The organism is Streptomyces sp. YS415 (genome assembly GCF_023544665.1).
Classification (GTDB): domain Bacteria; phylum Actinomycetota; class Actinomycetes; order Streptomycetales; family Streptomycetaceae; genus Streptomyces.
Map to the genome: position 1 here is coordinate 1 of NZ_JAMJFL010000043.1, position 41,237 is coordinate 41,237.

General features: G+C 73.0%; 37 protein-coding genes. 16 read left to right on the plus strand and 21 right to left on the minus strand.

What is annotated here, in order from left to right; translation table 11 throughout:
* The first annotated feature begins 184 nt into the window (after nt 1-184).
* Nucleotides 185-949 (plus strand): DUF4239 domain-containing protein, encoded by a 765-nt coding sequence (locus M8H82_RS33390; RefSeq protein WP_250078936.1) that lies wholly within the window; start codon nt 185-187, stop codon nt 947-949.
* A 215-nt stretch (nt 950-1,164) separates the two neighbouring features.
* Nucleotides 1,165-1,698 (plus strand): hypothetical protein, encoded by a 534-nt coding sequence (locus M8H82_RS33395; protein ID WP_250078937.1) that lies wholly within the window; start codon nt 1,165-1,167, stop codon nt 1,696-1,698.
* A gap of 97 nt (nt 1,699-1,795) precedes the next feature.
* Here M8H82_RS33395 and M8H82_RS33400 read toward each other — a convergent pair whose 3' ends face one another.
* Nucleotides 1,796-2,281 (minus strand): hypothetical protein, encoded by a 486-nt coding sequence (locus M8H82_RS33400; RefSeq protein WP_250078939.1) that lies wholly within the window; start codon nt 2,279-2,281, stop codon nt 1,796-1,798.
* Between the two features lie 342 nt (nt 2,282-2,623).
* Between M8H82_RS33400 and M8H82_RS33405 the strand changes: the two genes are divergently transcribed.
* Entirely contained in the window at nt 2,624-3,286 is a 663-nt protein-coding gene (locus M8H82_RS33405; protein WP_250078942.1) for a class F sortase, read from the plus strand.
* Between the two features lie 26 nt (nt 3,287-3,312).
* Here M8H82_RS33405 and M8H82_RS33410 read toward each other — a convergent pair whose 3' ends face one another.
* The gene (locus M8H82_RS33410) at nt 3,313-4,164 is read right to left on the minus strand and encodes a polysaccharide deacetylase family protein (RefSeq protein ID WP_250078944.1); all 852 of its coding nucleotides are present in this window, start codon (nt 4,162-4,164) and stop codon (nt 3,313-3,315) included.
* A gap of 458 nt (nt 4,165-4,622) precedes the next feature.
* Here M8H82_RS33410 and M8H82_RS33415 point away from each other — a divergent pair, with 458 nt between their 5' ends.
* Nucleotides 4,623-5,084 carry a universal stress protein gene (locus tag M8H82_RS33415; RefSeq protein ID WP_250078946.1) on the plus strand — a complete coding sequence of 154 codons (462 nt, stop codon included), beginning with the start codon at nt 4,623-4,625 and terminating at the stop codon, nt 5,082-5,084.
* Between the two features lie 21 nt (nt 5,085-5,105).
* Here M8H82_RS33415 and M8H82_RS33420 read toward each other — a convergent pair whose 3' ends face one another.
* Nucleotides 5,106-5,921 carry an alpha/beta fold hydrolase gene (locus tag M8H82_RS33420; RefSeq protein WP_250078948.1) on the minus strand — a complete coding sequence of 272 codons (816 nt, stop codon included), beginning with the start codon at nt 5,919-5,921 and terminating at the stop codon, nt 5,106-5,108.
* A gap of 72 nt (nt 5,922-5,993) precedes the next feature.
* Between M8H82_RS33420 and M8H82_RS33425 the strand changes: the two genes are divergently transcribed.
* Nucleotides 5,994-6,467: a MarR family winged helix-turn-helix transcriptional regulator gene (locus M8H82_RS33425; RefSeq protein WP_250078950.1), complete on the plus strand. Its 474-nt coding sequence runs from the start codon at nt 5,994-5,996 to the stop codon at nt 6,465-6,467.
* 48 nt (nt 6,468-6,515) lie between these two features.
* On the opposite strand, the gene M8H82_RS33430 is transcribed toward M8H82_RS33425, so the two are convergent.
* Nucleotides 6,516-7,664 (minus strand): CapA family protein, encoded by a 1,149-nt coding sequence (locus M8H82_RS33430; protein WP_250078952.1) that lies wholly within the window; start codon nt 7,662-7,664, stop codon nt 6,516-6,518.
* Between the two features lie 211 nt (nt 7,665-7,875).
* Here M8H82_RS33430 and M8H82_RS33435 point away from each other — a divergent pair, with 211 nt between their 5' ends.
* From M8H82_RS33435 to M8H82_RS33450, 4 genes are all read left to right on the plus strand, one after another.
* Nucleotides 7,876-8,421 (plus strand): sigma-70 family RNA polymerase sigma factor, encoded by a 546-nt coding sequence (locus tag M8H82_RS33435; RefSeq protein ID WP_250078954.1) that lies wholly within the window; start codon nt 7,876-7,878, stop codon nt 8,419-8,421.
* 135 nt (nt 8,422-8,556) lie between these two features.
* Complete coding sequence (locus M8H82_RS33440) at nt 8,557-9,072, plus strand: hypothetical protein (RefSeq protein WP_250078957.1); 516 nt, start codon at nt 8,557-8,559, stop codon at nt 9,070-9,072.
* A 180-nt stretch (nt 9,073-9,252) separates the two neighbouring features.
* Nucleotides 9,253-9,906, plus strand: a complete 654-nt coding sequence (locus M8H82_RS33445; protein WP_250078959.1) for a zf-HC2 domain-containing protein — start codon at nt 9,253-9,255, stop codon at nt 9,904-9,906.
* A gap of 95 nt (nt 9,907-10,001) precedes the next feature.
* The gene (locus M8H82_RS33450; protein ID WP_250078962.1) at nt 10,002-11,180 is read left to right on the plus strand and encodes a PP2C family protein-serine/threonine phosphatase; all 1,179 of its coding nucleotides are present in this window, start codon (nt 10,002-10,004) and stop codon (nt 11,178-11,180) included.
* A gap of 13 nt (nt 11,181-11,193) precedes the next feature.
* On the opposite strand, the gene M8H82_RS33455 is transcribed toward M8H82_RS33450, so the two are convergent.
* From M8H82_RS33455 to M8H82_RS33465, 3 genes are all read right to left on the minus strand, one after another.
* Complete coding sequence (locus M8H82_RS33455) at nt 11,194-12,057, minus strand: Fpg/Nei family DNA glycosylase (protein WP_250078965.1); 864 nt, start codon at nt 12,055-12,057, stop codon at nt 11,194-11,196.
* 26 nt (nt 12,058-12,083) lie between these two features.
* Entirely contained in the window at nt 12,084-14,171 is a 2,088-nt protein-coding gene (locus M8H82_RS33460; RefSeq protein ID WP_250078967.1) for a SpoIIE family protein phosphatase, read from the minus strand.
* A 64-nt stretch (nt 14,172-14,235) separates the two neighbouring features.
* Entirely contained in the window at nt 14,236-15,495 is a 1,260-nt protein-coding gene (locus M8H82_RS33465; RefSeq protein ID WP_250078969.1) for a DUF6777 domain-containing protein, read from the minus strand.
* Nucleotides 15,496-15,635: 140 nt separating this feature from the next.
* Here M8H82_RS33465 and M8H82_RS33470 point away from each other — a divergent pair, with 140 nt between their 5' ends.
* Nucleotides 15,636-17,060 carry a lipase maturation factor family protein gene (locus M8H82_RS33470; protein WP_250078971.1) on the plus strand — a complete coding sequence of 475 codons (1,425 nt, stop codon included), beginning with the start codon at nt 15,636-15,638 and terminating at the stop codon, nt 17,058-17,060.
* Here M8H82_RS33470 and M8H82_RS33475 read toward each other — a convergent pair.
* From M8H82_RS33475 to M8H82_RS33500, 6 genes are all read right to left on the minus strand, one after another.
* Complete coding sequence (locus tag M8H82_RS33475) at nt 17,048-17,866, minus strand: amidohydrolase (RefSeq protein ID WP_250078973.1); 819 nt, start codon at nt 17,864-17,866, stop codon at nt 17,048-17,050. The genes M8H82_RS33470 and M8H82_RS33475 overlap by 13 nt on opposite strands.
* Nucleotides 17,863-18,798, minus strand: a complete 936-nt coding sequence (locus M8H82_RS33480; protein WP_250078974.1) for an aldo/keto reductase — start codon at nt 18,796-18,798, stop codon at nt 17,863-17,865. Before M8H82_RS33480 ends, M8H82_RS33475 begins: the two co-directional genes overlap by 4 nt.
* A complete protein-coding gene (locus M8H82_RS33485; RefSeq protein WP_250078975.1) occupies nt 18,795-19,550 on the minus strand; it encodes an SDR family NAD(P)-dependent oxidoreductase in 756 nt (251 codons plus the stop codon). The genes M8H82_RS33480 and M8H82_RS33485 overlap by 4 nt, the downstream gene beginning before the upstream one ends.
* The gene (locus M8H82_RS33490) at nt 19,547-20,875 is read right to left on the minus strand and encodes an L-fuconate dehydratase (protein WP_250078977.1); all 1,329 of its coding nucleotides are present in this window, start codon (nt 20,873-20,875) and stop codon (nt 19,547-19,549) included. Before M8H82_RS33490 ends, M8H82_RS33485 begins: the two co-directional genes overlap by 4 nt.
* A 68-nt stretch (nt 20,876-20,943) precedes the next feature.
* The gene (locus M8H82_RS33495) at nt 20,944-22,077 is read right to left on the minus strand and encodes a winged helix DNA-binding domain-containing protein (protein WP_250078979.1); all 1,134 of its coding nucleotides are present in this window, start codon (nt 22,075-22,077) and stop codon (nt 20,944-20,946) included.
* Complete coding sequence (locus M8H82_RS33500; protein WP_250078981.1) at nt 22,074-25,097, minus strand: glycoside hydrolase family 38 C-terminal domain-containing protein; 3,024 nt, start codon at nt 25,095-25,097, stop codon at nt 22,074-22,076. Before M8H82_RS33500 ends, M8H82_RS33495 begins: the two co-directional genes overlap by 4 nt.
* 170 nt (nt 25,098-25,267) lie before the next feature.
* Between M8H82_RS33500 and M8H82_RS33505 the strand changes: the two genes are divergently transcribed.
* Nucleotides 25,268-26,293, plus strand: a complete 1,026-nt coding sequence (locus M8H82_RS33505; RefSeq protein WP_250078983.1) for a S9 family peptidase — start codon at nt 25,268-25,270, stop codon at nt 26,291-26,293.
* A gap of 92 nt (nt 26,294-26,385) precedes the next feature.
* A complete protein-coding gene (locus M8H82_RS33510) occupies nt 26,386-27,729 on the plus strand; it encodes an amidase (RefSeq protein WP_250078985.1) in 1,344 nt (447 codons plus the stop codon).
* A 13-nt stretch (nt 27,730-27,742) separates the two neighbouring features.
* Here the strand turns inward: M8H82_RS33510 and M8H82_RS33515 are convergent, their stop codons facing one another.
* Together M8H82_RS33515 and M8H82_RS33520 are read right to left on the minus strand one after the other, a co-directional pair.
* On the minus strand, nt 27,743-28,225 hold the full coding sequence (locus M8H82_RS33515; RefSeq protein WP_250078988.1) for a GNAT family N-acetyltransferase: 483 nt from the start codon (nt 28,223-28,225) through the stop codon (nt 27,743-27,745).
* Nucleotides 28,226-28,282: 57 nt separating this feature from the next.
* Nucleotides 28,283-28,456 (minus strand): hypothetical protein, encoded by a 174-nt coding sequence (locus M8H82_RS33520; RefSeq protein WP_250078990.1) that lies wholly within the window; start codon nt 28,454-28,456, stop codon nt 28,283-28,285.
* Between the two features lie 468 nt (nt 28,457-28,924).
* Between M8H82_RS33520 and M8H82_RS33525 the strand changes: the two genes are divergently transcribed.
* Nucleotides 28,925-29,377, plus strand: a complete 453-nt coding sequence (locus M8H82_RS33525; RefSeq protein WP_250078992.1) for a hypothetical protein — start codon at nt 28,925-28,927, stop codon at nt 29,375-29,377.
* A gap of 25 nt (nt 29,378-29,402) precedes the next feature.
* Nucleotides 29,403-30,212: an SDR family oxidoreductase gene (locus M8H82_RS33530; protein ID WP_250078994.1), complete on the plus strand. Its 810-nt coding sequence runs from the start codon at nt 29,403-29,405 to the stop codon at nt 30,210-30,212.
* 70 nt (nt 30,213-30,282) lie between these two features.
* Here the strand turns inward: M8H82_RS33530 and M8H82_RS33535 are convergent, their stop codons facing one another.
* The 5 genes from M8H82_RS33535 to M8H82_RS33555 all read right to left on the minus strand — a co-directional run bounded on the left by M8H82_RS33535 (nt 30,283) and on the right by M8H82_RS33555 (nt 36,535).
* Entirely contained in the window at nt 30,283-31,776 is a 1,494-nt protein-coding gene (locus tag M8H82_RS33535; protein WP_250078996.1) for an SDR family NAD(P)-dependent oxidoreductase, read from the minus strand.
* Nucleotides 31,777-31,881: 105 nt separating this feature from the next.
* The gene (locus M8H82_RS33540; protein WP_250078999.1) at nt 31,882-33,213 is read right to left on the minus strand and encodes a wax ester/triacylglycerol synthase family O-acyltransferase; all 1,332 of its coding nucleotides are present in this window, start codon (nt 33,211-33,213) and stop codon (nt 31,882-31,884) included.
* 127 nt (nt 33,214-33,340) lie between these two features.
* On the minus strand, nt 33,341-34,561 hold the full coding sequence (gene glgC / locus M8H82_RS33545) for a glucose-1-phosphate adenylyltransferase (RefSeq protein WP_250079000.1): 1,221 nt from the start codon (nt 34,559-34,561) through the stop codon (nt 33,341-33,343).
* Between the two features lie 51 nt (nt 34,562-34,612).
* The gene (gene glgA / locus M8H82_RS33550; RefSeq protein WP_250079001.1) at nt 34,613-35,764 is read right to left on the minus strand and encodes a glycogen synthase; all 1,152 of its coding nucleotides are present in this window, start codon (nt 35,762-35,764) and stop codon (nt 34,613-34,615) included.
* Nucleotides 35,765-35,797: 33 nt separating this feature from the next.
* Entirely contained in the window at nt 35,798-36,535 is a 738-nt protein-coding gene (locus M8H82_RS33555) for a (2Fe-2S)-binding protein (RefSeq protein WP_250079004.1), read from the minus strand.
* Nucleotides 36,536-36,733: 198 nt separating this feature from the next.
* Here M8H82_RS33555 and M8H82_RS33560 point away from each other — a divergent pair, with 198 nt between their 5' ends.
* On the plus strand, nt 36,734-37,795 hold the full coding sequence (locus M8H82_RS33560) for a DMT family transporter (RefSeq protein WP_250079005.1): 1,062 nt from the start codon (nt 36,734-36,736) through the stop codon (nt 37,793-37,795).
* On the opposite strand, the gene M8H82_RS33565 is transcribed toward M8H82_RS33560, so the two are convergent.
* Nucleotides 37,785-38,909: a transglycosylase family protein gene (locus tag M8H82_RS33565; RefSeq protein WP_250079008.1), complete on the minus strand. Its 1,125-nt coding sequence runs from the start codon at nt 38,907-38,909 to the stop codon at nt 37,785-37,787. The genes M8H82_RS33560 and M8H82_RS33565 overlap by 11 nt on opposite strands.
* Before the next feature lie 279 nt (nt 38,910-39,188).
* On the opposite strand from M8H82_RS33565, the gene gndA reads away from it, so the two are divergent.
* Nucleotides 39,189-40,628 carry an NADP-dependent phosphogluconate dehydrogenase gene (gndA, locus tag M8H82_RS33570; protein ID WP_250079009.1) on the plus strand — a complete coding sequence of 480 codons (1,440 nt, stop codon included), beginning with the start codon at nt 39,189-39,191 and terminating at the stop codon, nt 40,626-40,628.
* Nucleotides 40,629-41,237: the final 609 nt, after the last annotated feature.

Here is a 41,237-nt window from a genome sequence, read left to right on the forward strand (position 1 = left end):
GCCGTCGGCCACGCCCACCCCGCGCCCCTCCGTGGCCCCGGTGCACTACCCGCGCCACCGCACCACCGCCAAGCGGCCGCCCAACCGCAGCGCCACCGCGCCCCTCACCTTCGTCCTGCTCATCGCCGCGCCCGCGATCGTCGCCGTCGCCGCGCTGCGCCCGCGCTGATCCTGGAGGCACCCCTTGCCGGAATGGCTTGTTCTCACCCTCGCGATGCTGGCCGCCTGCGTCGTGGTGGTCGCCATCACGTTCATCCGCCATCGCACGGCGGCGGACGACGAGGACCCCTCCGAGACGCCGGACGTCATCGAGTACATGACGATGTGGATCGGCGTGGTGTACGCCATCGTCCTGGGCCTGGCCATCGCCGGGGTGTGGGAGGGGCGCAGTGCGGCGCAGGACCACGTCCAGTCGGAGGCGGTCGCCCTCCACGAGGTCTCGGAGCGGGTCCGGGTGTACCCGCCCGAGGTGCGTGACCGCATTCGGGAGGATGTCAACGCCTATGTCGGACACGTCGTGAACACCGAGTGGCAGGCGATGGCCGACCACGGCGAGGTCACCGAGCGCGGCACCCAGCTCCTCCAGCGCGTCCGCGAGGACGTCACCGACTACGAGCCGCGCACCGACTTCGAGGCCCAGGCCTACCAGCCGATCGTGGACCAGGTCGCCGCCGCGGACCAGGCGCGCAACGCCCGGGCCAACTCGACCGGGGAGACCATGCCGGGGGTGGTGTGGTTCGGGCTGATCGCCGGGGCCGTCATCACCATCGGGATGATCCTCGCCCTGCAGATCCGGCGGACACCGCGCGAGCTGATCCTCGCCGTGCTGTTCTCCGCGCTGATCGCCTTCCTGCTCTTCCTCATCTGGGACTTCGACGCGCCCTACAGCCGTGGCATCACGGCGGACGCGGAGCCGTTCCTGAACCTCTTCCCGGCCGTCAAGGGCTGAGGGGAGTTCACCCCGGGGGACGGAAGGCGCCACGCCGCCGCCGTCCCCCGGCCGCAGGAACGGCTGTCCCCTGAGCGGCCCACACGCTTGCCCCATTCGTACGACTGCGTTCGCGCAGGTGTGTACACCTTCCTAGCGTTTCGACCATCGAGGTGCATTTCTGTCGAAAGCGGAAAAAGTCCGCAGCTGCTCCTCGGGGACCCGGAGGAACCACCATGCGCGCGATACGCGTCGCTTCGGCCGCACTGCTGGGCTTGACCGCCCTCACTTTCACCGCGCCGGCCGCCCTGGCGCAGGGCGAGGAGAACATCACGCCGTTCGGCTTCAGCGTCCTGCCCTCCACCATCGCCCCGGGCGGGCAGGTCACGCTCGTCCTCGACCGGGACGGCGGCTGCAAGGGACCGGCGACGGTCACCTCGGGGGTCTTCGACACGGTCACCATCCGTGCCCGCCACTCCCGGGCGACGGCGGTCGTGGACTGGGACGCCAGGCCGGGTGCGACGTACGCGGTGACGTTCACCTGCGAGGGCATCAGCGGCTCGACGGATCTGACCATCGCCGGCGGCCGTACGCCCACCGTTCGTCCCGAGCCCCTGCAGCATCCCCACAAGGGTGTGCACGCGGGCGGCGGCGGCACCTTCGCCGGGTTCGACCTCCAGGAGATCGGGCTCGGGGCCGCGCTCATCGCGGGCGCCCTCGGGACGGCGTACCACCTCTCCCGCAAGCGCACCTCGGAGGACGGCGGCTGACGCCGGTCCCGCACGCACAGGCCTTCGCCCCGGTTCCCCCGCGAGGGGGGCCGGGGCGAAGGCCTTCACTGACGTGCGATCCCCGAGGAGATGCGGATCAGATCCCCTTCTCGGACCTGCGCCGCATCCAGAACAGTCCGCCGCCGACCACGGCCGCGGCCACCAGGCCGCCGCCGATGGCGATGTCGGTCGGGGTGGCCCCCGAGGAGGAGCTGCCGCCGATACCGCCGCGCACACCGCCGATGACGGTGAACGCGGCCGGACGGGTCAGCGTCCTGCCGGAGCAGGTGACGGTGATGTCGTACGTGCCCGGGCTCGCGTTGCTGTTGATCGTCGCGGTGCCCTTCGAGGTCTCGTTGGCGCCGTGGATGGGCGACAGCGTGGTCGAGGGGAAGGCGTTCGAGGTCGCGGTGCCGCCATGCCGGCAGCCGTCGACGGTGATGGTCATCTGGCCCCCGCGGGCGATGACACTGGGCAGGGCGACGATGTTGCTCGGCTGGTCCCAGGCGACGGCCGCGGGGGCGGCGAGCCCGATGGCGGCGACCGCCGCCGCTGACACCGCCAGGGCACGAGAGTTGCGCATCTGATCCTCCGCGGAAGACGCCCCGGGAACCGTCCCCGGTCGATCGGCGAGAAAGCGCCTCCCAGAAAGACCCTCAGATGCCCGGCTGGAGGCCGCATTTCGAGAATGGTCCGTCCTGGTGAGAGGACACGCCGGAGGAAAACCGCACAATCGGATATTGCCGCAGGTCACGGCCCGTCAGAAAATTCCTTTCGACGGCAACTCGGATGGCGCACCACAGGATGCCGAATGGAGTCCAAGCCACCCGTTCGCAGCCGCACCCGTCGCCGGTTTCCCGCTCGGGACTTAGCGTTCTCGTATGCGCGAATGACGGGGCGACGGCCGCGTCGAGAGGGGTAGCGAATGTCTGGGTCCGAGCTGGCCGAAGAGGAGGAGCAGCGGAAGAAGCGTGCTCCTTGGGGCGTGATAGCGCTTGTTCTGCTGACCGGCCTCGCGCTCATTCGGAATGGTTCGGGGGAATTCGACGTCGGCCCTCCGCAGCCCGCGTCGGCCGCCGCGGCCGACAGCCGGGTGCCGGACGCCACCTTCGCCGGCGCCCCCGCGCCGCTGCCGTACGCCGTGCCCGACCGGGTCAGGATCCCCGCGATCCAGGTGGACGCGCCGATGCTGGCCGTCGGCCTGGACGCCGAGGGCTGGGTGGACGCCCCGCCGCCGGAGGACCCGAACCTGGCGGGCTGGTTCACCGGGGCCGTCTCGCCCGGCGAGAAGGGCACCGCGGTCGTGGTGGGCCATGTCGACAACAGCCAGGGGCCCGCCGTGTTCTACGGGCTCGGCGCCCTGAAGAAGGGCAATCGCGTCGAGGTGGCGCGCAAGGACGGAAAGACGGCCGTGTTCGAGATCTACGGCATCGAGGTGTTCGAGAAGAACAACTTCCCCGGTGACCGGGTCTACGGCTCCAAGGGGACCGCGGAATTGCGGGTCATCACCTGCGGCGGCGGTTTCTCCAAGCAGAACGGCTACGACGGCAATGTGGTGGCCTTCGCCCGCCTGGTCGAGGTCCGCTGAGCGTTCCCCGGCCGGGCGGGCGCCCGTCAGGCGTACTGCCGCCGGGGAACGGTGACGTGATAGCCGGCGTCGAGCAGGTCGGGGAGATAGTCCCGCAGGGCGTGGACGCTCTGGGAGCGGTCGCCCCCGGCATCGTGGGAGAGGACCACGACGCCGGGGGCGGCGCCGTTCTCCACCCGGCCGACGATGGTCCGGGCACCGGGGGTGGTCCAGTCGAGGGTGTCGACCGTCCAGGCCAGCGGCTCCATGCCCAGTTCGGCGCCGAGCTGGAAGGCGGCGCGATTCCAGGCGCCGTAGGGGGCGCGGAACCACTGGGGCCGTTCGCCCCAGGCCTCCTCGACGATGTCGCAGGTACGTTCCATCTGGGAGCGGATCTGACCGCGGGTCAGCCGGGTCAGCAGCGGGTGGGACCAGGTGTGGTTGCCCACGACATGGCCCTCCTCGGCCATGCGGGCCAGCAGATCGGGGCGGGCGGCCGCCATCTCCCCGCACACGAAGAACATCGCCCGCACCTGGTACTCCGCGAGGGTGTCCAGGATGGCGGGCGTGTAGCGCGGGTCGGGGCCGTCGTCGAAGGTCAGCACCATGGTCCGGCCGCGGCCGGAGACCCGCAGCAGCGGGGTGCGGCGGACCAGGGGGCGGCGGGGCACCGCTCGGGGCGGGCCGTAGCCGGTCAGTGGCTGGAGTCGGTAGGCGGAGGGCTTGAGGGCGCTGCGCGCCTGGGGGCCCGCGGCCGGGGCGGCGGCGGGCCTGACCGGTTCGGTGTCCCCGCCCAGCGCGAACAGCCCGGCGGTGCCGGCCGCCCCGACGGCGGTGGCGCCGGCGAGCAGGGCCCGGCGGCGGGTGAGCAGCCGGGTGAGCAACGGATCCTTCTGCATGACTCATCAGTCGCCCGGCCGGGCACCGACGCACCACGACGACACCTCAGCGGCGGCAGGATTCCACCCGCCCGGCCCATGACGGGCCGTCAGGAGTGGCGCATCAGGAACTGCCTCACGCCGGGAGGTTGACACCTTGCCGATGCCGGACGCGGACCTGTCGGCACAGGTCCGCGTCCGGCATGGCGCGCCCGGCCTGGTCCCCTCCGGCGAGGCCGAACGCCGTCGGCGCGCGGCGCCGCGGTGCTCGCGGGACGCGGGCCGCCGTTCGGGTGCCCGTTTCTGCGGAGTTTGCGCAGGGACGTTCGCAGTGGTGCGGGGCGGGGGTGCACCGAGGGGGCGGAGGCCGGGCGGCCCCGGCGGGAGTCCGACGGCTCCGGCAGCGCGGCGGCGCCGGCCTCGTCGCCCGTCGGGCCTCCCCCCGGGGGCGCGACCTGCGGTTCCGATAGCCTCGGCGCGTGACGGAACAGCACGCGCACCGGTTCGAGCGGGGCACGGACGGGCCCAAGGTCATCGTGGTCGGGGTGGACGGCTCCGACTCCTCGCTGCGGGCGGCGGCGTACGCGGGTGGTCTCGCCCGGCGCCAGCACGCGCTGCTCGCCGTGGTGTACGTCCAGCCGGTGATGGCGGCCGGGGCTGCCCTCGGGGCGCCGGTCGCCGAGGTGACCGACGAGATCGCCGAGGATCTGGTGGCGCAGATCCGGGACGCGACGGAGCGCACGAAGGGGATATTCGATGTGCGCTGGGAGTTCCACACCGTCCGCGGCGACCCGTACAACGGCCTGGTGAAGGCGGCCGACGACCTCAAGGCGGACGCCGTGGTGGTCGGCGCCTCGGAACAGGCGGGGCACCGGATCGTCGGTTCGGTCGCCGTCCGGCTGGTGAAGGCGGGGCGCTGGCCGGTGACGGTGGTGCCGTGACCGGCCCGGCGGGGGCCTCGCTCAGAGGGAGCGGAGGAACTCCAGCACCGCGCGGTTGAAGGCGTCCGGCTTCTCCATGGAGAGGTAGTGGCCGACGCCCTCGAGGGTTTCCGCCCGTCCGTCCGGCACCTCGCGGACGAGGCGGTCGGCGGCGTCGAGCAGATCGGCCGGTTCGAGGCTGCCGTTGAGCGCGAGCACGGGGACGTCGATCCCGGCCAGCCGGGACCAGGAGTCGGTCACGCGCACCTGCCAGTCCTTCTCCCCCGGCGTGTGCTTCATGATCGTGTGCAGGGCCATCTCCCTGAGCCGGCGCGGGATCTCGGGGTCGATGTCCGCGGCACTGCGGTGTTCGCCGGGCACGACGCGCAGGAAGGCCGCGAGCCAGCCGTCGATGTCACCGGCGCCCAGGGTGCGCGCGTACTCGGCCAGGATCTCGCGGGTCCACGGGTCCGTGTAGGTGTGGTCGCCGGTCGCGGCACCGCAGGTGACCACGGCGCGGACGAGCTCGGGGTGTTCCAGCACCGTGTCCGTGGCGATCACCCCGCCCATCGACACCCCGACCAGGACCGCGGGCCCGGCGTCGAGGTGGCGCAGCAGTCCGGCGAGGTCGTCGGCCCAGCGGAACGGCGCGTTCGCGTTGGCCGAGAACCCGTGGCCGCGGACGTCCGGCGCGATCACCCGGTACTCGGCGGCGAGCGCCGGTATCTGGTCCGCCCAGAAGCGGTGGTCGACGAACCCGCAGTGCAGGAGGACCACCGGGTCCCCCGAGCCGATGTCCAGGTAGGCGAGGTCACCGTCGGCGGACGGGAAGAAGCGAAGCTCCGCGGCAGCAGTCATGACAACCAAGGTGTCATCCTCTGGATGATTTGACAACCCGGTTGTCATGATGGGGCGGTGCATGATGTTCCGGTGAACGACAACGACGCCCCGCTCCCCCCCGACGCACTCGGCCACCACGTCTCCGAGGTGTTCGACCTGATCGGCGCGGTCTACCGCCGCGGACTGCGGAAGGTCGAGCAGGGCGAACAGGTCGAGGGGGTGTCCGTCGGCGTCCGGTCGGTCCTCGGACTGCTGCGGAGGCACGGGGCCATGACGGTGCCGCAGATGGGCCGCATCATGGCGCTGTCCCGGCAGTTCGTGCAGCGCATGGTCAATGACGCGGTGGCCGAGGGCTGGGCGGAGGTCACGCCCAACCCGGCGCACCAGCGGTCCTCGCTGATCCGGATCACGGCCGCGGGCGAGGCGGTGATCGACGCGATCCTCGCGCGCGAGCACGCCCTGAACCGGCAGGTCGGCGGCGATCTGACCGACGCCGAACTGCGGGCGTGCAAGCGGGTGCTGAAGGAGATGCTGAGGACCTTCGACCACGTCGACATGGACTGAGCGCCGGAGGCGCCGCTCCACGGCTCACGAGCTGCTCATGGGCGCCGGCTACTCCCCCATCACCAGGCCGTCCTCGGCCGCCCCGCGGCTGAACACCACGTCCCGGATCCGGTCCCGCACTCCCGTGACGTCGGCACCCTGTCCGAGCGCCTGGTTGAGGTTGACCACCCGGCCCGCGTCGATGTCGAACAGCTGGGGCACGAATTCGGCCTTGGTCACCTCCCAGCGCCCGCCGGGGCTCTTCGGCGGGGCGAAGGTGAAGCGGCCGAGCGTGGACTGGTTGCCGCGCGGGTCGGGGCCGCCCGCGTGATTGAACATCTGGCCGGCGATCTGGTCGCCCATGCCGTAGATCACCCAGGTTCCGTTGACCTTCTCGTAGGCCTGCGGGACGTGCGCGTGGGTGCCGAGGATGAGGTCGACGGCCGGACGGTCGCCGGTGCGGGCGGCGGTGAGCGAGCGGGCCAGGGTCAGCTGTTGCCGGTCGGGCTCGTCCTGCCATTCGGTGCCCCAGTGCAGCGACACGACGACCACGTCGGCGCCCGCCCGGCGGGCGGCCCCGGCGTCGGCGAGGATCCGGCCCTCGTCGATCTGGTTGACGGCCCAGGGCCGGCCGGCCGGGAGCGGATAGCCGTTGGTGCCGTAGGTGTAGGCGAGGTGCGCCACCTGCGCCCGGCCCGCCCGCAGCACGGTGACCGTGCGCGCCTCGGCCTCCGTGCGGGCGGATCCGGCATGGCGTACGCCGGCCCGGTCCAGGGCGTCCAGGGTGCGGCGGATGCCGTCGGCGCCGTCGTCGAGGCTGTGGTTGGAGGCGGTCGAGCAGCCGTCGTAGCCGGTGGCGGCGAGGCCCGCGGCGACCTCAGGCGGGGACTTGAAGGCGGGGTAGCCGGTGTAGTTCCCGTTCTCGCCGTAGACGGTCTCCATGTGGCACAGGGCCAGGTCGGCGCGGGTCACGAGGGGTTTGACCCCGGCGAGCATGGGGCGGAAGTCGTAGCCCCGGCCGCCCGCGTCGAACCGGGCGCGGTCGATGATCGAGCTGTGCGGCAGGACGTCACCGGAGGCGACGAGGGTGAAGCCACCGGATGCGGTGGCGGAGGGGGCGGGACGGCCCGGGGCCTCGTGGCGGTCGGCCTGGCAGGCCGCGCCCGCGGCCAGGACCGCGGTGAGGGCCAGGGCCACCTGTCTACTGCGTGCGATCATCTCTCACCCCGATGTAGTCGTATTTACACATCAATAGGTAAGAATCAGCACGCATCGGTCCCTGGTTCCGACACGCCCATTAGCCCGTCCGGCCCCACGCGAACGATGGCCGAGACCGTTCGTCGAACCGTTCGTCGACGCGATCGACCGTCCGCCGCAGACCCGTGTGCGCGGCCTGTCCTCGAACGGCGCCCTGCGATGCCATACGGCCATGACGGCCGGAACCACTCTGATGAACGGGACGACCGCCGAGCACGAGCTCGCCGCGCTGCAGCGCGAGCACGGCCGGCCTCTCTTCGCGCTGCTGCTCAGGCTCTGCGACGGAGACCGGCAGCGCGCCGAGGATCTGGTGCAGGAGACCCTCGTCCGCGCCTGGCAGCATCCCGAGGCCCTGCGCGCCGACGACTTCGACTCCGTACGGCCCTGGCTGCTCACCGTCGGCCGGCGGCTCGCCATCGACGCGCGGCGGGCCCGGCAGGCGCGGCCCCCCGAGGTCGGCGACGCGATCCTGGAGAACGCCCGGGTCTGCGCCGACCACGCGGAGCGGGCGGCCGCCACCCTCGATGTGCGGGAGGCTGTGAAGACACTCACTCCGGAGCACCGTGAAGTCCTGGTGCTGGTGTACTTCCAGGGGGCCAGTGTGGCGGAGGCCGCGCAGACCCTCGGCATCCCGCCCGGTACCGTGAAGTCCCGCGCGTACTACGCGCTGCGCGCCCTGCGCCGGGTGCTTCCCGGATACGCGGCCGACCTGCGGTGAAACCGAAGGCCGGGTCAAACCTCCGTAAAGCGCCTTGCCGTGGACCATGGTTGAGTAATCGGCTGTCTTCATCCGTGTTCCGGACTGGAAGCCCGGTTCGGGCGACGCGTACGCACCGGAGGAAGGCAGGAAGGGATGCAGCACAGAGGTCAAGAGAGCACCGACGGCACCGACGGCGGTGAACTGACGGTTCCCATGGCGTGGTTGTACGCCGAGTACATCGCCGACGAACTGCTGCGGACCGGCGATCTCATGCCGCCGACGTCCTTCGAGTTCCGCGCCGGCCGGGACGCGCTGGCGCTGACGATCTTCCTGTCCGACTCCGGGGGTGAGCTCCCGGGCATCCGGGTCGTGTCCCAGCTCGACACCTGGCTGTCGCTGACGGCGTACGACCAGCCGTGGCAGGACTGGGTGCGCGAGCGCATGGCGCGGCGGGCCGCCGAAGCGCTCCGGTCCGGCGCCCCCGCCCCCGATCTGGACCTCGCCGAGGCGGCGTGGCGCTGGCTGGAGGAGACCGAGCTGCTCGCGCCGGACCTGAACGCGGTGCCCGGCGGCGGCGCCCCCGGCGGCGAGGACGAGGGCCCCAAGGTATGGACGCCGGCCTGGCAACTGGGGCTTCCGCTCGGGCACTTGGCGATCCACCTGTTCTAGGCGCGGCCCCGCCGCGGAGGTCCGCGGAAAATTTTCCGGCACGGGACCAATCCGCCGCCGTGGCCGCTCCGAATCCCGTGGTCGGGATTCTGTGTGGGGCTTGAGTGATTCGGCTGTCCGGTGCGTACGGGTGGGAGCAAGGAGTAACCCACCCCGCACCCAACGGCACGAGGATTCCGCATGAGGTCCCTGGAGAGGCATCGCGACGTCGCCGCGTACGCGCTCGGCGTGCTGGACGAGGCGGACGCCTTCCGCTTCGAGGATCACCTCATGGAGTGCCCCAGCTGCGCGGCACACGTGACCGAATTCGGGCCCGCGACACGGCAGTTGATGCTGTACCGCAGGGCGACTCCCCGCTCCGTGCACCCGATGACGGGCCCGGGCCCCCGGCTGCTGGAGCGCCTGCTGGGCGAGGTGGCCGCACGCCACCGTACCGGCCGCAGGCGCCTGCTGTTCGGCCTGGCCGCGTCGGCGGCGGTGGCGCTGGCCGCACCGGGGATCGCGGTGACGGCGTCGGACGAGGGCTCGACGGCCCGGCGCGTCTCGGCCACCGACGAACGCTCCGGGGTGTGGGCGCAGGTGACGGCCGAGAACGAGCCCTGGGGCACGCAGATCGAGCTGAAGGTCAAGGACGGTGCGGGCCCCCGCGCCTGCCGGCTGATCGCCGTCGGCCGCGACGGCTCGCAGCAGATGATCACCAGCTGGAGCGTGGCCCGCCACGACGCCCGCGAGAACACGATGCTGGGTGCCGCCGCCTTCCACACCCACGAGATCGCCCACTACGAGGTCCGCACCTCGGACGGGGAGCATCTGGTGACCCTGCCCTCCGACTAACCCCGCTGCCCCCCTTCGGCGGGCGGGCCCGGGACCCCGGTGTGACGATGCTGGGGACACACCCGTAGGCCCAGGTTCCGACGAGGGGAGCGCAGGTGGGGACGCCCGACGCCGACGAAGGTCCGCTGGAGGAGTTCCTCGCCGACCCGGCCAACGCCGCGCTCGACCTCGCCACCGCCGTGGCCCGCTGCTCCAAGTCCCTGGGCCTGCAGCACTCCGTGGTCTACCTCGCCGACCTCCAGCAGAACCAGCTCGTCCCGCTCACCGACGTGGCCTCGGCCCTGGAGATCGACGCCACGCTCGCGGGCTGGACCTACCGCACGCAGTCCCTGCGCGTGGAGGAGGCCGAGAACGGCGGCCTGACCGCCTGGTTCCCCCTGCTGGACGGCGCGGAGCGGCTCGGCGTCCTCGCGGTGCACGCCCCGTCCCTCACCTCGCGCACCCTGCGCCGCGGCCGGACGCTCGCCACCCTGCTGGCCATGATGATCACGTCCAAGCGGGCGTACAAGGACTCCTTCGTCCGGCGCACCCGCTCCGAGCCGATGCGGCTGCCCGCGGAGATGCTCCGCGCCTTCCTGCCGCCGCGCACGATCGGCACCTCGCACGTCGTGTCCACCGGGGTACTGGAACCGGCCTACGAGATCGGCGGCGACGCCTTCGACCACTCGCTGACCGAGACGACCCTGCACGTCGCGGTGCTGGACGCCATGGGGCACAACCTCGCCTCCGGGCTCACCACCGCCGTGTCGCTCGCCGCCTTCCGCAACGCGCGGCGCACCGGGGCGGATCTGCCGGAGCTGGTGTCGTGCGTGGACGACGCCCTGGCGGAGTGGCTCCCGGACCAGTTCTGCACCGGCGTCCTCGCTCAGCTCGACCTGGAGAGCGGGATGCTGCGCTGGAGCAACTGCGGGCATCCCGTGCCGCTGCTGATCCGTGGCCGGCGGCTGCTGGTGGACGCCATGGAGCGCGAGCCCGAGCCGCCGATGGGCCTGCCGGGCCGGTTCTCGACGAAGCCGCGGCAGACCCATGAGATCGCCTTGGAGCCCGGCGACCGGGTGCTCGTGTACACCGACGGGGTGACGGAGGCACAGGCCGGGGACGGCGAGTTCGGCCTGGAGCGGTTCGCCGACTACGTCATCCGGGCCACCGCGGCGGGCGAGCTGGCGCCGGAGACGCTGCGCCGTCTCATCCACTCGATCATCGAGACGCCGAGCAACCGGCTGCGGGACGACGCGACCATCCTGATGTTCGAGTGGTGGCCCCGGACCAAGTGACCGGTCGCCCCCGCTACTTCAGGAGCCGGGAGAGCCGCCGGTCGGCGAGGATGTGGCCGCCCGTCTGGCAGGTCGGGCAGTACTGGAGCGAGGAGTCGCTGAAGGACACCTCGCGGACGGTGTCGCCGCAGACCGGACAGGGCTCGCCGGTGCGGCCGTGGACGCGCAGCCCGCTCTTCTTCTCCGCCTTCAGCCGGCCCGCCGCCAGGCCCCGGGAGCGGTCCACCGCCTCCGTCAGGGTGGTGCGCAGGGCCCGGTAGAGGGTGCTCGTCTCCTCCGGGGTCAGCTTGGCGGCCAGTTTGAAGGGGGACATCTTCGCCGCGTGCAGGATCTCGTCGCTGTAGGCGTTGCCGACGCCCGCGATCAGGCTCTGGTCGCGCAGGGCGCCCTTGAGCTGACGCCGCTCGTCCTTCAGGAGGGCCGCCAGCCGGGGTTCGTCGAAGTCGTCGGCCAGCGGGTCGGGGCCGAGACGGGCGATGCCCGGGACCTCCTGCGGGTCCCGGACGACGTAGACGGCCAGGCGTTTCTGGGTGCCCGCCTCGGTCAGGTCGAAGCCCGCGCCGGTCTCCAGGGCGACCCTGAGGGCGAGCGGGCCCTTGCCGGGCCGGGGCGGGCCGTCGGGGAGGCGGTCCTTCCAGTGCAGCCAGCCAGCGCGGGCGAGATGCGTGATCAGGTGGGGGCCGTCCGCCGTCCGCAGATCGAGGAACTTGCCGTGCCGGCGCACCTCGGCGACCTCGTGGCCCTCGACGGCGGCCAGGGGCGGGTCGTACGTCTTCAGGACGCTGATCGCGACGGGCAGCACCCGGACGATCTCGTGGCCGACCAGGTGCTCGGTGAGGAAGTCCTTGAGCGCTTCCACCTCGGGGAGTTCCGGCATAGCTCCAGAGTGCCACCGCGGACGGCTCAGTTCCGCCCCGGCACCACGAACTCGCACCACACGCACTTGCCGCCGCCGCGGGCCTCCACTCCCCATACGTCGGTCAGCAGCTCCACCAGGAGCAGACCGCGGCCGGACACCCCGTCGTCGCCCGCCTCCCGGCGCCGGGGCAGGGCGCTGGAGGAGTCCTCGACCTCCACCCGCAGCCGCCGGTCGGTGCCGGTGAGCACCCGCAGGGTGACGATCGCGGCGCCCTCGGTGTGCATCAGCGCGTTGGTGATCAGCTCGTCGGCGACCAGCTCGATCTCGTCGTCCCGCGCGCCGGAGCCCCAGGCCCGCACGGCGGCGCGGATCATGTGCCGGGCCTGGGTGAGCGCCTCGGGGTCGCCCGGCGCCACATGCTGCTGGAGCCGCCCGCCGGCCTGCGGGGCGTCCAGGCCGCGGCGCCGCAGCAGGAGCAGGGCCACGTCGTCGTCGCCGCCGCGCTCCTCGGCCACCTCGATCAGCCGGTCGGCGAGTTTGCGGACGTCGTCCGGGCCGTCGGCGACCAGGGCGGTGAGTGTCTGCATGCCTTCGTCGAGGTCGATGCCGGGCTGTTCCACCAGGCCGTCGGTGCACAGCAGCAGGGTGTGCCCCGGGTCGAGTTCGAGGGTGCGCACCGGGTACTCCAGGCTCCCGAACTCGGCCGACAGACCGAGCGGCAGCCCGCCCTCCACGGCCACCCGCCGACAGGTGCCGTCGGGCTGCCGGACGAGCGGGTCGATATGGCCGGCGCGCACCACCTGCACCACTCCGGTGGACAGGTCGGCCTCGGCGTACAGGCAGGTCGCGAACCGGTCGGTGTCCAGTTCGTGCAGGAAGACCGAGGCGCGGGCCATCACGGTCGCGGGGGTGTGCCCCTCGGCCGCGTAGGCCCGCAGCACGATGCGGAGCTGGCCCATGACGGCGGCGGCATGGGTGTCATGGCCCTGGACGTCGCCGATGACCGCGCCGACCCGGCCGCCCGGCAGCGGGATCAGGTCGTACCAGTCGCCGCCGATGTCCCGGCCGAGGGTGCCCGCCGCGGTGCCGGCCCGGTAGCGGACGGCGACGTCGGCGCCGGGGACGCTGGGGATGGTGCGCGGCAGCATCGCCTGCTGGAGGCCGGTGGCCAGGTCCTTCTCCTGCTCGTAGAACATGGCCCGCTGCAGGCTCTGCGCGATGCTGCTGCCGAGGGCGACCAGGACGTTGCGGTCCTCGGGCGAGAAGCCGCGCCGGTCGCTGTAGAGCAGGCCCATGGCGCCGATCGGCCGGGCCTGGGCGATCAGCGGCAGATAGGCGGCCGAGGTGATGTCCAAACCGGTGATGTGCGGCCACAGCTGGGGGTAGCCGTCCGCGAACTCCTGCGGTGACTCGATGAACCGCGGGGTGAGGGTCCGTACGACCTCGCTCATCGGGAACGGCTCGTCGATGCGGGTGACGCGGGTGCCGGGGACGAAGCTGCCGGCCGGGCCCTCGGCGATCAGCCGGATCCGGCCCGCCTCGACCAGGCCCATGACCAGGCTGGTGGCGCCCAGATGGGTGAGGCCGTGGGTGTCCTTCAGCACGTCGATGACGTCCTGCACCGTGCGGGCGTGCGCCAGCGCGGCGGTGGTGAGCTCGACGACGTTGGTCTGCTGCCGGCGCGCCTCGTCCGCCTCCGCCCGGTCCCGGCGCGCGGCACTCTCGGCCAGCTCGTCGGTGGCGTCCCGGACGATGCCGATGATGCGGCGCGGGCGGCCGGTCCCGTCGCGCCGGATGTAGCCCTGGGTGTGGGTCCAGCGCAGGCTGCCGTCGCGGCGGCGGAGACGGAAGTAGGCGCCGTAGTTCTCGCTGCCGTCCTTGATCGCCTGGGCGACCAGGGTGTCGAGGCGGTGTCCCTCGGCCGGCGGGACCCGGACGCCGAGGCTCTCGGGGCGGCCGTCCCACTCGTCGGGGCGCAGGTCGAAGACCTCGTGGGCCTGGGCGTCCATGTGGAACAGACCGTTGTCCAGGTCCCAGTCGAAGCTGCCCATGCGGTTGAGCGCCAGGATCGGATCCGGGTGGGCGGGCCAGTCGTCCGGGAGTGACAGGGCGCTCGCTCCCCGATCAACCATGCGCCCACCTTGCCAGGAATTGTCCGATTCTTCGACCGGGACGGGCGGACCGGGGAGCGCGCCGTCAGCCGGTGAAGACATCCGTCGGGCTGCCGAAGATGCTGCCGGAAGCGGACCGCTCCTCGGGCGCGTCGGGGATCAGCCCGCCGGCGTCGGGCAGGTCGGGGGTGTCCGGCACGGTCTGCGGGCCGATCTCGCCCGAGGCGTCGAGGGAGAGTTCCGGCGCGTCCGGCATCGAGGGCTCGGTAACGGTGTCCTCGTCCGAGGGCGTGAGCGGGCTCTGCGGCTCGGTCGTCGGCGGGGTGGCCGTGACGGTGGCGCCGGGGCAGTCCACCGTGGCCGGCGGTTCCGTGCGGACGTCCTCGGTGGCACCGGGGGTGACGGTGACGGTGGGGGTCGCGCAGGCGGACGGTGTGCCCTCCGGTGTTCCCTCGTGCGTGGTCGAGCCGGTGCTCTCGTCGGACGGCTCGGTGCTCATGCCGGACGGCTCGGTGCTCTCGTGGTCCGGGGACAGGCTCTCGTCCGGGCTCGGGGCGCTGGGGGTCGAGGTGCCGGGCGTCAGCGGTTCCGGCCGGGGCACGGGCCGGTCGTGCCGGACGTCGTGCCCGATCCGCCGTTCGATCCAGGTGTTGCTGACGGTGTTGATGATCGTGATGTCGGTGATCACCTGGGGTGCCGGAGTCACCACCACGACCTGGGCCGGACGGTAGCCCGCCCAGGCGCGGCCGCTCACGGTGGGGCTGCCCTGCATCGCGGCGGGCGGCTTCAGCGGGTTGCCGCAGGCACAGCGCACGCGGGGCACGCCCCGCTTGTCGACGAGGACGGCGGTGCCGGCCTGGAGGACGGACTGGTAGCCGGTCGTCCGTCCGGCGCGGTACCCGTGGTTGGTGACCCGGGTGTCGGCGCGCAGCACGACGGGCGCGAGGCCGCGCAGATACTGCGGAATCGCCGCCCGGGAGATGCCGGCGGCCCCGGCGAAGGCGCGCGCCTTGCCCTGGTCGGCGGTCAGGTAGCCGATCTGCCGGTCCACGTCGCAGCTGCCGACGCGCTCGGTGCCGCTGTACAGGCCGGGGGTGGACCCGGAGTAGGCGCGCACGCCGTCGGAGGCCGGGGTGGACTGCGGCGTTCGGGTGACGGGCGGCGGGGTAGCCGTCGAGGTGGCCGTGGAGTCCGTGAAGGGATCGGGGCCCTGTGCCGCCACCGGCTGGAGAAAGACCTCCCCGCTCGCCGCCGTGTCCTTGCCGCTGTCCGAGCCACAGCCGGTGACCAGCAGCGCCGTGGCGAGCGCACCGGCCGTGACCAGGGTTCCCGTGGGGGTTCGCACCGCACTCTCCCGCCTCTTCTCGGGCAGTTCGACCCTCATTGTCTGCTTCACCCGCATGGGTTACGCAACCGGAGGGGCGGTGCACACAGAGTGACGTGGCGGCGGAGGCTGGCAGGACGACGGAACGAAGGAGCGCAGGCGTGGAGTGGTTCACCGCACCCGAGTACTGGCTGAGCCGGCTGGTCTTCCAGCGGGCGCTGGCCGGCGTGTACCTCGTCGCGTTCCTGACGGCGGCGCTCCAGTTCCGCGCGCTGATCGGCGAGCGCGGCCTGCTGCCCGTTCCGCGCCACGTGGCGCGGGTGCCGTTCAAGGCGGCGCCGAGCCTGTTCCACTTCCGCTACTCGGACCGGCTGTTCGCGCTGTGCGCCTGGTCGGGCTGCGCGGTGTCGGCGGCGCTGCTCGCGGGAGCGGACGGGCTGCTGCCGCTGTGGGGCGGCATGCTGCTGTGGCTGGTGCCCTGGGTGCTGTACCTGTCGATCGTCAACGTGGGGCAGACCTGGTACTCGTTCGGCTGGGAGTCCCTGCTGCTGGAGGTGGGCTTCCTCGCCGTCCTCCTCGGCAACGACGAGGTGGCCCCGCCGATCGTGGTGCTGTTCCTGCTGCGCTGGGTCCTGTTCCGCGTCGAGTTCGGGGCGGGGCTGATCAAGATGCGCGGCGACGAGTGCTGGCGGAAGCTGACCTGTCTCGACCACCACCACGAGACCCAGCCGATGCCCGGCCCGCTGAGCTGGTTCTTCCACCATCTCCCGCGACCGCTGCACCGGGTGGAGGCGGCCGCCAACCACGTCACCCAACTGGTGGTGCCGTTCCTGCTGTTCGCCCCGCAGCCGATCGCCACGGCCGCCGCTGCCCTGATGATCCTCACCCAGCTGTGGCTGGTGCTGTCGGGGAACTTCTCCTGGCTGAACTGGATCACCGTCGTGCTGGCGCTGTCCGCGCTCGAACTCCCCGACACCTCTCCCTCGGCGGTGCCGGACGCGCCCGCGTGGTACCAGGCCGTGGTCCTCGCCGTCTCCGCCCTGCTCCTCGCCCTCAGCTACCGCCCGGTCCGCAACATGGTCTCCCGCCGCCAGGTCATGAACCGCTCCTTCGACCCGCTCCATCTGGTCAACACCTACGGCGCGTTCGGCAGCGTCAGCCGGGTCCGCCACGAAGTGGTGATCGAGGGCACGGACGAGGACGTTCCGCGCGAGGACTCCGACTGGCGGGAGTACGAGTTCAAGGGCAAGCCCGGCGATCCCCGGCACTGGCCGCGGCAGTTCGCGCCGTACCACCTCAGGCTGGACTGGATGATGTGGTTCGCGGCGCTCTCCCCCGCCTACGCGGGCACCTGGTTCGGCACCCTGGTGGAGCGCCTGCTGGAGAACGACCCGGCCACCCTGAAACTCCTGCGCCGCTCCCCCTTCCCGCCCGACGCGCCGCCCCGCTACATCCGGGCCCGCCTGTTCCGCTACCGCTTCACGACCTGGCGCGAGCTGCGGGAGACGGGCGCGTGCTGGGACCGGACGTATGTACGCGAATACCTGCCGCCCACCCGGCTGGCGGGGGTGTCTCAGAGGTCGTAGACGCGGCGGGCGGTGCCGCTGCGGAACTCGTCCCCGTCCGCCAGCATCCGCGTGACGGCGAGCACGTCGGCGTAGGAGGCGAGCGGGGTGCACACCGGCCAGTCCGAGCCGAACATCAGCCGGTGCGGGCCGAAGGCATCGAGCACGGTGTCGGCGTACGGGCGCAGGTCGTCGACGGTCCAGGAGCCGGGGTCGGCCTCGGTGAGCAGGCCGGAGAGCTTGCACACTGTGTTGGGCAGCGCGGCCAGGGCGCGCAGGCCGGTGGCCCAGGGTTCGAGGGCGCCGGAGGCGACGGGCGGTTTGCCCGCGTGGTCCAGGACGAAGGTGAGTCCGGGCAGGGCGGCGGCCGCCTCGGCGCAGGCGGGGAGCTGTTGGGGCCGCACCACGAGGTCGTACACCAGTCCGGCCTCGGCGACGGCCCTCAGGCCACGGCGTACGTCCGCGCGCAGCAGCCACCGCGGGTCCGGCTCCCCCTGGACCTGGTGCCGGATGCCCTTGAGGTCCCGGCCGCCGGGGAGTTCGCGCAGGCGGGCGAGTTCGTCGGCGACGCCGGGGGCGGTCAGGTCGGTCCAGCCGACCACCCCGGCGACGAGGTCGTGCCCGGCGGCGAGGGCCAGGAGCTCCGGGGTCTCCTCCGGCACGGTGACGGTCTGGACGAGGACCACTTGATCCACGCCTGCCGCGCGGGCCCGAGGCGCCAGCTCCGTGACGGTGAAGTCGCGTCGGAGAGGGCTGCCCGGAGCGATCCAGCCCTGGTCGCGGACGGACAGCTCCCAGACATGGACGTGCGCGTCCACCACCGTCATGGCAGCTCCTCGCCCAGCAGGCCCGACTCCCGCAGCTCCTGCCAGAAGGAGGCGGGGACGGGGGTCGCGAACTGCTCGGCGCAGTCGTGGACCTCGGCTGCCGACCGGGCGCCCACGAGCACGCCGGTGACCGCCGGATGGGCCGCGCAGAAGGCCAGGGCCGCTGCGCGCAGGGTGATGCCGTGACGCTCGGCCGTCTCCTTCATGCGCAGGGCACGGTCCACCAACTCGTCCGGAGCCTGTGCGTAGTTGTACGGCGCTCCCGGCCGCGGATCCGCCAGCAGACCGGAGTTGAAGGGCCCGCCGATCACCACCGACGTGCCGCGTTCCACGGCGGCGGGCAGCATCTCGGCGAGGGCGCTCTGGTCGAGCAGGGTGTAGCGGCCGGCGCAGAGGACCACGTCCAGGTCGGTGTCGCGGATGAAGCGGGTGAGCATCTCCGCCTGGTTCATGCCGGCGCCGATCGCGCCGACCACCCCCTCGGAGCGAAGCTTCTCCAGCGCCGGGTAGCCCTCGCGGAAGGCCTCCTCGGCGTGGTCGTCGGGGTCGTGGAGGTAGACGATGTCCACGCGGTCCAGGCCCAGGCGTTCCAGACTGGCGTCCAGGGTGCGCCGGATGCCGTCGGCGGTGAAGTCCCACACCCGGCGGTGGGTGGCGGGGACGGCGAAGCCGTGGGCCAGGTCGTCGCCGCCCTCGTCCGAGGGCTCGAGGCGGCGGCCCACCTTCGTCGAGATGGTGTACTCCTCGCGGGGCCGCTCGCGCAGGGCGGCACCGAGGCGCAGCTCGGACAGGCCGAGGCCGTAGTGCGGGGCCGTGTCGAAGTAGCGGATGCCGCGGTCCCAGGCGGCGCCGACCGCCTCGTACGCCTGCTCGTCGGTGACCTCGGTGTAGAGGTTGCCGAGGGCCCCGGCGCCGAGGCCGAGCCGGGTCACGCGGTCACCGGCCGCAGGCGCAGGCCCTGCATGCCGCCGTCCACGGCGAGGGCGGTGCCGGTGGTGGCGCCGGACAGCGGGCTCGCCAGGTAGGCGATGGCACCGGCCACTTCGTCGGCCGAGACGAGGCGTCCGGTGGGCTGGCGGGCCTCCAGGGCGGCGCGCTCGGCGGCGGGGTCGGGGGCCCGGGCGAGCAGCCGGCCGATCCAGGGGGTGTCCGCCGTGCCGGGGTTGACGCAGTTGACGCGGATGCCCTCGCGGACGTGGTCGGCGGCCATGGCGAGGGTGAGTGCCTGCACGGCCCCCTTGGTGGCGCTGTACAGCGCGCGCTGGGGCAGACCCGCCGTGGCGGCGATCGAGCAGGTGTTGACGATCGCAGCGTGCCGTGACGCGCGCAGGTGCGGCAGGGCGGCGCGCGTCGTGCGGACGATGCCGACGACGTTGACGTCCCAGACGTGGTGCCACTCGGCGTCGTCGTTGTCCTCGACGGTGCCCTGGGCGCCGATGCCCGCGTTGTTGACCAGCACGTCGAGGCCGCCGAGGTCGGCCACGGCGGCGGCGACCGCCTCGCGTACCCCGGCGTCGTCGGTGACGTCGGCCCGGTAGGCGAGCAGCGGTTCGTCCACCGGGGCCGGGTCGAGGTCGAGGACGGCGACCCGGGCGCCGCGCGCGGCGAGAAGGTGCGCCGTGGCCCGTCCGATGCCGGAGGCGCCCCCGGTCACCAGCGCCTTGAGTCCCGCGAACTCGCTCATGCGGTGTGCCCCTTCTGCTCGTCGGGGGCGGCGGCCCAGTAGGCGCCGTCCGGGAAGGTGTACCGGGCGACGGACTCGGGCCGCATGGCCGCCGAGAAGCCCGGAGCGGTGGGTGCGGCGTAGTGGCCCTCGCGGATCACCACGGGGTCGAGGAAGTGGTCGTGCAGGTGGTCGACGTACTCGATGACCCGGTTCTCGGTGGTCCCGGTGACCGCGACGTAGTCGAACATCGACAGGTGCTGGACGAGTTCGCACAGTCCGACCCCGCCGGCGTGCGGGCAGACCGGGACGCCGAACTTGGCGGCCAGCAGCAGGATGGCGAGGTTCTCGTTGACGCCGCCGACGCGGGCCGCGTCGATCTGGACGATGTCGAGGGCGCCGGCCTGGAGCAGTTGCTTGAACACGACCCGGTTGTGGACGTGTTCACCGGTGGCGACCTTCACCGGCGTGACCGCCTCGCGGATCGCCGCATGGCCGAGGATGTCGTCGGGGCTGGTGGGCTCCTCGATCCAGTACGGGCCGAACTCGGCGAGGGCACGGGTCCAGCGGATCGCCTCGGGCACGTCCCAGCGCTGGTTGGCGTCGAGCGCGAGGCGGATCTCCGGGCCGACGGCCGAGCGGGCGGCACGGCAGCGCCGGATGTCGTCGTCCAGGTCGGCGCCGACCTTGAGCTTGATCTGGCGGAAGCCGTCGGCGACGGCCTCGGCGGCGAGCCGGGTGAGCTTCGCGTCGTCGTAGCCGAGCCAGCCCGGGGAGGTGGTGTAGGCGGGGTAGCCCGTGCGCCGCAGGGCGGCGGAGCGCTCGTCGGCGCCGTCCCGGCCCCGGCGCAGGAGTTCCAGGGCCTCCTCGGGGGTGAGGGCGTCGGTGAGGTACCGGAAGTCGATCTGGCGGACGATCCACTCGGGTCCGGCGTCGGCCAGGAACCGCCACAGCGGCTTGCCGGCGCGCTTGGCGGCCAGGTCCCACACGGCGTTGACGACCGCCCCGATCGCCATGTGCATCACGCCCTTCTCGGGGCCCAGCCAGCGCAGTTGGCTGTCGCCCACCAAGTCGCGGCTCAACGTCCCCGGGTCCGCGCACAGTTCGTCGACGGACCGTCCGGTCACATGCCCGCGCAGGGCGTCGATCGCGGCGACCTGGACCTCGTTGCCCCGCCCGATGGTGAAGGCGAATCCGTGCCCCTCGTGCCCGTCGGCGGCATCGGTGCGCAGGACGACGTAGGCCGCCGAGTAGTCGGGGTCCGGGTTCATCGCGTCGGAGCCGTCGAGCTCCCGGGAGGTGGGGAAGCGGATGTCGTAGGTGTCCACCGCGGTGATGCGATTCATACGACCATTCTCCGCCGAACGGCCCCCGAGCGGGCAGATTTCGCGGATTTCTGCCTCCAGAGATCCGATCAATCGGCGGGGAGTACGCGTACCTGGCCGACGGGGAGCTTCTTCCACCAGTGGCCGTAGCGGCTGTAGACGCGTGGTTCGCGTTCCGCCAGCAGCGTCAGCAGGGAGTCGGCCTCCTGGGCCAGTCCCTCCCACACCTCGGGCGGCAGCTCGTGGAAGGCCATCGCCTCGATGCCGCCCTCGGCCGGGCGCCACACGCCCGCCACCTGGCCGTCGACCAGCAGCGTCGGCAGCACGTCGCCGTTGACGCGGATCACCAGCGGGCGATAGGCGGGCGGGATCACCCGGGCACGGTCGGCGTGGGCGAGCAGCACGCTGTCCCACATCGCCATCAGCCGGGGCGGGGCCGGGGTGTCCGCGGGCGGGCGCGGGGCGCCCGGGATGTCGTAGAGGACCGTGCCGTCGGGGCCGTGCAGTTCCTCCAGGGAGTCGGCGAGCGCCCGCAGCGCGGCGCGGACCCGGGTCCGCTGCACGGTGGCGAACTGGGCCAGGTCGGCGAGGGAGGCGGGCCCGAAGGAGGACAGATAGCGCAGGGCGAGAGCCTGCAGCGCCTCCTCGGGCCCTGCCTCGGCCCGGCCCTCCGGCCCCGCGACGTACGCCGGCGACGTGCCGAACGACCACGGCCCGCCGGTCACCGTGTGCACGAGCGGGGTGAAGGCCCGCAGGCCCCACCACGCCCCCTCCTTCCGTTCCGCGCCGACCCGTTCCCCGAGCCACGCCGTCATCTCGCCGTTCGAACGCGGCTCGGCCGCGAACTCCAGCAGCCCCGGCTCCAGTTCGGCGGCGTCGGCCGGGGTGAGCCCGGCGGCGGCGAAGCGGTACCCGAGCCGGGAGGCGTGCAGCGTCGGCCGCATCGCCTCCCGGAGCATGGGGTAGTCCTCGCGGTGGACGGCGTGCAGGGTGATCCGCAGCAGGGTCGCCTTCAGGAGCGTGCGGTCGGCGAAGGCGGCGTCCAGATCGGCGGGCGCGAAGCCGGCGAGCCGGTTCCACAGCGCGAGATACGGCGACGCGGGCTGCTGCGCCTGCACCGCGAGGATCCGCCACACCGCCTCGGCCGCCTCCAGCGGCTCGCGGCGCAGCAGCAGCTGGCGGCCGAGGGTGGCCCTGTTCAGTTCCCGCGCGCTGATCTTCACGCCACGGATTCTGCCCTCCGGAACCGCAGCGTCACCAGCTCGAACGGCCGCAGTCGTACGGCGACCCGGTTGCCGTCCCGCTCGACGGCACCGTCCGTGAGCGGGCGCTCCAGCAGGTCCGTGGCCGTGACCTCCGCGACCTCGAAACCGGCGGTGAGGGTCGCGCGGGAGCGGCCTCCGTGCGCTTCGTGGAAGCGGACGACCACATCGCCGCTGCCGTCGTCGGCGAGCTTGACCGCGGTGACGACGACCTCCTCCCGGTCGACGCCGACCAGGGGGGCGACCTCCCCGGCGCCGGTGCGCCGCCGTCCGGGCAGGTTGATCCGCCAGCCCTCGCGGACGGCGTCCCCGATGCCCGCGCCCGGCACCAGGGCGTGCCGGAAGCGGTGGACGCCCTGGTCGGTCTCGGGGTCGGGGAAGCGCGGGGCGCGCAGCAGGGAGACCCGCACCGTGGTGGTCGTCCCGCGGTCGCCGTCGGTGCGGACGGTGCGGGTCACGTCATGGCCGTACGTCGAGTCGTTGACGATCGCCACTCCCCAGCCCGGCTCCTCCAGGTGCACGAACCGGTGGTTGCAGGCCTCGAACTTCGCCGCCTCCCATGAGGTGTTGGTGTGGGTGGGCCGGTGGACGTGCCCGAACTGGGTCTCGGAGGCGTACCGTTCGGCGTGCACGTCGAGCGGGAAGGCGAGCTTCAGGAACTTCTCCGTCTCGTGCCAGTCGACCTCCGTGTCCACGAGCAGCCGCCGCTCCCCCGGCGCCAGGGAGAGCACCTGTGTGACGCGCGAGCCGCCGAAGGAGCGCACGATCCGCACCCCGTCCCCCTCGGGCACGATCTCGTCCACCTCGATGAGATCGGTGACCGTGTTCCGGTAGAACTCGTCCACGTCCCAGGCGTCCCACATGTTCGGGAAGTCGGGGTGGAGCTGGAGGAGGTTCGCGGCGCGTCCGGGCGCGATCGTCTCGCGGTCGGCGTCGAGGTCGTGGGCGGAGACGACCAGCCCGCGCGCGTCGATCCCGATCCGCAGCAGGCCGTTGTCGAGGACGTGCCCGCCGTCGGGACCCGGAGTGATGCGGGTCCGGCCCTCGTCGAGGGGGGTCCGCGCTCCGCCCGCCGGGACGCCGTCGCGGCCGTGCGGGGCGGAGTTGAACATGAGCGGGGCCGAGCCCTCGCCGGCCAGGGCGCCCTGGGCGGCGTCGATGATCCCGGTCAGCTCCGCGGCGAGCCGCTCGTAGGTCGCCCGCGCCTCCCGGTGCACCCACGCAATGGACGAGCCGGGCAGGATGTCGTGGAACTGGTGGAGCAGCACCGTCTTCCAGATGCGGTCCAGCTCCTCGTACGGATAGGGGAATCCGGTGCGCACCGCGGCCGTCGCGGCCCACAGTTCGGCCTCGCGCAGGAGGTGCTCGCTGCGCCGGTTGCCCTGCTTGGTCCTCGCCTGGCTGGTGAGGGTGGCGCGGTGGAGTTCGAGGTAGAGCTCGCCGACCCAGACCGGTGGGTTCGGGTACTCGGCCTCCGCCTCGGCGAAGAACTCCGCCGGGGTCTTCCACACCACGGTCGCCGAGCCTTCGAGGTCGCGCAGGCGGGCCGCCTTGGCGACCATCTCGCGGGTGGTGCCGCCGCCTCCGTCGCCCCAGCCGGTGGGCGCGAGGGAGTGCCGGGCGGCGCCCTTGTCCCGGAAGTTCCGGGCGGCGTGGGCGATCTCGGCGCCGTGCATGGAGCAGTTGTAGGTGTCGACGGGCGGGAAGTGCGTGAAGATCCGGGTGCCGTCGATGCCCTCCCAGCGGAAGGTGTGGTGCGGGAAGGCGTTCGTCCGCGACCAGGACATCTTCTGCGTCAGCAGCCACTTGGAGCCCGCCGCCCTGATGATCTGGGGGAGGCCCGCGGCGAAGCCGAAGGTGTCGGGCAGCCACGCCTCGTCGTTCTCGATGCCGAACTCGTCGAGGAAGAACCGCTTGCCGTGCACGAACTGCCGGGCCATCGCCTCCGAGCCCGGCATGTTGGTGTCCGACTCCACCCACATCCCGCCGGCCGGCACGAACCGCCCGTCCGCCACCGCCTTCTTCACCCGCGCCCACACCTCGGGCCGGTGCTCCTTCACCCACGCCCACTGCTGGGCCTGGGACATGGCGAACACGAAGTCCGGCTCGTCCTCCAGCAGCGCGGTCATGTTGGCGGTGGTGCGGGCCACCTTGCGGACCGTCTCGCGCAGCGGCCACAGCCACGCCGAGTCGATGTGCGCGTGGCCGACGGCGCTGATGCGATGGGCGGAGGGCACGGCCGGTGCGGACAGGACCGTCTCGAGCCGGGCCCGCGCCCGCGCCGCCGTGCCGTTGACGTCCTGGAGGTCGATGGCGTCCAGCGCCCGCTCCACCGCCCGCAGGAGGTCCCAGCGCCGCGCGGAGTCCACGGGCAGCTCGGCCATCAGCTCGCCGAGCACCTCCAGGTCGAGCACCAGCTCCCACACCGTCTCGTCGAGGACGGCGAGATCCATCCGGGCGAGCGTGTACTGCGGTGCGCTGCCCGCGGTGTCCTTGTCGCCCAACGGGGTGGGCGCGAAGGGGCGGTAGCCGAGGACGACCGGGTTGGACGCGGCCTCGACGTGCAGCCGCACCTCCTCGCCGCCCTCGACGGGCGCGCCGATCCGTACCCACTGGTTGCGCGGGTTGAGTCCCTTCACCGGGGTGCCGTCGGGCCGGTAGACCAGGCCCTCGCACTGGAAGCCGGGCATGTTCTCGTCGAAGCCGAGGTCGAGCAGCGCCTCGACGGTCCGTCCGGCCCACGCCTCGGGGACGGTGCCGGTGACCCGGAACCAGCTGGTGCCCCACGGGGCACCCCACTGGGCGCCCACCTCGATCGGCTCGGGCTCGGCCGCCAGTCCCTCGGCGACCGGCACGGGCTCACCGGGCGCATGCCACACCGCGACCTGGAGCGGTACGGACTCGGGGTACACGGCGGGGCGGACGCGCTCGTCGAGGACGCGCTTGAGGCGGGCTTCGACCAGGCTGCGGTCGTCATGCATACGGGGACTCCGTAGGTCGTCCGGGCGGGGTTCCGAGCGGGGGGCGGGCACCGGGAGTGGGTGACCGCCGGGGAGGCTGACCTGCTGTACAGCTCCCCTGCCGCACCCGCTTCGAACCGGCCCCGGGGAAACCGCTCCCCGTCGGCGCCCCGCAGGGGGACAATGGCGGCATGCGGCTGCGGGGACTGGCCTGTGCCGCCGCCGGGCTGTCGCTGCTGCTGGCGGCGGGCTGCACCGGCGGCGCGGACGAGGCCGCGCGCCCGACGGCGTCCGCGAGCGCGAGCCCCCGTACGACATCCGCCGCCCCGACACCCTCCCCCTCCCCCGTGGACCCCGTCTCGATCCAGTCCCTGATCCGGCGCGAGCACAGCGGCTCCGGCCTGCGCCTGGGCACGGTCCTGGCCCGCACCGCCGCCTACACCTCGTACGCCGTGACCTACGAGAGCGACGGTCTGACGATCTCGGGGCTGCTGAACATCCCGGCGGGCCAGGGGCCCTTCCCGGCGCTGGTGCTCGCGCACGGCTACATCGACCCGGCCGTCTACACCACCGGCCGGGGCCTGGCCCGCGAACAGGACCTGCTCGCCCACGAGGGGTACGTCGTCCTGCACACCGACTACCGCAACCACGCCCGCTCCGACGACGACCCCGACAACGACGTGAACCTGCGCCTCGGCTACACCTCGGACGTCATCGGCGCGGTCCTGGCGCTGCGCGGTTCCGGCCGGCCGGAGATCGACGAGGACCGGATCGGGCTGCTCGGGCGCTCGATGGGCGGCGGGGTCGTGTACAACACGCTGGTGGTGGCGCCCGGCCTGGTCGACGCGGCGGTGGTCTTCGCACCGGTGAGCGGCCGGCCGCAGGACAACCTCGAGCGGTTCCAGCGCGGCGAGGGCGACCCGATCGCCGCGGAGATCGACGCGGCGCACGGCACCCCCGAGGAGAATCCGCGGTTCTGGCGGAACGTCTCGCCGCTGACCTTCGCGCACCGGGCGACGGAGCCGCTGCTGATCCACCACGGCACCGCCGACGACACCTGCCCGCTCGCCTGGTCGAAGCGGACGGTGGCGGCGTTCGAGGCGGCCGGGAAGGATGTGGAGCTGCGCCAGTACCGGGGCGAGGGGCACACCTTCGGACCGCGCTGGCCGGACTCGATGGAGGCGACCACGGCGTTCTTCGAGCGGCACCTGCGCTAGCGGCGCTCTCGACGCCGGGACGCCCGGCGGGCAGAGTTCTCCCCGACGTACCCGCGAGTAGTCCCCCTGAGCAGTACCCGAAGGAGCCCTCCGTGACCAGCTGGGTCGGCCGGACCGCCGTCGAGATCGCCGCCGCCGTACGGGAGAAGCGGGCCACGCCCCGGGAGGTGGTCGCCGAGCACCTGGACCGGATCGCGCGCCTGGACGGCCGGATCGGCGCCTTCCGCACGGTGCGGGCCGAGGCGGCGCTCGCCGAGGCCGAGGCCGTGGGAGCCCGCGGTGACCTGGCCGAACTGCCGCTCGCGGGCGTGCCGGTGGCGGTCAAGGACAACCTCGCGGTGCGCGGCGAGTCGCTGCGCGTCGGCTCAGCGGCGACCTCGCGGGCACCGGCCGCCGACGACCATGTCACGGTGGCCCGGCTGCGGGCGGCGGGGGCGGTGGTCGTCGGGCTGACGAACGTGCCGGAGCTGTGCGTCTTCGGCACCACGGACGGGGTGCACGGCATCTCCCGCAACCCGTGGGACACCTCGCGCTCGGCGGGCGGTTCGTCGGGCGGCAGCGCCGCCGCGGTCGCCGCGGCCCTGGTGCCGGTCGCCCTCGGCAACGACGGCATGGGCTCCCTGCGCATTCCGGCGGCCAACTGCGGCCTGGTCACCATCAAGCCGGGCCGCGGGGTGGTGCCGGCGGGCATCGGCGAGGGCGACTGGTTCGGCATGTCGGAGAACGGGCCCCTGGCCACGACGGTCGAGGACACCCGCCTGCTGCTCGCGGTGCTGGCCGACGGGGACCTCCCGCCCTCCTCGGCGCGGGGCGGACAGCGCGTCGCGGTGTCGCTGCGCAGCCCGATCGCGGGGGTCGCGGTGAGCGCCCCGTACCGGGCGGCGGCGCGCGAGGCGGCGGGCGTGCTGATGAAGGCGGGCCACCAGGTGCGCCGGGCGGATCCCCCGTACCCGGTGTCGCTCGGGCTCACCGCACTCGCCAACTGGACGGCGGGCACCTCGGTCGACGCCCGGGACCTGGACCCGCGGTCGCTGACCCGCCGCACGAGGGTGCACGCGGCGATCGGCAGGCGCTTCGCCGGTCAGGCCCGCAGGGGCAGGGCCCGGGAGGAGTTGCGCCGGGTCCTGGACCCGTTCTTCGAGCGGTACGACATCCTGCTCACCCCTGCCCTGGCCCGCCGCTCTCCGGAGGCCGCGCCCTGGCACGAGCGGGGCTGGCTCCGCAACATCCTGGCGAACACCGCATACTCGCCCTTCACGCCGCCCTGGAACCTGACCGGATGGCCGGCCATGAGCGTCCCCGTCGGCTCCCTGCCCTCGGGCGCCCCCTGCGCCGTACAACTGGTGGGCCGCCCGGGCGCGGAGACGGAACTGCTCGACCTGGCGGCCCAGTTGGAGAGCCTGCGGCCGTGGCGGCGGACCGCGCCGTCGGCCTGAGCCGGGGCGGCCGTCACAAGGCGCGGTACATGATGTGCAGGCCCACCGGGCCGTGCCGCGGATGCTCGAACGCGTCGGGGACCGTGCCGAGGATCGTGAAGCCGAGGGACAGCCACAGCCGGACGGCGGGGTTGGTCTCGACGACGGCGTTGAAGACCATGCCCCGGTAGCCGTGCGCCGTGGCGGCGGCCAGGACGTGTCCGGCGAGGAGGCGGCCGATGCCGCGGCCCGCGTGCGCGGGGTCGACCATGAAGCCCGCGTTGGCGATGCGGGCGGCGGGACCACCGTAGTTGGGGGTGAGGTACGCGGAGGCGACGACCGTGCCGGTCTCGTCCTCGACGACGTACACCTGTTTCGCCGGGTTCGTCCACAGGGCCCGGGCCGCCTCCTCGGAGGTGTCCGGGTCCCAGGCGTAGGTCTCGCCGGCGGAGACGATGCGGTGCCAGAAAGGCCAGATCCGCGGCCAGTCCTCGGCCACGGCTTCCCTGATCAGCATGGGCGCCAGTCTCGCACGCCCATGCGACCGTCGATCGACGAAGGCTTCTCGGGGCCTTCAGTCCACGCTCGGCAGGATGTGGGGCTCGGCGAGGTCGTCCTCGTACCCCGCGAGACGGATCGGGGCGGACCGGGCCCACACGTCCAGGCTGCCGAGTTCGCCGGGCCTGCGGCCCGCGTGTTCCGGGCCCTCCTTGGGGCGTTGATCGCGCTTCGTCTTCTCCGGTGTCACCGCGCACTCCTTATGTGTCGGGTCACCCTCGGGACCACTGCGCCGGACCGATGCGTCCGTCGCCGGTAGCCCGCTCGGGTGTGAGTCGAAAGACCGTTCGGACGCGGTGGCGCCGGTTCCTCGTACGGAGCAGGCCGATGTGAACCGGCTGTCCCGGGACGGACCGTGGGTGTGGGTGGGACCCAGTTCTGCTGTCCGTCCGCTACAGAGTAACCAAATGAGCGGGTACCCGCTCGATGGGGCTGAAAACTCGCGGTTACTGTCTGAAGACGTCCTGTTTTCTCCCCTGTTGGTTCACCCCTGCGTGGGACCGAGGGGAACGAGTGCCCCGCGCGGCCGCCGGGATGCCCCCGCCCACGGATCGCACCGCCGCCCCACGGCGCGCAGTTCAGGTGCCGTTGGCCGAATCGCAAGCCACCCATGGTGTGCTGGCGGACGGCAACGGCTGTCCGGCGGGAGGACTGACGCATGGAACTGCGCAGTGTCGAGGAGCTGATGGATCTGCTGCACGCCTGCCGGGGCGCACGGGTCGCCCCCGGCCGGGCCGGCAGCGCCGGAACCGATCTGCACCAGCACGCACTGCGCACCGCCGCGCTGCTGCGCCGGCGCCACCCCGCCGACAAGGAACTCCAGGCGGCCGGGCTTGTCCAGGCGATCGGCCCGCTGCTGAGCCCCGGCGACCGGGCCGCGCGGTCCGGCCGCGCCGCCGACGCCGTACGCCCCCTGCTCGGCGAGCGGGTGGCCCGGCTGGTCCGCACCCAGGACCACGGCGGCGACCCGTACGACGACGACCTGCTCCGGCTGCGCCAGGCGGCCGAGGAGAGCCGCACCGCCGGCTTCGACGCCGGGGTCCTGGAGGACTGGCGCACCGTCCTGGAGCTCCTCGCCGCCCGGAACTCCCGCCTCGGGGCTGTCGACTGACGGTCCGTCATGAGACGGTACGGCGATGACGCCGCCGTACGGACTGCAGGGCAGGGCCGCCGTGGTCACCGGCGCCACCCGCGGCATCGGTCTCGCCGTCGCCCGCGCGCTCACGGAAGCCGGCGCGCGGGTCTGCGTGACGGCACGGGATGCCCGGGACGTGCGGCGCACGGCGGCGGAGCTGGGCGGTGCGGGCCTGGCGGGGGACGTGGCCGACCCCGCGCATCCGCGGGCGCTGGCGGAGTTCTGCGTGCGGGAGCTCGGCCGCCTCGACATCGTGGTCAACAACGCCGCGACGAACCGGCCCTACGGCCCGCTGATGGACGTCGATCCGCTCGTCTGGCGCACGGCGTTCACGGTGAACGTGGAGGCACCGCTGCGGCTGGTCCAGCAGGCCTGGCGGGCCTGGATGCGCGACCACGGCGGCACGGTCGTCAACATCTGCACGGAGGGCGCCGTGCACGTGGGCCCGCACGTCGGCGCCTACGGCACCAGCAAGGCCGCCCTGCTGCACCTCACCCGCCAGCTCGCGGGCGAACTGGCCCCGGGGGTCCGCGTCAACTCCGTCTCCCCGGGCCTGATCCGCACCGACATGGCCCGCTTCGTCTGGGAGCACGCGGAGCCGCGGCTGGCCGCGGCCCTCCCGCTCGCCCGTATCGGCTCCCCGCAGGACGTGGCCCGGGCCGTCGTCTGGCTGGCCTCGGACGCGGCCGAATGGGTGACCGGCGCCGACCTCGTGGTGGACGGAGGCACCCGGGTCCGGGCGGCGTCCGCGTCAGCGACCGGCTCGCCCGTCCAGGACCGCCTGCGCGACCGGGCACCGACGGACCCCTGACGGCGCCCCGTGGCGAGCCCGGCCACCCGGTGCGATCATCGACTCGTCGCCCCTCGGCCGGGCCGCGCTGTCACCACTTGCCGGGCGCGTAGTCCTTCAGGAAGACGCCGTACACGTCCTCGCCCGCCTCGCCGCGCACCACCGGGTCGTATACACGGGCCGCGCCGTCGACCAGGTCGAGAGGGGCGTGGAAGCCCTCCTCGGCGAGGCGGAGCTTGTCGTAGTGAGGGCGCTCGTCGGTGATCCAGCCGGTGTCGACCGAGGTCATCAGGATGCCGTCCGACTGGAACATCTCCTGGGCGCTGGTCCGGGTGACCATGTTCATCGCGGCCTTGGCGGCGTTGGTGTTCGGGTGCCCCGCGCCCTTGTAGCCGCGGCCGAACACGCCCTCCATCGCCGAGACGTTGACGACGTAGGCGCGGCCCGAGGACGCCTTGCGCGCCGCCTCCGCCATCACCGGGCGGAGCTTGCTGATCAGGATGAACGGCGCCGTGTAGTTGCACAGCTGGGTCTCCAGCAGCTCCACCGGGGAGATCTGCTCGATGGTCTGCACCCAGGTGTTGGTGTCGACCACGTCGGGGACGAGACCGCCCGCGTCGATGGCGGTGCCGTCGCGGTGCCGCTCCACACTGGCGTGCCCCGCGACCAGGGCGAGGTCGGCCACCTGCTGCGCGTCGAGCCCGGAGATCCCGGCGGGCAGCGCGGCCAGGCCGTCCACCGCACCGGAGTTGAAGGCGCCGATGACGTGGTGGGCGGGGAGTTCACCGGCCGGCAGGGGGGCCGCCTCGCCGTCCACCAGCGCGGCGTAGGCCGAGGGCAGGCGCCGTACCGTCTGGGTGGCGTTGTTGATCAGGATGTCCAGCGGACCCTGCTCACCGACCTGGTCGGCCAGGGCGACGGCCTGGGCCGGGTCGCGCAGGTCGATGCCGACGACCTCCAGGCGGTGGATCCAGTCCGCGGCGTCGTCCATGGCCTTGAAGCGGCGGATGGCGTCCTTCGGGAACCGCGTGGTGATCGTGGTGTGCGCGCCGTCGCGCAGCAGCCGCAGCGCGATGTACATGCCGATCTTGGCGCGTCCGCCGGTGAGTAGCGCCCGCTTGCCGGCGAGGTCGGCGCGGACGTCGCGCTTGGCGCGGTTCAGCGCGGCGCAGTCCGGACAGAGCTGGTGGTAGAAGTAGTCGACTTCCACGTACCGCGTCTTGCAGGTGTAGCAGGAGCGCGGGCGCTGGAGTATCCCGGCGATCCGCCCCTCCTCGGTGGGCGACGACGGCAGCAGGCCCTCGGTCTCGTCGTCGATGCGCTGCGCGGAGCCGGTCGCCGTGGCCTCGGTGACCGCCCTGTCGTGGGCGGTCTTGGCGGCCCGGCGCTCCTGGCGGCGGCGCTGCTTGACCGTGCGGTAGACGGCCGCGGTGGCCCGGCGCACGGCGATCGCGTCGGGGTGGTCGACCTCCAGCTTGTCGAGCTCCTCCAGCACGCTGAGGCAGACGGCCAGCCGCTCGGGGTCGATGCCGGGGCCGTACACGATCTCTTCCGTGGTCGCCGGACCGTCCTCTGTCACCGTCATCGCCGCTGCCGCTTCCCTGCTCACCCGTGCGGCGCTCCGACCGCGTCCGCTTTCGAACGGGGAATTCTACGGAGAGCTCGGCGTCACTACCAAAACCCCGGACGGTCAAGGGTCGCAGGCCGTGATCAGCGTCTCCACCTCGTCCGTCAGCGCCGCCGCCAGCCGGTCCAGATCCGGTACGGCCGCCGCGTCGGCGACCAGGCCGTAGTGGACCGCGCCGCGGTACGTCGAGACCGCCACCGCGAGGGACTGGCCGCGGGCGAGGGGCGCGTAGGGGAAGACGGCGGTGACCGGGTTGCCGCCGAGCTTCAGGCCGAGGCCGGGCAGCGGGACGCTGGTGACCAGGATGTCGAACCAGAGCCGGGCGGCCTGGCCGACCAGGGGCCCGCCGAGGCGGTGGCCGAGCGCCGGGACGTGGTCGGCGAGCAGGGCCACGGCGCCCGCGCCGCGGTTGGGGCCCGCGTCCTTGTTGCGGTCCATCGCGGCGCGGACCGTCTCCAGGCGGCGCAGCGGGTCCGGATCGCCGACCGGCAGCCGCACCAGGTATCCCGAGAGCCGGTTGCCCTGCGGGTGCGCGGTGCGGGGGCGGCGCTTGGAGACGGGGATCAGGGCACGGGGCGCGACGCCCTCGCTGCCGTCGCCGCGCTCGTCCAGCCAGCGGCGCAGGGCGCCGGCGACGACCGCGATCAGCACGTCGTTGACGGTGCCGCCGACGGCCTTGCGCACCCGGTGCACGTCGTCGAGGTCGACGACGACTCCGGCGGTGCGCCGGGTGCCGCTGGGCTCGGCGGTGAGCGCGGCCGTGGAGCGGGCGGCCAGCGTGGCGTCCAGGGTCGACACGGCGAGGGAGGCGCCGATGTCCAGGGCGCGGCCCACGTCGGACAGGGCGCCCCGGAGCGCTCCGGGCAGCTTGCGCACGTCCGGGAGCAGGCCGCGCGGGGGCTCGGCCGGGCGGGGCCGGGGCTCGGGCAGGTCCATCGGGTCCAGTACGGCCGCGGCGAGCGTCAGCGCGCGCAGTCCGTCGGCGAGGGCGTGGTGGAACTTGAACAGCACGGCGAAGGACTCGCCGTCCGCGCCGGGCAGCACATGCGCCTCCCAGGGTGGGCGGCCGCGCTCCAGCGGGCGTTCCATGAGGCGTCCGGCGAGGGCCTGGAAGTCGTCGGCCGGGGCGTGCAGGCGCACATGGTCCAGGGGGTCGAAGCCGGGGACCGGCTCCCGGGTGGCGGCGCCGAAGGCGAGCGGCTGCCACACGTCCCGGATCCGCATTCGCAGCCCGGGGACCGCCGCGGCGCGGGCCGCGAGGAGGTCGGCGGCGTGGGCCCCGGCCGTGGGCGACCGCGCGGAGAAGACGCCGAGGGCACCGAGGTGCATCGGGTGCCGTTCGGATTCGATGTTCCAGAACGCCAGGTCGAGGGGGGCCAGCAGGTCTGAAGTCAAGGGCTTGCCTCGCGTCGACGACGGGGTGGACCAGCAGTCAATCGTCCTCGCGCGATTACGGTCAAGTACGATCAAGCTACGCACAGTTAACAGCGCATTAAGTCCAACCCGTTGGCGCAGCGCGAGCTCAGGACACCCGCTGCCCCTTCCCCAGCGCGATGACCCCGCCCTTGGAGACGGTGTACAGCTCCGCGTCGCGCTCCGGATTGACGCCGATCGTCGCCCCCGGCGGAACCTCCACGTTCTTGTCCAGGACCGCCCCCCGCACGACCGCGCCCCGGCCTATGTGGACGTTGTCGTGCAGCACCGAGCCCTGGACCACCGCCCCGGGGTCCACCACCACGCCCGGCGAGAGCACGGACCGCGTGACCTGCCCCCGGATCAGGCAGCCGGCGCTGATGATCGACTCGCCGGCGATGCCGCCGGCGTTGAAACGGGCCGGGGAGAGCTGGCCCGAGTGGGTGTAGATGGGCCACTGCCGGTTGTAGAGGTTGAAGGCGGGCCGCTCGGCGATCAGGTCCATATGGGCGTCGTAGTACGCGTCCAGCGTGCCGACGTCCCGCCAGTAGCCCTGGTCCCGGGTCGTCTCGCCGGGGACGTGGTTGGCGCTGAAGTCGTACAACTGCGCCTCGCCCCGGTCGGTGAGCTGGGGCAGGATCGAGCCGCCCATGTCGTGCACGGACCGGTCGTCCTCGGCGTCCCGCTGGAGCGCCTCGATCAGGGCCTTCGTGGTGAAGATGTAGTTGCCCATCGAGGCGAACACGCACTCGGGGTCGTCGGGCAGGCCGGGCGGGTCGGCGGGCTTCTCCAGGAAGCGCTCCACCGTCTGCCCGTCCGAGCCGGGGCTGATCACCCCGAACGAGGCGGACTCGCCGCGCGGGACGCGTATCCCGGCCACGGTCACCCCCGCGCCGGACTCGATGTGCTGGGCGAGCATCTGCCGCGGGTCCATGCGGTACACGTGATCGGCGCCGAACACCGCGACGTACTCGGGGCGTTCGTCGTAGATCAGGTTCAGGGACTGCAGGATCGCGTCCGCGCTGCCCAGGAACCAGCGGGGGCCCAGGCGCTGCTGGGCCGGGACCGGGGTGACGTAGTTGCCGAGCAGACTGGACATCCGCCAGGTGGTGGTGATGTGCCGGTCCAGCGAGTGCGACTTGTACTGCGTGAGCACGCAGACGCGCAGGATGTCGCCGTTGACCAGGTTGGACAGGACGAAGTCGACGAGCCGGTAGGTGCCTCCGAAGGTGACCGCGGGTTTCGCGCGGTCCGCGGTCAGGGGCATCAGGCGTTTGCCTTCTCCGCCCGCCAGCACGATGCCGAGCACCGAAGGTCCGCCACGACGCATGGGCCGCTCCCCTCACCCTGGTTGACCCCAGCCTGCCCCGCTCGCGGCCTCCTACGCCTGTTCGAGGATCTCCGTGTAGAGCCGGACCGTGCGCCGGGCCACCGCGTCCCAGCCGAACTCCCCCACCGCGCGCTCCCGTCCGGCCTCGCCCATCGCCCGGGCGCCCTCCGGATCCGCGAGCACGGAGTCCAGGGCCTGGGTGAGCCCCGCCTCGAAACCGTCGTCCACCGGCACCAGCAGGCCCGTCTTGCCGTCGTCGACGACCTCGGGGATGCCGCCGGTCCGCGAGGCCACGACGGCGGTCCCGCAAGCCATCGCCTCCAGGTTGACGATGCCGAGGGGTTCGTACACCGACGGGCAGGCGAACACGGCGGCGTGCGTGAGCAGTTGGATCACCTCCGGGCGCGGCAGCATCTGCGGGATCCAATGCACACCCGCGCGCACCCGGCTCAGCTCCTCGAAGAGCTCGCGGAACTCCCGGTCGATCTCCGGGGTGTCGGGGGCGCCCGCGCACAGCACCACCTGCGCGGCCGGGTCGATGTCCCGCACCGCGCGCAGCAGGTGGGGCACGCCCTTCTGGCGGGTGATCCGGCCGACGAACAGGACGTAGGGCCGGGCCCGGTCGATGCCGATCCGGTCCAGCACGTCGGTGCCGTGGTCGGGGCGGTACAGGCCGGTGTCGATGCCGTTGTGCACGACGCGCACCCGCGCCGGGTCAAGACCCGGGTAGCAGGCGAGGATGTCCTCGCGCATGGCGCCCGACACGGCGATCACCGCGTCCGCGGTCTCCATCGCGGTGCGCTCCGCCCAGCTGGACAGGGCGTAACCGCCGCCGAGCTGCTCGGCCTTCCAGGGGCGCAGCGGCTCCAGCGAGTGCGCGGTCATCACGTGCGGGATGCCGTACAGCAGCTTGGCCAGGTGGCCGCCGAGATTGGCGTACCAGGTGTGCGAGTGGACCAGGTCGCTGCCTTCCAGCGCGGCGGCCATCGCCAGGTCCACGGAGAAGGTGCGCAGCGCGTCGTTGGCGGTGTCGAGGGCGGACCAGGGGCGATGGCGCTGCACCCCCTCGGCACGGCCCTCGCCCCAGCAGTGCACCTCCAGGTCGACCAGGGACGTCAACTCCCGGGCGAGGAACTCCACATGGACACCGGCGCCGCCGTACACATCCGGCGGGAACTCCCGGCTCAACAGTCCCACTCGCACCCGCATCCCCCTGTCTCGGTCGGTTCCCCATGGTCACCCAGATGCGGCGCCCGGGGAAGGGCGCGGGGGCCGCGTGAAGCAGCAGTCCCCGCAGACGCCCCCGCCGGGTACCCGGTAGTAGAGGCAGCAACTGCGCCGCCGCCCGCCGCCGTCCAGGGTGCCCGCGAGGCGGGGGTGCGCGAGGAGCCCGGCCGTCAGGGCCCGGGTGCGTACGGCGGCCTCGGTACGGCCCTGCTCCCGCGCCCACCGCTCCAGCTGCCGGGCGGCGCCGGCCAGCGCGGAAGCGGCGTTGCCCCACAGCAGGCCCTCGGCGACCCGGTAGCGCGCGTGCACCAGGGCCGTCAGCGGCTCCAGGTGCGCGCGCACCACGGCGTCCGCCGCGTCCCCGGGGGCCGGACGCACCTCGGTCAGCCACAGGTCGTCCGGCGCCCCGGCGTCAGGGTTCCAGCGCAGCAGCCCGGGGTCGAGGTCGGGGAGCCGTCCGTACAGGACCGCACAGCCGAGCGCCACCGACCACAGCCGGGCCGCGAGCCCCTGCTGCGCCACCGACGCCGCGACCCGCAGCTCGGGAGCGCGCAGGGATCCGGCCACTTTGTCGACGCGAAAAGTCATAGAATTGCCGTAAACATCCGACGATGTCCCGCGGTAGGTCTCGGCCAGGGTCGGCGGGGACCCCGCGGGTGCTCCGCCGACGCGTAGGAGGAAGAAGCCGCCGAGCCGGCGGAGCGCGCTGAGTTCGGGGTCGAGGTCCACGAGGAGCAGTAGTACCAAGGCCGGCCGTAGGCGCCTCGGGGTGCGCCACCCACCCTCAGGAGGACGGAGGGCGTTTTGTACTCCATCGGCAGTAGGAGTCATTGCCTGCTCAGGTACGACGACGGGAAGAATATTTAAGGGCATCGTGTTGGCTATGGAAGCCGACAGCTGGCCGCGCGGGACGACGAGCCCCCGCCTCACGCAGAGGAGCCGCTCATGAGTGCCCTCGCGTTGTCCGTGCTCCTGTCCCTCGTCTCCGCCGTCGCCTACGCGGGCGGAGCGATCGTGCAGGAGCGCGTCGCGGTGTCCACGCCCGGACAGCACTACGCGCCGCTGCGCCGGCCGGTGTGGTGGGCCGCGGTGGCACTGAACGGCCTGGGCGGCCTGCTGCACGTGGCGGCCCTCGCCTTCGGACCGCTGAGCGTGGTCCAGCCGCTGGGCGCGCTCACCATCGTTTTCGCGCTGCCGATGGCGGCCCTGTTCGTCGGCCGCAAGGCCGGGTCGACCGCCTGGCGCGGCGCGATCATGGCGACCGTCGGCCTCGCCGGCCTGCTCTCCCTGGTCGGCACGTCCGAGTCCCAGTCGCTGGACACCGCGCAGCGCACCGGCGTGGCCCTGGTCACTGCGGGTGCCGTCGCGACCCTGATGATCGCGGGCCGGGCGGCGCACCGGCACCCGGTGGTGCGCAGCGTGCTGCTCGCGACCGCATCCGGCATCGCCTTCGGCATGTCCTCGGTGTTCACGAAGATCGTCGCCGTCGACTGGGACGGCGGGGTGACGGCGGGCGACCTGCCGTCCCTGGCCACCATCGGCGTCTTCGCCACCGCCGGCCTGCTGCTGTCGCAGGCCGCCTACCGCGGCGCCGGACTCGCGGCCCCGCTGGCGGTGCTGACGGTGGTGAACCCGGTAATCGCGGCCGCGGTCGGCATCACGATGTTCGGCGAGACCTTCCGCTACGGCACCACCGGCACCGCGCTCGCGCTGAGCTGCGGTGTGGTCGCGGCGGGCGGCCTGATCCTGCTCACGACGGAGCGCATCCAAGGCGCTCCGGCACCCGCGCAGCCGGTCCCGGAGCTCCCGCAGCTCCCCGCGCAGCTCCCCGCGACTCCGGCGCCCGCGCCGGTACCCGCGCCCGCCGAGGAGCTGATCCTCGTGCTCCCCGCGCAGCAGGAGGCGACGCCGAGCGCCGCCTCACCGCACCTCTACGGGCCGTTCTACGGCGGCCCCTACGTCCCGATGCCGGTCCTGGACCGGCACCGGACCCGTATCAGATCCTGACGCCGCCTGCCCGCAGGTAGGCCACCGGGTCGATGTCCGACCCGAAGCCGGGCCCCGTCCGCACCTCGAAGTGCAGATGCGGGCCCGAGCTGTTGCCCGTGGAACCGGAGCGGCCGATGCGCTGGCCCGCGCCGACCTGCTGGCCGCTGCGCACGGAGATCGCCGACAGGTGGGCGTACTGGGTGTAGCGGCCGTCGGAGTGCCGCACCACCACCTGGTAGCCGAAGGAGCCCTCCCAGCCCGCGCCGACCACCTTGCCCTCGGCCACGGACCGCACGGTCGTACCGGTGGCGACGGGGAAGTCGACGCCGGTGTGGTAACCCTTCGACCAGGAGGTGCCCGCCTTGTGGTACGGCGTGCCGGTGGGCGCGCTCACCGGGGAGACCATGGACTTCTGGGAGGTCTTGGCTGCCTTGGAAGTCTTGGCGGGCGTGGACTTCGGGGAAGTCTTCTGCTTCGGCAGGGACTTGGCGGCCGCCGGGGTCTTCGTCGCGGCGGACTCGCCGCCGAGGGCGAGCCGCTGACCGGGCATGATCAGGTCCGGATCGGCGCCCACGGTCTTCCGGTTGGCGTCGTACAGCCCCCGCCAGCCGCCCCGGACGTCCTGCTCGTCGGCGATCGTGGAGAGGGTGTCGCCGCGCACCACCGTGTACATCTGGGCCTTTCCGGCCCGGGACTGGGGTGTGGTCTGCGGCTTGACGTCCGGCACCGAGGTCTTGAGCTCGGGGCTCTCCCCGCCCCGGGTGAGCCCGGCGCGTACCGAGCACACCGGCCAGGCGCCCGGGCCCTGTCCGTCCAGGACCTTCTCCGCGACGGCTATCTGCTCGTCCTTGGTGGCCAGGTCGGCCCGCGGGGCGTACCGGGTGCCGCCGTACTGCTCCCAGGTGGACTGGGCGAACTGGAGGCCGCCGTAGTAGCCGTTGCCGGTGTTGATGTTCCAGTCGTTGGTCGACTCGCACGTGGCGACCTTGTCCCAGGTCTCCACGTCGGCCGCCTGAGCGGTTCCGGTACCGATGAGCGGGATCGCCATCCCGGCGCTGCCCGCCGTCACGGTCAGCGAGGCGCGGTTGATCCTGTTCGGCTGATACCGGCGGTGCCGGCCGCGTACGGCCATAACGGTGCCCCCTCGACATGCGTCAGGAGGGCCAAAAGTAAGCGCCCGTAACAGGCCATGACAAGACGGCAATCGGCCGCGATGTGGCTCAAGACGCAAGGGAGGTACTCCGGTTGCGCACCGGCTGAGGCAGGACGGCCCTTCCGTGCGTATCAGCCTGCGGGACATCGAGCCACTCGGAAGTGCGGCCGGAGTACCGGCACGTCAAGATGGTCCCTGCGGCAATACTGGCGGCCACGACCGGCACCACCGGTACCGGATTCCTTAGGAGCCCACGGAATGAGCAATTCAGCCCAGATCGGCGTCACGGGTCTCGCGGTCATGGGACGCAATCTCGCCCGCAACTTCGCCCGCAACGGCTACACGGTCGCGGTGCACAACCGGACGTCGGCGCGTACCCACGCGCTGGTGGACGAGTTCGGCGGCGAGGGCGAGTTCATCGCGGCCGAGACCGCCAAGGACTTCGTGGCGGCGCTGGAGCGGCCCCGCCGCCTGGTCGTCATGGTGAAGGCCGGCGAGCCCACCGACGCGGTGATCCAGGAGTTCGCCCCGCTCCTGGAGCCCGGCGACATGATCATCGACGGTGGCAACGCGCACTTCGCCGACACCCGGCGCCGCGAGCGCGAACTGCGCGAGCAGGGCATCCACTTCGTCGGCATGGGCGTCTCCGGCGGCGAGGAGGGCGCGCTCAATGGCCCGAGCATCATGCCGGGCGGCCCGAAGGAGTCGTACGACTCGCTCGGCCCGATGCTGGAGAAGATCTCCGCGAAGGCGAAGGACGGGGCGCCCTGTGTGACGCACGTGGGTCCGGACGGCGCCGGGCACTTCGTGAAGATGGTGCACAACGGCATCGAGTACGCCGACATGCAGCTGATCGGCGAGGCGTACCAGCTGCTGCGCGATGTCGCGGGCTACTCCCCCGCGCAGATCGCGGAGATCTTCCGGACGTGGAACACCGGCCGTCTCGACTCGTACCTGATCGAGATCACGGCCGAGGTGCTGGCGCACGTGGACGAGGCGACCGGGAAGCCGTTCGTGGACGTCGTGGTGGACCAGGCGGAGCAGAAGGGCACGGGGCGGTGGACCGTGCAGATCGCGCTGGACCTGGGCGTCCCGGTCTCGGGTATCGCCGAGGCCGTCTTCGCGCGCTCCCTGTCCGGCCACGCGGAGCTGCGGGCCGCCTCCCGGGAACTGGCGGGGCCGAAGGCGACGCCGCTCGGTGAGGCCGAGGCGGCCGCCTTCGCCGACCGGGTCGAGCAGGCGCTGTACGCCTCGAAGATCGTGTCCTACACGCAGGGCTTCCACGAGATGGACGCGGCGCGCGCCGAGTACGACTGGGACATCGATCTCGGGGCCGTCTCCGCGATCTGGCGCGGCGGGTGCATCATCCGGGCGGCGTTCCTCGACCGGATCCGCGCGGCCTACGACGCGCGGGCGGATCTGCCGAGCCTGCTGGCCGACGAGACGTTCGCCGGCGAGATCGCCTCCGCTCAGGACGACTGGCGCGAGGTGATCGTGGCGGCGACGCGGCAGGGCGTCCCGACGCCGGGCTTCTCCGCGGCCCTCGCCTACTACGACGCGCTGCGCGCCGAACGGCTGCCCGCGGCACTGACCCAGGGACAGCGCGACTTCTTCGGCGCGCACACCTACCGGAGGGTGGACCGGGAGGGCTCCTTCCACACTCTGTGGGGCGGAGACCGGTCGGAGGAGACCGCGTAGAAGGGCTTGCGGGGGCGGCGGGGGCCGGGCCGCGTGGCGGGGCCCTGCACGGACGTGACCGAGGGCAGGGCTGCCGGCAAGGCTCACACGCACGGTCGGCGACCGGCCCGAGGAGACCGCGCAGCGGGGCTCCCGGGACGACCCGGGGCCGACTCGCGCAGCGGGGTTGCGCTGGCGGTCGGCAGCCGGGCCTGCACGGGCGGAACAGGGACGGCCGCCTCAGCCGGTCCGCTGGGCACGACTTGGGTGAGCGGTCAGCGGCCGGGCCGCATAGCAGGCTTGTGCGGAGGTCCCGAGGGTCGGGCCGCCCAGCAGGGCTTGCGGGCACGGTCGACGACCGGCCCGCGTCGGGGGCCTGTACGGAGGGGCCGGAGGCCGGGCCGCCAGCCGGGCTTGCGGGCTCGGTCGGCGACCGGCCCGCCTCGGCACGCCTGTACGGATGGCCGAGGGCCGGGGCGCTTGGGCGGCCGTGCAGCGGGGCTTGTGTGGGTGGGCGGAGGGCGGGTGTGCCCCTCGCCGCCTGGTGCGTCGGTGCTCGGCTGTGGTTCAGCGAGTTCCGGGTCTCATGACAGGGGTGGCCCTGGTTCCGGGTTCGGGACCGGCTCCGGG

What these genes read in the sequence shown, in the direction of transcription:
- M8H82_RS33395 (WP_250078937.1), top strand. Translation starts at nt 1,165, where the DNA reads ATGCGCGCGATACGCGTCGCTTCGGCCGCACTGCTGGGCTTGACCGCC.
- M8H82_RS33400 (WP_250078939.1), bottom strand. Translation starts at nt 2,281, where the DNA reads ATGCGCAACTCTCGTGCCCTGGCGGTGTCAGCGGCGGCGGTCGCCGCC.
- M8H82_RS33405 (WP_250078942.1), top strand. Translation starts at nt 2,624, where the DNA reads ATGTCTGGGTCCGAGCTGGCCGAAGAGGAGGAGCAGCGGAAGAAGCGT.
- M8H82_RS33410 (WP_250078944.1), bottom strand. Translation starts at nt 4,164, where the DNA reads ATGCAGAAGGATCCGTTGCTCACCCGGCTGCTCACCCGCCGCCGGGCC.
- M8H82_RS33420 (WP_250078948.1), bottom strand. Translation starts at nt 5,921, where the DNA reads ATGACTGCTGCCGCGGAGCTTCGCTTCTTCCCGTCCGCCGACGGTGAC.
- M8H82_RS33430 (WP_250078952.1), bottom strand. Translation starts at nt 7,664, where the DNA reads ATGATCGCACGCAGTAGACAGGTGGCCCTGGCCCTCACCGCGGTCCTG.
- M8H82_RS33435 (WP_250078954.1), top strand. Translation starts at nt 7,876, where the DNA reads ATGACGGCCGGAACCACTCTGATGAACGGGACGACCGCCGAGCACGAG.
- M8H82_RS33440 (WP_250078957.1), top strand. Translation starts at nt 8,557, where the DNA reads ATGCAGCACAGAGGTCAAGAGAGCACCGACGGCACCGACGGCGGTGAA.
- M8H82_RS33445 (WP_250078959.1), top strand. Translation starts at nt 9,253, where the DNA reads ATGAGGTCCCTGGAGAGGCATCGCGACGTCGCCGCGTACGCGCTCGGC.
- M8H82_RS33455 (WP_250078965.1), bottom strand. Translation starts at nt 12,057, where the DNA reads ATGCCGGAACTCCCCGAGGTGGAAGCGCTCAAGGACTTCCTCACCGAG.
- M8H82_RS33460 (WP_250078967.1), bottom strand. Translation starts at nt 14,171, where the DNA reads ATGGTTGATCGGGGAGCGAGCGCCCTGTCACTCCCGGACGACTGGCCC.
- M8H82_RS33475 (WP_250078973.1), bottom strand. Translation starts at nt 17,866, where the DNA reads ATGACGGTGGTGGACGCGCACGTCCATGTCTGGGAGCTGTCCGTCCGC.
- M8H82_RS33485 (WP_250078975.1), bottom strand. Translation starts at nt 19,550, where the DNA reads ATGAGCGAGTTCGCGGGACTCAAGGCGCTGGTGACCGGGGGCGCCTCC.
- M8H82_RS33490 (WP_250078977.1), bottom strand. Translation starts at nt 20,875, where the DNA reads ATGAATCGCATCACCGCGGTGGACACCTACGACATCCGCTTCCCCACC.
- M8H82_RS33500 (WP_250078981.1), bottom strand. Translation starts at nt 25,097, where the DNA reads ATGCATGACGACCGCAGCCTGGTCGAAGCCCGCCTCAAGCGCGTCCTC.
- M8H82_RS33505 (WP_250078983.1), top strand. Translation starts at nt 25,268, where the DNA reads ATGCGGCTGCGGGGACTGGCCTGTGCCGCCGCCGGGCTGTCGCTGCTG.
- M8H82_RS33515 (WP_250078988.1), bottom strand. Translation starts at nt 28,225, where the DNA reads ATGCTGATCAGGGAAGCCGTGGCCGAGGACTGGCCGCGGATCTGGCCT.
- M8H82_RS33525 (WP_250078992.1), top strand. Translation starts at nt 28,925, where the DNA reads ATGGAACTGCGCAGTGTCGAGGAGCTGATGGATCTGCTGCACGCCTGC.
- M8H82_RS33530 (WP_250078994.1), top strand. Translation starts at nt 29,403, where the DNA reads ATGACGCCGCCGTACGGACTGCAGGGCAGGGCCGCCGTGGTCACCGGC.
- M8H82_RS33535 (WP_250078996.1), bottom strand. Translation starts at nt 31,776, where the DNA reads ATGACGGTGACAGAGGACGGTCCGGCGACCACGGAAGAGATCGTGTAC.
- glgC (WP_250079000.1), bottom strand. Translation starts at nt 34,561, where the DNA reads ATGCGTCGTGGCGGACCTTCGGTGCTCGGCATCGTGCTGGCGGGCGGA.
- M8H82_RS33560 (WP_250079005.1), top strand. Translation starts at nt 36,734, where the DNA reads ATGAGTGCCCTCGCGTTGTCCGTGCTCCTGTCCCTCGTCTCCGCCGTC.
- M8H82_RS33565 (WP_250079008.1), bottom strand. Translation starts at nt 38,909, where the DNA reads ATGGCCGTACGCGGCCGGCACCGCCGGTATCAGCCGAACAGGATCAAC.
- gndA (WP_250079009.1), top strand. Translation starts at nt 39,189, where the DNA reads ATGAGCAATTCAGCCCAGATCGGCGTCACGGGTCTCGCGGTCATGGGA.